Here is a 57,406-nt window from a genome sequence, read left to right on the forward strand (position 1 = left end):
TTGTTCGCCTTCTCGGCGGCCGCCTGGTCCTTCGCCGGGACGATGCGGAAGACGACCTTCTCCCCCGCCTTGTGCTTGGTCACCAGCTTCGCGACGTCGCCCGGCTCCTTCACCGCGGTGCCGTCCACGGCCTTGATCACGTCACCGGCGTGCAGCCGGCCCTCCGCCGGGGAGCCCTTCACCACCGTCGAGACGATCACCCAGGACGTCACCGGGATGTCCAGCTCCTTCAGGGCGGCGACCTTGGCGCTCTCCTGGGACTGGCTGAACTCCTCGGCGTTCTCCTGGGTGGACTGCTCCTCGGTCTTGCCGTCCGGGTACAGCGTGTCGTGCGGCACGACCTTGTTGTCGTGCGCGAGCCATCCGTAGACGGCCTCGACCAGGTTCATCCGGTAGTCGGCGCTGGTGACCCGCACGGTGGTCATGTTCAGGTGACCGCTGGTCGTGTAGGTCTTGCGCCCGGAGATCTGGAGCACCGGCTCGCCGCCGTGATCGCCCAGGGTGTTCACCGTCGGCCCGGGGGACATCTCCGCGTACGGCACGGGGATGAGTACGCCCGCACACAGGAGCGCGATCAGCATCAGGGTGGAGGCGAGCATCGTCGCGGTGCGGCGTGGCATGTCTCGACACTACGGGACGCTTCTGTCAGCGCACCGTCAGGGCTGCCACCCGGGTCACGTACGCGAGTGGGGCTTCTCCATGGCCGCCCGGAAGCGGGCGTATCCGTCCAGCTCAGGGCCGTCGCTGCGGGCCTTCCGGGTCCGGTTGGCCCAAGTGCCCCACAGACCGGCGCCGATAGCGGCGACAAGCGGAATCAGCAACCAGACGAGCGCCGCCATGCCGACCTCCCAACCCCTATGAGCCACCACAACTGACTGATCAGCAGATTAACCATCCGCACCGACAACGCTCACGGCAGGGGTCCGGTTACGCAACCGGAAGGGATTCAGCAGGCGCCGACCCATTCGTCGGTACCGTCCGAGAACTTCTGGTGCTTCCAGATGGGCACTTCGTGCTTGAGATCGTCGATCAGCTTCCGGCAGGCCTCGAAGGCCTCGCCGCGGTGCGGACACGAGACGGCGACCACGACGGCGAGATCACCGACCCCGAGGTCGCCGACCCGGTGCACCGCGGCCAGCGCCCGCACCGGGTACTCGGCGACGACCTTCTCCGCGATCCGCCGCATCTCCGCCTCCGCGCCGGGATGGCAGGAGTACCCGAGGGCGTCGACGTCGGCGCCGCCGTCGTGGTTGCGCACCGTGCCCACGAACAGCGCGATCCCGCCCGCCGCGTCGTCCCCGACGGCCTTGAAGACTTCGTCCAGGGAGAGCGCGGTGTCACGAACGGCGATCAGCTTGATGGGGTCCTGCGCTGCCCGCTCGCCGGGATGGTCGTCGATGGCTGCCATACCCCCATCGTGCCGCACCCCGGGAAGCAGGCGAAATAGCGTGATCACCCGGCACGCACGCGTGCCCCTTTGGAGCGACCTCCAAAGTCAGCCCGTCCGAGGAAGGGGCCGCGGGGGTGAAAAGCGCCCCGCGCGCCCCCACGCTCACCGCCGCCGGGCCTTCCGGGCCCGCCGCACCACGGCCGCCGCACCCAGCAGAGCGACCGTCGCGCCCGCCGCGCCCGCCGCGGTGGCGTCCTTGCGCCCGAGCCGCCGGCCGACGACGGTGTGCCGCCCGGCCACCTCCTCCAGCAGCTGCGCGAGGACCTCCTCATTGGTCCACCGCGGCCGCCACCCCGCGTCGTGCAGCCGGCTTCCGCTCACCACCCAGGGGTACATCGTGTAGGCCAGGTCCCCGGCGGGGGACGGCGTCAGCCCGATCCGGTGCAGCCGGGCGGCGGCGCCCAGCGCGACCGCCGACGGCAGCTCCATGCGCCGGATCCCGCTGAGCTCCTCGACCTCCTCCTGCTCCAGCCATCCGTCGCAGCCGACGGCCAGCTCGCCGTCGACCTTCTCCAGGACGGCGTGCTCCAGGGCGCTCACCAGGTCCTCGACATGGCAGAACTGCCAGGCCGGCCGCGATCCGGCGACGACCAGCAGCCGCGGCGACTCGAAGTACCGCGTCAGCGCGGTGTCCGTACCGCCGACCAGCACCGCGGGCCGCACCACGGTGACGTTGAGCCCCGGATGCGCCCGGGGCGCGCGCCGGGCCAGCCGTTCGATTTCCAGGAGGTCCCCGACGCCGGTCGCCTCCGCCGTGGCCCGCAGCTCCGCGTCCTCCGAGAGCGGCAGCTCGTTGTCCTCGAGCGCGCCGTAGACCATCGCGGACGTGCACAGCACCACCCGGTGCACCCCGGCCGCCGCGGCGGCCGTCAGCACGGTCTGCGTGCCCCGCACGTTGTAGGCCGTCCGGGCGGCGGCGTCACTCCCCAGGTCGAGGTCGAGCGCGAGGTGGACCACGACGTCAGCGCCGCGCAGCTTGTCGGCGATCGCCGGGTCACGGACGTCGAGGATGTGCCAGGTCGCCGCGTCGCACTCGCCGCGCCGCTCGTCGATGGCGACGACCTGCTTGACCTCCTCCGACGCGGCGAGCCGCTCGGTCAGCAGCGCGCCGATCCCGGTCGCGGCGCCGGTCACGGCCACGACGGGCCCGCGCGCGCCGGCCGGGGTTGAGTGGTTTCGCGCTGCGCGAACCTGCGGATCTGGGGAACTCACCAGGTGTCTCCAGCGGTTGTCTTGGCATACGGGCGCGAGTGAAGCGTACGTACCAGGTGGCATCCATCCTGCCGCAGGCCAGGAGTCGGCGAAGCACCGAGGCCCGATCGAGCCGGGGTGTCTACGCTGGGTGGTGTTGCAGGGCAGTCGCCGCCGGCCGAGAACCGGTGGCCTTACCAGCCGAGGAACCCCGTGAGTGACACCCCATTCGGATTCGGCCTTCCGCCGGAGGAGCCGGAAGACGGCGACGAGGGCAAGAAGAAGGACCCGCAGAGCGGCGGTGGTCAGGGACCGGCCAACCCGTTCGGTTTCGGCGGGCTGCCCGGCGCCGGAGGCTTTGGCGCCCCCGGTGCGGACAACCCGCTCGCCGCGATGTTCGGTTCACTGAACCCCAACGACCTGGGCGCCGCCTTCCAGCAGCTGGGCCAGATGCTCTCCTACGAGGGCGGCCCGGTGAACTGGGACATGGCCAAGCAGATCGCCCGCCAGACGGTTGCCCAGGGCACCGCCGACGGCGTGAAGGACGCCAGCGTCGGCCCCTCCGAGCGCACCGCCGTCCAGGACGCCGTCCGTCTGGCCGACCTCTGGCTGGACGACTCGACATCCCTGCCGTCCGGCGCGGGCACGGCCGTGGCGTGGTCCCGCGCGGAGTGGGTCGAGGCGACCCTGCCCGCGTGGAAGGAGCTCGTCGACCCGGTCGCCGAGCGCGTCGGCGCGGCCATGGGCGATGTCCTGCCGGAGGAGATGCAGGCCATGGCCGGCCCGCTGATCGGCATGATGCGCTCGATGGGCGGCGCGATGTTCGGCTCGCAGATCGGCCAGGCCGTGGGCATGCTCGCGGGCGAGGTCGTCGGCTCGACCGACATCGGCCTGCCCCTCGGCCCGGCCGGGCGTGCCGCGCTGCTGCCGGTCAACATCGAGGCGTTCGGCAAGGACCTCGGTGTGACGAAGGACGAGGTGCGGCTCTACCTCGCGCTGCGCGAGGCGGCCCACCAGCGTCTGTTCGCGCATGTGCCGTGGCTGCGCTCGCACCTGTTCGGCGCCGTCGAGGGCTACGCGCGCGGGATCAAGGTCGACACGGCCAAGCTGGAGGACGTGGTCGGTCAGTTCGACCCGCAGAATCCGGAGCAGTTGCAGGACGCGCTCCAGCAGGGCATGTTCCAGCCGGAGGACACCCCGGCGCAGAAGGCCGCCCTGGCCCGTCTGGAGACGGCCCTGGCGCTCGTGGAGGGCTGGGTGGACGCGGTGGTGCACGCGGCCGCGAAACCCCGTCTGTCGTCCGCGGACGCCCTGCGCGAGACGCTGCGCCGACGTCGCGCGTCGGGCGGTCCGGCGGAGCAGACGTTCGCGACGCTGATCGGCCTGGAGCTGCGTCCGCGCCGCCTGCGTGACGCCTCCCGCCTGTGGGCGTCCCTCACCGACGCGCGCGGGGTCGACGGCCGTGACGCCCTGTGGGCCCACCCGGACATGCTGCCCACGGCGTCCGACCTGGACGACCCCGACGGCTTCGTGCACCGCGAGCAGCTGGACTTCTCCGAGCTGGACAAGATGCTCGGCGAGGCGGCGAGCGGCGGCTCCGGCGACAGGCCGAACCTGAAGAAGGACGACCCCGGGACCGACTCCAAGGACGACGACACCGAGTGAGCCTGTACGACGACGCGGTCCTCGTCCTGAAGGGGTACGAGGGCCAGGAAGAGCTGCGCCAGGCCTATCTGGACCACCTCGGGGCGCACCCGGACGGCATGTGGAAGGCCTGCGGGGACGGCCATGTCACGGCGAGTGCGCTGGTGATCGACCCGGAGCGCGGCCGGGTGCTGCTGACCCTGCACAAGAAGCTGCGGATGTGGCTCCAGATGGGCGGCCACTGCGAGCCGGCCGACGAGACCGTGCGGGCCGCCGCTCTGCGCGAGGCGACCGAGGAGTCCGGCATCGGGGGGCTGGCCCTGCTCGCCGGCGGCCCCGTGCGCCTGGACCGGCATCCCACGCCGTGCGCGTGGCACTACGACGTCCAGTACGCGGCGCTCGCTCCGGCCGGGGCCGTGGAGGCCATCAGCGACGAGTCCCTCGACCTGCGCTGGTTCGCCTACGACGAGGTCGCAGGCGTGGCCGACGAGTCGGTCGTACGCCTGCTGGAGGCGACTCGCGCGCGGCTGTGAGCCGGAAGGTGGCCGGAGGGACGGCAGTGAGCCGGAAGGTGGGTGACGGGCGGCTGTGAGCCGAAACGAGTAAGGGGCGACCTCCTGGCGGCCGCCCCTTACGTCTGCTTTCCGGACGGTCAGCTCCAGGCGTTGCCCTGGTTCTGCTGCCGTACGCCCTGCTGTCCCATGCCGTACTGGGCGGACAGCCCGGAGCCGATCTGGGCGTTCTGCGGCGGCAGCAGCTCGCTGGGCTGGACGAGCGCGTAGCCGGAGCCCATGAAGCTGAGCTCCCAGCCCTCACCGGTGTTGCCGCGCCGGCGCCACACTCCGGAGGAGTGCGTCTGGGCCTGCATCTGCACCCGCAGCCCGGTGGACCAGGCCACGATGGCATCGGCGTCGCAGTTGACGTACTTGTCGGGCGTGACCTGCATCATCAGCGGCGCGCCCGAGGTCATCAGGGCGACCTTGCCGCGGCCGGTGATGTTGAGCTGGTACTTCCCGGAGCCGGAGATGCCGTAGAGGCTGTCGACGGCGATGACCTCGTGGTGCAGCGAGGAGTCCATGGCCAGGACATAGCTGCTGTCCACGGTCAGGCCGTCCTGCTCCACGTCCATGACGTGCACGTGCTGGGCGAGGTTGGCGAGGTACACCGTGCCCTGCCCGTGGCAGCGCATCAGGTCCAGGCCCTCGCCCGTGTGCGCACGCGCGCGTCCCTGCTGGTTGTTCTGGTACTCGGCGTCGAACTCCATCAGGCCCTGGTAGGCGACCATCGTGCCCTTGCGGGCGAGGATGTCGTCGTGGCCCTCGAGGCTGACCCGGAGCATCTGCTTGTTCTGGAGACTCCAGCGCTCCTGGGTCTGCGAGTCGTTGTGCGCGAAAAGTGAGCTCTGCATGGCGTTTCTGGCTCCCCCTCAGCCCCGGACCCGGAGGCGGTCGGTGCTGTCCTCACTGGGCTGGACGACGACGATGCCCTGGCCGGAGAAGGCCATCTGGTAGGCCTCGCCGCTGCCCCGGCCGATGAGCGACTGCGCCTTGAAGCTGCGCTTGCCCTTCACCTTGAGGTTCGGCGACCAGGCGACGAGCGCGTCGGGGTCGACGTACGTCTCGTCCTCGCCGCCGCCGCAGTCGACGACGATCGGCTTGCCCCGGGAGGTCAGCGCGACCCAGCCCTGTCCGGAGATCTTGGTGTTCCACAGGCCCTGGCCGGCGAACTTCGCGAGCCCCTTGACGCGCTCGACGCCCCAGGTGAGGTGCGCGTCGAAGGCGAGCAGGTTGGTGGCGTTGACGGAGATGCCGTCGCCGTTGAGGTTGATCACGACGACGTTGGCGCCGTAGTCGGCGAGGTAGAGCAGTCCGTCGCCCGAGCACTTCATCAGGGGCGCGCCCTCGCCGGTCATCCAGTCGCGCGCGATCTGGCGCACGGCCGGCGGGTTGGGCTCGTACTGCACGAAGCCCTCGTAGGCGACCATCGAGCCCACGCGCGCGAGGAGGTCGTTCCCCGTCTGGAGGGCGACCTTCAGCATGTGGTTGCCGTGGTTCTCCATACGGGCGGTGACGGGTGCGGGGGCGTAGCCCGCGAGTGGCTGGTTCATGACGGGCTCCCTCAGACCTCGTACGGCTGGACGACGATGAAGTTGCCGGGAGCGCCCCGGAACTGGAGGTTGACGCTCTCCCCGGTGTCGCCGGGGTAGGCGTTGCGCCGCATCCGGACCTGGCTGGAGACGACCACCTGGGCGGCGGACGACCAGGCGACGACGGCGTTGCAGTCGGCGAACGTGGTGGGGGTGACCGGCAGGACGACGGGCGTGCCGTGCGTCTTGACGACGATCGTGCCGGTGCCCGTGAACTGCATGGTGAACAGGGCGCCGCCGGGGATGCCGTGCCCCTCGATGCGACGGACCTCGTACTGGAGGCTCTCGTCGAAGGCGAGGACGTTCTCCGCGGAGACGCAGATGCCGTCACCCTGGAGTTCGATGGGGTGCAGCATCGTGGAGTTCTCGGCGAGGAACACCTGTCCCTGGCCGGTGCAGCGCATCAGCTGCATCTCCTGACCGGTGGCGTTGCCGACGATCCGGCCCGCGAACCCGGCGCCCTTGTAGCTGAAGTCGACCTTGCCCTGGTAGAGGACCATGCTGCCCTGGCGGGCGAGCACGGGCTGGCCTCCCATCCCGAGGTCGACGCGGACCAACTTCCGGTTCTGCTGCGTCCAGCGCTGTCCGGTGGGCGTCTCCTTGAACTGCTGGAGCGCCGCGGCCACTCCGGCACCGCCCTGGGGCGCGCCCTGCGGTACGCCGTAGGCCTGCTGGCCCGGGACCTGCCCGAACGGCGGCTGCTGACCGTATCCGGGCGGCTGGGGCGGCTGACCGTATCCGGGCGGGGCCTGCGGGGCCTGAGGTGCCTGGGGCTGCTGGCCGTAACCGGGGGGCATGGGCGCGGTCGGCGCGGGGCCCTGACCGTACGGCTGCGGCTGGGGCGGCTGGCCGTAGGGCGCCGGGGCCGGAGCGGGAGGCGGCACGTGGCCGCCGCCGGGCGGGGCCAGGGGCGCGACGATGGTCGGCGCGGCGTGCACCGAGGGCGCGGGCGCCGGGGCGGGCGCCGGCGGGTTCGCGCCGGGCGGGGGCGCGAAGCCCTGCGCGGCGGGCTGCGGCTGCGCCGGCGCGGGCGCAGGAGCGGGCGCCGACGGTGCGCCGAAGGCGGGCGGGGCGAAGCCGGGAGTGGCGGCCCCGGCCTGCGGCTGCTGCGGCGCGGCGGGCGCCTCCTCCTCCGCGACCTCGCCGCCGAAGTTCTTCAGCAGCGCGTCCAGACCGCCGTCGAAGCCCTGTCCGACGGCGGCGAACCGCCACACGTCCTTCAGGTAGAAGTCACCCAGCATCACGGCCCGCTCGCTGGAGAACTCGGAGCCGCTGAACGCGTAGCGGGCCACTTCCTCGCCGCCCGCGACGATGCGGAGATAGCCGGGGTTGATCTGCGACATCTGCCCGGCGCCGTCGAGGGTCGCCGTGAAGGACAGCTTCTGGATCTGCGGCGGAATCCGGTCGAGGGTGATGCGGAAGGACTCCGTGTCGCCCGCCTGGGCGCCCAGGAGCTGGATGGACTCCTCGGGCGACTTCGGCTGGTTGAAGAAGATGAAGTACCGGTCGTCCGAGAGCCGCTCGTCGGCGTCGAGGCCGAAGCAGCTGATGTCGAAGGTCAGGCCGGGAGCGGTGATCTGCACGCCTACGTACAGATCGGTGCCTGCGGTGAGGTCACTGATCCTGGCCTTGTGGCCGCGCTGGAATTCCCTGGGCATGCGTAACGACCGTCCCCCATCCCGATTGTGAATGCGTCGCGTCAGGCTAACGGCAAAGTCGGACAACGCACGATGTCGGTACAGAGCCGGTACACAACCAACGTCACGTGCCGGGGGACGGGCTCACCGCGTACGCCGCAGGTCACTCCTCGTCGGCGGCGGCGGGCAGGTGGGGCAGCCGATCGGCCGCGACGACGCCCTCGAGGTAGCCACGGGCGCGCTCGGTGCGCGGGTACGCCTCCAGCAGCCGCCAGAAGTCGGGGCCGTGACCGGGCACGAGCAGATGCGCGAGCTCGTGGGCGAGGACGTAGTCGATGACGTACTCGGGCATGCCCTTCAGGCGGTGCGACAGGCGGATGCTGCCCTCGGCCGGTGTGCACGAGCCCCAGCGGGTGTTCTGGTTGGTCACCCAGCGGACCGAGGCGGGCCGGGCCCGGCCGCCGAAGCACTGGGCCGACAGCCGCGCGGCGCGCTCGGCCAACTCCGCGTCGCCCGGGACGCGCCGGCTCTCCTGGGCGGCGAGCTTGTCGAGCATGACGCTCACCCAGCGTTGCTCCTCCGCCTCGGACATCCGGGCAGGGATGAGCACGATGGTGCGATCGCCCTCGCGGTACGCGGAGACCGTCCGACGTCGACGGGCGCTTCTGCGGACCTCGATCGCGCTCGTTCGTGAGCCGCTCGGCGGCTGGCTCGTCGTGCTGCGCTGTGGTGTTCCGGCGCGGTGCAATGGGTCGGCGGACACGCCCCGACGTTACCCGCTGCACACGGGGGAAGTCCCGACTCCGGGACGGTCAGGTTCCGATCCGTCGTGCCGTGTTTGCCTCGTACGACGGATTTGTACGATGAACACCCCCGCCTGTGGACAACTTTGGGCACGCTCAAGTGGGTCCGGGCATGCTGGCACTCGTCGGCGGAGCGAGGACACCCTCACGCTCCCGCTCCGCCGAGGTGACGGGGAGTTTCCAGGCATAAGGCATAGGGGGGCCTTTGATGCATCCGATGGTGAAGCCCGCGCTGCGGCGCGGCTGGCGTGACCTCAACACGGTGCAGTTCGGGATGACACCGGCGCACGCGCTGACACTCGGCCCGGTGGACACGGCGACGGGCAGTTTCCTCGACCTGCTGGACGGCACCCGCGGGCTGGAGCTGCTGCGCGAGGAGGGCCGCCGCATGGACCTGCCCGACGGTCATGTCGACCGGCTGGTGGAGCGGCTGGCGCGGGCGGGGCTGCTCGACGACGCGCGCGGCGGCGGCCCGGAGGCGGCCGATCTGCGGGAGCGCAAAGAGGTCCTGGAGCGGCTGCGCCCCGATCTCGCCGCGCTGTCCCTCCTCACCTCGGAGCCGGGCGACGCGATCCAGCACCTGGCCGTCCGACGCCGGCTGCGGGTCCAGGTGCGGGGCGCGGGCCGGGTCGGCGTGGCGCTGGCGGCGCTGCTCTCGGGTGCGGGGGTCGGCGAGGTGGACGTGCGGGACGGCGGCCGGGTCGAGCCGGGGGACATCGCACCGGGCGGCCTGTCCGCCGAGTCGGTCGGCGAGCGTCGGGACGAGTCCGCCCGCCGCGCCGTGCGCCGGGCCGCCCCGGGCCCCGCACCCCGCAGAGGCCCGAAGTCACCGGCCGAGGCGGACACCCCCGGCTTCTCGCTCGTGATCATCGCCCCGCGGGACGACGTGTCCGTGCACGCGCCCGCTCCCTCGGCGGCGGAGCCTCTGATCGCCTCGGGCACACCGCACCTCTATGCCGGGGTCGTTGAGGGGACGGGCGTCGTCGGCCCGCTCGTGCTGCCGGGCGACACGGGCTGCGCGGGCTGTCTGCATCAGGAGCGCACCGACCGGGACCCGGCCTGGCCGCGGCTGGTCGCCCAGTGGCACTCCGGGAGAAGGCGCTCGGCGCGCGCCTGCGATGTGACGCTGGCCACGACCGTCGCCGGGCTGGCGGCCGCCCACGCGCTCACCTTCCTCGACGGCCGGACCCCGTCGAGCGCCGGCGCCCGCTGGGAGGTTTCCGTTCCCGCCCTCCAGTGGCACGCCCGTCCGGTATGGCCCCATTCGGCCTGCCCGTGCGGGGCCGCGGAGAAAGGTAAGCAGGAACACATCTCCGAGGACCGGGGAACGCACGCGACAATGGCAGTGCAGCATTCGCAGGAGTTCTGCCGTACGACGGACGCCGCGCGGCTGGCCGGTACTTGGAGGGCGCATGTCTGATCTTCCCCGGAAGGCGGTCACCCGGACCGCCAAACTCGCCGCGCTCCCGCTCGGCTTCGCCGGGCGGGCGACCTGGGGTCTGGGCAAGCGGATCGTGGGCGAGTCCGCGGAGATCGTCGGCCGCGAACTGCAGCAGCGCACCGCCGAGCAGCTGTTCAAGGTGCTCGGCGAGCTGAAGGGCGGTGCGATGAAGTTCGGGCAGGCCATGTCCGTCTTCGAGTCCGCCCTGCCCGAGGACGTCGCCGGTCCCTACCGCGCGGCCCTCACCAAGCTCCAGGACGCGGCGCCGCCGATGCCGACCCGCACGATGCACTCCGTGCTCGCGGAGCGGCTCGGCGAGAACTGGCCCGAGCTGTTCCTGGAGTTCGACGACAAGCCGGCCGCAGCGGCCTCGATCGGCCAGGTGCACCGAGCGGTGTGGCACGACGGCCGGGAGGTCGCGGTCAAGGTCCAATACCCCGGTGCGGGTGAGGCCTTGCTGTCCGATCTGAACCAACTCAGCCGTTTCGCACGCCTGTTGGGCCCCCTCATCCCGGGCATGGACGTCAAGCCATTGATCGCCGAGCTCAAGGACCGGGTCTCCGAGGAGCTCGACTACAGCCTGGAGGCACAGGCTCAGCAGGCCCACGCGGAGGAGTTCGCCGGCGATCCCGACGTGGTGATCCCGGCGGTGGTCCACCAGCGCGAGCAGGTCCTGGTCACCGAGTGGATCGACGGTGTGCCCCTGTCCGAGGTGATAACCGACGGCACCCAGGAGCAGCGCGACCGGGCCGGCCAGCTGCTGTCCCGGTTCCTCTTCTCCGGCCCGGCCCGCACCGGCCTGCTTCACGCCGACCCGCACCCCGGCAACTTCCGCCTCCTGCCGGGCGGACCGGACGGCGAGGACGACTGGCGCCTGGGCGTCCTGGACTTCGGCACGGTGGACCGGCTCCCGGGCGGTCTGCCGGACCCGATAGGAGAGTCCCTGCGCATGACCCTCGACGGTGACGCGGAGGCGGTCTACGAACTCCTGCGTACGGAGGGCTTCGTCAAGGACTCCATCGCGCTGGATCCCGACGCGGTCCTCGACTACCTCCTGCCGATCATCGAGCCGGCCCAGGTGGAGGAGTTCACGTTCAGCCGTGGCTGGATGCGCAGCCAGGCGGCCCGGATCGCCGACCCCCGCTCCCCCGCACATCAGCTGGGCAAGCAGCTCAACCTGCCGCCGGCCTATCTGCTGATACACCGGGTGACGCTCAGCACGATCGGCGTGCTGTGCCAGCTCGGCGCGACGGTGCGGCTGCGCGAGGAACTGGAGGAGTGGCTGCCCGGCTTCCTCGCGGCGGAGGTCCTGGAGGCTTTCGAGGCGGAGGAGTCGGCCGCGGAGGCGTGAGCGCCGGGACCTCCTGACCGGACTGTGACGCGATTCACCACCACTCCGAGTCCAGTCGGCCTTCGATCGCCCTGAGGTTCTCGCGCGCGCAGGCCTCGCAGAAGTAGCGCCGGACGCCGTTCTCCACGGAGCAGGTCCAGGTGACGGGCGGGGGCTCCTGCGCCCGGGCGCCGCAGCGGGCACACACGAGGGGGCGGGGCTCCGTCGGGGAAGCGCCTCGGTCACCGTCTCCGGGAGGACTCGTCATCTTCGGGACGATAACTCCGGGGCGGTGGATCCTCCGCACAACGCACCGCGGGGGCCGGTCCGTTCGGACGGACCGGCCCCCGCGGGGAGAGCTTCGCCTCCCCTGTCGGGAGGTCACCGCTTCAGGTGGGTGTGGTTACTGCATCACGGCCATGGCGAGCGCACGCCGGGCGCGCAGCGAGGCGCGCTCGGCCCGTCGCTGCATCCGGCGAGCGGTCGCCAGGCGCAGTGCCCGGCGTTCCCGCTCGGCCTCGTGCAGTCGGTCGTGCATATGCGCACGAGCCAGGGCTTCTGGGATGAGTTGCATCTCGCGTGTCCTGTTCTGACGCGAGTCGTACGCGCCGGTGGTGGTGATGTCTTCGATCGCGGAGCCTGCGGGCTCGCTGGGGAACGGCTTCATCGGGGCCTGCTTCTTGGGGTCTTGCGTGAGGGGGCGGTCGATCGTTCCTGCGGTGTTCATGCCGTGACCGGGTTCTTGCGCGGGCGGCCACGCGGCCGCTTCCGGGCGACGACGACACCCTGGACGAACAGCTCGCCACCCCAGACGCCCCAGGGCTCGCGCCGCTCCTTGGCGCCGGCGAGGCAGGCCTCCATCAGCGGGCAGGTGCGGCAGAGGGACTTGGCGTACTCGACGTCGGCCGGCGACTCGGCGAAGAAGACCTCCGGGTCGTAGGAGCGGCAGGGGACGGGTACGCCGAGGTTCTCGATGGCGTCGTCGAGCGCGGTGAGCGCCGTGAGCGGGGTCAAGGTGGAGTCCTCCGTGAGGCCGGGCGGGGGGATCGTTTCGGAAGGCGGTACTGACGGGGCGTGCGCTTCGAGTTGCACGGTCGTCTTTCCTCGTCTGTCGGTCCGGTCCTGTAGGACCGGGTGTCGGCTGGGTACCGGGTTCTTTTCTTGTCCCGAGGCCCCTTCGCTCCGCTGTCCCCGTGTTCGGGACAAACAGAAGGGCCGCGGATCCCGGGTGGGTTCCGCGGCCCTGAAGGCGCCGGCCTGATCGACGATCAGGCTGGATCACTCCAGGGTTCTGGCCCACGGAAGGCCCACATCAGGTGGTGCTGCGTCGTCTGCTTCCGGGCTCCGGCACCGGCTGCCGTAAAGGCATAGGCGTGCGCCTGTGCTCCTACTGCTTCCAGTGCCTCGGTCGGTCGCTCATTGCGCTCGCGGCTGGGAAGAACCGCGGAGGCAACGGAGGAGGACGCCGGCCGGTCGGCACGAATGCCGGACAGACCGGTGCCCAGGATCGAGGCGTCGAGCATGCACACGGAGACGACCGAGGGATCGGTCAGTTTGGCGGTGGAGCTGCGGTTGATGATGATCACTGGAATCGCCTCCTCTCGGCGTCTCGGGGGACCGGGGGTGAATCCGGTCCGGCGGGTATGCAAGTACAGCACGGAATCAGGGCCTTCGAGAAGGCCGCCGTTCCCGTGTCTAAGAACCTATGGGGATTGCCGGGGCATGCGCAAACTATTTTTCCGACGAGTTCGGATCAGTTGCCCGGCCGTCCGCCCTCAGTCCCCCTCGTCGTCCCCTTCGACCTCTTGGCCTGCGCAGATGGCCAGGACATCGGCTCCGTAGCGGTTGAGCTTGCGGACGCCGACCCCCGGGATCCGCGCGAGTTCGCCCTCCTCCTCGGGGACGGTCTCCGCGATCGCCATCAGAGTCTTGTCGGTGAAGACGCAGAACGCGGGCTGTCCCGCCTGCTGTGCCTGGACCGCCCGCCAGTCGCGCAGCCGTTCGTACAGCCCCTCGTCCATGTCGGAGGGGCACTCCTCGCAGCGCATCAGCTTCATCTCGCCGGCGTCGGTCAGGGTGCGCCCGCAGACCCGGCAGCGGGCCGGGGTCCGCTGGGTCCGGCGCCGCTCGACCGGGGCGCCCGCCGCGGCGCCGGTGAAGCCGCGCTCGATGCCTCCGGTGCCCGCGATGCCCCCGCTGCCCCCGCGGCCGGCGGCGGCGCCCGAACCGGGACGCAGGCCGTCGAGGAACCTGCTGGGGCGGCGGCTCGGACGGCCGCCGGGCGAGCGGGAGAGCGCCCAGGAGACATACAGGCGCTCCCGGGCCCGGGTGACTCCCACGTAGAGGAGGCGGCGCTCCTCCTCGATCTGCTCGTCGGTCCTGGCGTAGGTGATCGGCATCATGCCCTCGGCGACACCGACCAGGAAGACGACATCCCACTCCAGGCCCTTGGCCGAGTGCAGGGAGGCCAGGGTGACGCCCTGGACGGTCGGGGCGTGCTGGGCGTTCGCCCGTTCGTCCAGCTCGGCGACCAGGTCGGCGAGGGTGGCGCCGGACTGCGCGGCGGCGAAGTCCTGCGCGAGGCTGACCAGCGCGGCCAGCGACTCCCAGCGTTCTCTGACGGCCCCGGAGCCGGCCGGTGGCTGCGGAGTCCAGCCCTCCCCCGACAGGACGGCACGTACCTGGGAGGGCAGGTCGACGGCGTCCTCGAGGAGGGTGTCGTTGCCACCGAAGCGAGCCGCGCCGCGCAGGGCGACGCCCGCCTTGCGGACCTCGGGGCGGTCGAAGAAGCGCTCCGCGCCGCGCAGCTGGTACGGGATGCCGCGGTCGGCGAGGGCCTGCTCGTAGGTCTCCGACTGCGCGTTGGTGCGGAACAGGACGGCGATCTCCGCGGCCGGCACTCCGGCGTCGAGAAGCTCGCGGATCCGGCGGGCCGCGCCCTCGGCCTCGGCGGGCTCGTCGGGGTACTCGCCGTAGCCGGGCTCGGGTCCCGGGCCACGCTGGGAGACGAGCTCCAGGCGGTGGTCCGCGGCGCGGCCCCGGGCCTGCGAGAGCAGACCGTTGGCGAGGTGGACGACCTGGGGGGTGGAGCGGTAGTCGCGGACCAGCTTGACGACGGTGGCGCCGGGGTGGCGGGTGCGGAAGTCGAGGAGGTGGTCGGGGGTGGCTCCGGTGAAGGAGTAGATCGTCTGGCTGGCGTCCCCGACCACGCACAGGTCGTCCCGCTCGCCGAGCCACAGCTCCAGCAGGCGCTGCTGGAGCGGGCTGACGTCCTGGTACTCGTCGACCACGAAGTGCTGGTACTGGGCGCGGACCTGCTCGGCGATGTCGTGCCGGTCCTGGAGGACGGCGACGGTCAGCAGCAGGACGTCCTCGAAGTCGATGACACCGCGCTGCCGCTTGAGGTCCTCGTAGGCCGCGTAGAGCTGGGCGATCTCGGCGGGGTCGCGGGGGATCTCGCGGCCCGCCTTGGCGGCGGCCAGGGCGTAGTCGGCGGGAACGGTCTGGGTGACCTTGGACCACTCGATCTCCGCGGTGGTGTCCCGCAGCTCACCCCGGTCAAGACGGATGCGGCACGCGGCAGCCGCGTCGGCGACGAGCTGGATCTTGCGGTCGACGAGTCGGGGCAGGGAGCCACCGATCGCTTTCGGCCAGAAGTACTGAAGCTGACGCAGGGCCGCGGAGTGGAAGGTGCGGGCCTGGACGCCCTGGGCGCCGAGCAGGCGCAGCCGGCCCCGCATCTCTCCGGCGGCACGGTTGGTGAAGGTGACGGCCAGCACGCTGGAGGGGTTCAGGATGCCGGCGCGCACCCCGTAGGCGATGCGGTGGGTGATCGCCCGGGTCTTGCCCGTGCCCGCTCCCGCCAGCACGCACACCGGACCGTGCAGGGCGGTGGCCACCTCGCGCTGCTCGGGGTCGAGCCCTTCGAGCACCGCGTCGGCCGAGTCCGGTACCCGCGGGAAGAGGGGGGAGTGCGTTGCTGCTGTCACATGGCCATGCTGCCAGGTCGGCGGAGACGGGCGAGCCGGTTGTCCACAGGTGGGCCCTCGCGGTCGTATTAATGCGGCGAGTGTCACCCTCGGAGGTCCGTACCTCGCCGAGAACGCGTCCCCCGGGACCGGTGTCCGGCGGGAATGGGGGCCGACGGGAATGGTGGCCCTTTCAAGTACGTTCTCCCACTGCGACCACCTGCCCCGACCCGCCGAAGGAGCACAAAAGACATGCTGGGCACTGTGACGATGTACAGCACCACGTGGTGCGGCTACTGCCAGCGGCTGAAGAAGCAGCTCGACCGCGAGGGCATCGGATACACCGAGATCAACATCGAGCAGGACCCGCAGTCCGCGGCGTTCGTGGAGAAGGCCAATGGCGGAAACCAGACGGTTCCGACCGTGCTGTTCCCCGACGGCTCCACGCTGACGAACCCGTCGCTGGCGCAGGTGAAGCAGAAGATCGGCGCGTAACCGCGTTCGGCGCTCAGCCGCACGCGAGAAGGGCGGTCCCCCGAGGTGTCGGGGGACCGCCCTTCTCGCGTGGTGGGTCAGATGAAGCTGCGGGTCGGCAGCGGCTTGCCGTACCAGAGCTCGATCAGCCGGGCCGCGATGGAGATGCCGTAGGGGGGCAGTACCTCGCCGGCCTCGAAGGCGGCGCCGAGTTCGTCGCGGGAGAACCAGCGGGCCTCGTGGATCTCGTCGCCGTCGACGTTGATGTCGGTGGAGGTGGCGCGGGCCATGAAGCCCAGCATGAGGCTGGACGGGAAGGGCCAGGGCTGGCTGGCGATGTACTCGACCTGGCCGACGGTGATGCCGGCCTCCTCGAAGACCTCGCGCCGTACGGACTGCTCGATGGACTCGCCGGGCTCGACGAAGCCGGCGAGGGTCGAGAAGCGGCCCTCGGGCCAGTGGACCTGGCGACCGAGGAGGATGCGGTCCTCCTCGTCCGTGACGGCCATGATCACCGCGGGGTCGGTCCGCGGGTAGTGCTCGGCACCGCAGGCGGGGCAGCGGCGGATGTGGCCGGCCGCGGCGATCACCGTGCGCTCGCCGCAGCGGGAGCAGAAGCGGTGCAGGCGCTGCCAGTTCTCCAGGGCCACCGCGTGGACCATCAGTCCCGTCTCGCGCGGCGACAGCAGCAGGCCGGCCTCGCGCAGACCGGCCGGGCGCGCGGACTGGTCGATACGACCGGGGAGCGCGTCCTTCTGGAGGGCGAAGTAGCAGACGCCGCCCTCGTCGGTCCCCAGGAAGTAGCGGTGCGCCTCGGTGAGGGGCGCCTCGAACGACGGGGTCATGACGAGCTCGGTGTGGCCTTCGGACGTCTCGTCGATGAGGACCTGACCGCCGGAGACGACGAAACAACGTGTCGTGGGGTGGCTCCACGCCGCGGCGAGCCAGGCCTCGTCGAGCCGGTGGTGGGCGGCCCGGTCGACACCGCTCGGCGCGGTGAGCGAGATCGGGCGATCGGCGTTCTGGTCGGTCCAGGTGGTCACGGGTACTTCCAACTCCCCCGGTGGAACGGTTGTTTCGGCGGGTGGTTCAGCGGGACGTACGGCACGGGACGACCGGTTTCGGTGCGGTGTCGCGGTGCGGGGCGGTCTTTCCAGTGTGCCCCGCGCGCGTGTCCCCTCCGGACCGTGCGGGGACGTCAGGGCGCACGGCGCCAGTTCTCGGCCAGGTCGCCCCAGAGGTACGCGGTGGTCTCGACGCCCTTGAGGAGGAGGTCCAGCTCGACCTTCTCGTTCGGCGCGTGCCAGCCGTCCGAGGGGACGGAGATGCCCAGGAAGAGCACGGGGGCGCCGAGCACCTCCTGAAGGTCGGCGGCCGGTCCCGAGCCGCCCTCCCGGGTGAAGCGGACGGGCCCTTCGAAGGCGCGGCCCATGGCGCGGACCACGGACCGGAGCGCCGGGTGGTCCAGCGGGGTCAGACACGGGCGCGTGGCCGGGCTGAACGTGATCTCGTGCCGGATCCCGGCGGGCAGCTGCTCGGCGGCCCAGGCGCGGACGGCCTTCTCCACGTGTGCGGGGTCCTGGCCGGCGACCAGCCGGAACGACAGCTTCACGAAGGCCGAGGACGGGATGATCGTCTTGCTGCCCGGGCCCTGGTAGCCGCCGCCGATGCCGTTGACCTCGGCGGTGGGGCGGGCCCAGACGCGCTCCAGGGTGGTGTGTCCCGCCTCGCCGTGGGTGGCGCGCGACCTGGCGGTGCGCAGCCACCGGTCCTCGTCGAACGGCAGCTCGGCGAAGAGCTCGCGCTCGCGGTCGGTGAGCTCGACGATGCCGTCGTAGAAACCGGGAACGGCCACGCGCGCGTGGTCGTCGTGCAGGGCCGCGACCAGGCGGGCGGCCGCGGTGGCGGGGTTGGGCACGGCACCGCCGAAGGAGCCCGAGTGGATGTCCTGGTCGGGGCCGGACAGCCGGATCTCGCACTCGGCGAGGCCGCGCATGCCGGTGCACACCGTGGGGGTGTCCTCGGACCACATCCCGGTGTCGGAGACGATCACGGCGTCCGCGGCGAGGCGGTCCGCCTGCTCCTCGACCAGGGCGCGGAAGTTCGGGGAGCTGGACTCCTCCTCGCCCTCGATCAGCAGCTTGAGGCCGACGGCCGGGGCCGGGCGGCCGGTGGCGGCGAGATGGGCGCGGACACCGAGGGTGTGGAAGAAGACCTGGCCCTTGTCGTCGGCCGCTCCCCGCGCGTACAGGCGGTTTCCGCGGACGACGGGCTCGAAGGGGTCGGTGTCCCAGCCGTCCTCGCGGGCGGCGGGCTGTACGTCGTGATGGCCGTAGACCAGGACGGTGGGAGCCTGCGGATCGCCGGACGGCCACTCCGCGTAGACGGCCGGAGCGCCCGGCGTCTGCCAGACCTCGACGGTCGGGAAGCCGGTCTCCTTGAGCTTGGCCGCGAGCCAGTCCGCGCTGCGCCGTACGTCGGGGGCGTGGTCGGGCTGTGCCGACACCGACGGGATGCGCAGCCATTCGGCGAGGTCGTCGAGGAAGGCGGCGCGGTGCTGCTCGATGTACGTGCGGACGGCGCTGACGGCACTGTCAACGGTATGGCTCATGGTCACGAGCCTATCGGCCCGCACCGACATCCTCGCCGGGCCCTTGCGCAGGGTTTACTTGCGCGGCCGGTCCGCCGCGCCCGTCCCCGGCACCGTCCTCCCCGGTCAACAGGCGCTCCAGGGCGGCGCGATCGGGCAGACCCTCCGGTCGTACGACGTCGCCGCTGCGTACATAGAGGAACGCCGCTGTGACGGATTCCACGGGCACACCCTGCTGCTCGGCCCACGCGAGCCGGTAGAGAGCGAGCTGGAGGGGGTCGGCGGTGCGGGCCCGGTGGGTCTTCCAGTCGACGATGTCGTAGGTGGCCGTGTCGCCGTCGCCCTCCTTGTAGACCGCGTCGATACGGCCCCGTACGACGCGGCCGGCGAGGGCGAGCTGGAAGGGGGCCTCGACGCGGTACGGCGTGCGGTGGGCGTACTCGGTGCTCTCGAAGGCTTCCTTGAGGGCTTCCAGGTCGCGCTCGTCGGCGATCTCGGCGTCGTCGCCGGGCAGCTCGTGCGGTTCCAGCAGGGGAAGCGTCAGCTCCTCGAAGCGGGCCTCCACCCATGCGTGGAACCTGGTACCCCGGCGCGCGGCCGGTTGCGGAGGGCGCGGCATGGGGCGCGCGAGTTCCTGCGCGAGACCGTCCGGGTCGGCGGCCAGCCGCAGGACCTGCGAGGCGGTCAGCGTCGTGGGAAGAGTCACGTCCGTGACGCTGCGGCGGGCGCGGAGCAGCTCGCCGGCGAGCGCGTCGAGGTCACGGTCCCAGGAGGCGACGGCGCGGGCTTCCTCAGGAGTGAGGGAGGGCCTGCGCGGGCGGGTCACGGGAAGCTCGGGGGCCGTCGCCTGGTGCGGCACGGCTAGGGGGGTGTTCTCGAAGGGCGCGTCCTCGAACGGGTCGGACTCGTCGTACGACGGCTCCCCGTACTCGGGGTCGTCGTACCCAGGCCCGTCGTACTCGGGTCCGTACTCGGGTCCGTCGTACTCGGGCTCGTAGGAGAGCTCGTCCTCGTCCGGTGGCGGGGGCCAGTCCGGGTCGTCGTAGGTGTCCGGGTCGTGGTTGGCACCGGGGTTGCCGTCCTGGTGCGAGGCGAGGTCCTCCAGGTGGGCGAGGACGGTCTCGGCGGCGGCGCGACGGCGGGCCAGGGAGTCGTCGTCCAAGGGGAGCGGCCAGACCTGGTCGGCCGTCGGCCGGTGCAGGACGGGGTTCTCCGTGTCCTCCTCGGGTTCGTCCGCCCAGGCCTCGATCTCGCCGTGCCCGGCCGCGCAGTGTCGGTACAGCTCCTGCAGGAAGTCGGACGGGCCGCGGGGCTTCTTCTGGGTGGGGCCCCACCAGTGGCCGGACCCTAGGAGCAGGGAGCGGGGGCGGGTGAAGGTGACGTACCCGAGGCGGAGTTCCTCGGTGTGCTGGTGGTCCTTCATGGCCTCGTGGAAGGCCTTCATGCCCCGCGCGTCCCAGGAGTCGAGGTCGGGGAGGGTGGCGGCGTCGCCGCGCAGTTCGTGCGGCAGAACCTTGGCCTGGGCGGTCCACTTCTCGCGGCCCTGGCCGCTGGGGAAGGTCCCGGTGACCAGGCCGGGGACGGCGACGACGTCCCACTCCAGGCCCTTGGACTTGTGCGCGGTGAGCACCTTGACGGTGTTCTCGCCGCCGGGGAGGGCGTTGTCGAGGCCCTTCTCGTACTGGGCGGCGGTGCGCAGAAAGCCGAGGAAGGCCAGCAGGCTCGCCTGACTCTCGCTCGCGGCGAAGGAGGCGGCGACGTCGAGGAAGTTGGACAGGGTCTCGCGGCGCCGGGCGGCCAGGGCCTGCGGGGACGCCGACAGTTCGACCTCGAGGCCGGTGACGGCGAGGACGCGGTGCAGCACGTCCATCAGGGGGTCGGCCAGGGACCGGCGCAGGTCGCGCAGTTCGGTGGCGAGTCGCGCGAACCGCACGCGCGCGTCCGGTGAGAAGGGCAGCCCGTCGTCGTATCCGGCACCGCCGTCGCCGTACAGGGGCGTCTCCAGGAAGGTGTCGAGGGCGTCCGCGAGCGATATCACCTCGGACGGGTCCACCCCCTCGACGGCCTCGGCGAGCCGGCGGTCCGGGTCGTCGTCGCCGCCCCCGCGCGCGTGGGTGACGAGCAGCCGTGCCCTTCGGCCCAGGAGCGCGAGGTCGCGGGGGCCGATGCGCCAGCGCGGGCCGGTGAGCAGGCGGACCAGGGAGGCGTTGGCGCCGGGGTCCTGCAGGACCTCGCAGACGGCGACCAGGTCGGCGACCTCGGGCAGGTGCAGGAGACCGGAGAGACCCACCACCTCGACGGGGATGTCCCGGGCGACCAGCGCGCCCTGGATCTCCGCGAAGTCGGTGGCCGTACGGCACAGGACGGCGATCTCCCCGGGTGCCTTGCCGGTGCGCACGAGGTGGGCGATGGAGTCGGCGATCCAGTCCATCTCCTCGGCGTGCGTGTTCAGAAGGGCGCAGCGCACCACTCCGTCGCGTTCGGCACCCGGGGCCGGGCGCAGGGCCTCCACGCCCGCGTGCATGGCGCGCAGCGGCTCGGCGAGGCCGTTGGCGAGGTCCAGGAGGCGGCCGCCGCTGCGGCGGTTCTCGCTGAGCGACTGGCGTCGCGCCCTGCTTCCGTCGGTGTGCGCGAAGTGCTCGGGGAAGTCGTCGAGGTTCGCCACGGAGGCGCCACGCCAGCCGTAGATGGCCTGGCAGGGGTCGCCGACGGCGGTCACGGGGTGTCCGGTGCCGCCGCCGAACAGGCCGGCCAGCAGGATGCGCTGGGCCACTGAGGTGTCCTGGTACTCGTCGAGGAGGACCACACGGAACTCCTCGCGCAGGATCGGGCCCACCTCGGGAACCTGGGCGAGCCGGGCCGCCAGGGCGATCTGGTCACCGAAGTCGAGCAGGTCGCGCTCCCGCTTGGCGGTCCGGTAGCGCAGCACCAGCTCGGCAAGTTCGCGGCGGGCGGCGGCCGTCTCGGGCACCTTGCGCAGGTCGGCGTTGGTGAGCCTGGCGCCCTCCAGGCCGTTCAGCAGTGCGGCGTCCCACGCGCGCAGGTCCTCGGGCCGGACGAGGTGTTCGGCGAGTTCGGCGTCGAGCGCGAGGAGGTCGCTGATCAGGTCGGCGAAGGAGCGGGTGAGCGACGGGTAGGGGCCGGGGGCCTCGCGCAGCACACGGGCGGCGAGCTGGTAGCGGGTGGCGTCGGCGAGCAGGCGGGACGTCGGCTCCAGGCCGATGCGCAGACCGTGGTCGGTCAGCAGGCGGCCCGCGAAGGAGTGGTAGGTGGAGATCACCGGCTCGCCCGGCGGGTTGTCCGGGTCGATGAGGTCGGGGTCGGTGACGCCCGCCTTGACCAGTGCCTTGCGGACGCGCTCGGCGAGTTCTCCGGCGGCCTTGTTGGTGAAGGTCAGGCCGAGGACCTGCTCGGGGGCGACCTGGCCGGTGCCGACCAACCACACCACGCGCGCGGCCATCACCGTCGTCTTGCCCGACCCGGCTCCGGCCACGATCACCTGCGGGGCGGGCGGCGCGGTGATGCAGGCCGTCTGCTCCGGGGTGAAGGGGATCCCGAGGAGCTCCTTGAGCTGCTCGGGATCGCTGATACGGGCGGGCATGGGGAGAGGCTAGCGGCGGGCACTGACAGTCGATGACAAATCGCCCGCAGAGAAGGAGAGAAGCGCAGGTCAACACCAGTGGTGCGGTCCGTCACACGGGTCCGTCACTCGACCACGTGCCGTCCCTCGGGCCGCGCGCTGCACGAGGCGCGGAACGCGCAGTGGGTGCACTGCTGGCCCGCGGTCGGTGTGAAGCGCTCGTCGAGGACCTTGCCGGCCGCCGTGGCGAGCAGGTCACCGACCCACTCCCCCGCCGCGCCCTCGATGGCTTCCTGCGCCTGCACCTTCGGCAGGCTGTCGCCACCGTCCCGCTTGGCGGCGCTCTGCCGCAGCTGGACGAGTTCGGCACCGCCCGGAGCGGGCCGTACGCCGTCGAAGGCCTCGTCGACGGCGCCCTCGCGGACGGCGAGCTGGTACACGGCGAGCTGGGGGTGGCGCTCCACCTCGCGGGCGGTCGGCGCGTGTTTGCCGGTCTTGAAGTCGACGACGTAGGCACGGCCTTCGGCGTCGGCCTCGACGCGGTCCATCTGGCCGCGGATGCGTACCTCGTACTCGCCCGCTTCGAGGGTGACGTCGAAGTCGTGCTCGCTGGCGACCGGTGTGCGGCCGGTGCGGTCCATCACATGCCACTTCAGGAAGCGTTCGAGCGCCACACGCGCGTGTGCCTTCTCCTGTGCGGACTTCCACGGGGCGTCGAAGGCGAGGGCGTTCCACACGGAGTCGAGGCGCTCCATGAGGACGTCGAGGTCGGCCGGGGTGTGTCCGGAGGCGACCTCGTCGGCGAGTACGTGCACCACGTTGCCGAACCCCTGGGCGACGGTGGCGGGGGCGTCCGCCTTCACCTCACGGCCGAGGAACCACTGGAGGGCGCAGGTGTTGGCGAGCTGGTCGAGGGCGCTGCCGGAGAGCACGACGGGCTGGTCGCGGTCGCGCAGCGGCACCTTGCTCTCGGTCGGCTCGAACATGCCCCACCAGCGGTACGGGTGGGCGGACGGCACCAGGGGCCTGCCGTCCTCGTCGGCGAGCGCGGCCAGCCGGGCCAGCCGGCGGGCGGCGGCCTCCCGGAGGGTGGCGGAGGCCCGTGGGTCGACCGTCGTGGCGCGCAGTTCGGCGACCAGCGCGGCGACCGCCAGAGGACGGCGCGGGCGGCCGGTGACGTCCTTGGGCTCGACGCCGAGTTCGGTCAGGAAGCGGGAGGGCTGGTCGCCGTCGTCGGCGGGCGCCTTCACGGCGGTGACGACGAGCCGCTCCCGCGCGCGCGTGGCGGCGACGTAGAACAGGCGGCGCTCCTCGGCGAGCAGCGCGCCCGGGGTGAGCGGCTCGGCGAGTCCGTCGCGCCCGATGCGGTCCGCCTCCAGGAGGGAGCCCCGGCGGCGCAGGTCCGGCCACAGGCCTTCCTGGACGCCTGCCACGACGACCAGGCTCCACTCCAGGCCCTTGGCACGGTGGGCGGTCATCAGACGTACGGCGTCGGGGCGCACGGCACGCCGGGTGAGGGTGTCGGCGGCGATGTCCTCGGCCTCGATCTCGGCCAGGAAGTTCAGGGCGCCCCGGCCGCCGGTGCGCTCCTCCGCGCGCGCGGCGGTGGCAAACAGTGCGCACACGGCGTCCAGGTCCCGGTCGGCGTTGCGCCCGGCCGCGCCGCCGCGCCGGGCGGCTCGCTCCAGGCGCGTGGGCCAGGGCGTGCCGTCCCACAGGGCCCACAGGGCCTCCTCGGCCGTACCGCCGCGCGCGAGGCCCTGCCGGGCCGCCGCCAGCAGCGCGCCGAGGCGCTGGGCACCGCGCGCGTACGTGGGGTCGTGCGCGACCAGCCGTTCCGGCTCGGCCAGGGCGCGCGCGAGCAGTTCATCGGAGGGCGGCGGCAGCGCGTTGCCCGCGGCGCGCTCCTCCTCGCGCAGGGCCCGGCCGAGGCGGCGCAGATCGGCGGCGTCCATGCCGGCGAGCGGGGAGGCGAGGAGGGTGAGGGCGGTCTCGGTGTCCAGCCAGCAGGCGTCCGTGCCGGCCGCGAGGGCCTCGTCCCCCGCCGGTGCCGGCGCGGAGGCCTCCGCCGTCGCCACCGCCCGCAGGGCCGTCAGCAGGGGTGCCACGGCGGGTTCGTGGCGCAGGGGGAGATCGTCGCCGTCGATGTCCAGGGGGACGCCGGCGGCGGTGAGGGCGCGGCGGACCGTCGGGATGGTGCGGGAGCCGGCGCGTACCAGGACGGCCATCTCGCGCCAGGGCACGCCGTCCTCCAGGTGCGCGCGGCGCAGGATGTCGGCGACGTTGTCCAGCTCGGTGCCGGGGGTCGGGTACGTGTAGACCTCGACGTGGCCGCCGTCGCGGGCGGCGGTCAGCTCGCGGTGGGCGCGGACCTTCTCGGCCGGGAGGCGGGTCAGGGGCATCCGCTGGGTGAGCAGCCGGGTGGCGGCCAGGAGACCGGCACCGGAGCGGCGGGAGGTGCGCAGGACCTCGACGGGGGCCGGACGGCCGTCGGGGCGGGGGAAGGCGTCGGGGAAGTCCAGGATGCCGTTCACGTCGGCGCCCCGGAAGGTGTAGATCGACTGGTCGGGGTCGCCGAAGGCGACCAGGCTGCGGCCGCCGCCTGCGAGGGCGTGCAGCAGCCGGACCTGGGCCGGGTCGGTGTCCTGGTACTCGTCGACGAACACGGCGTCGTACCGCGCGGCGAGCCGCTCGGCCACCTCGGGGCGGTGGGCGAGCAGGACCGCGCGGTGGACGAGTTCCGCGTAGTCGATCACGCCGTGCAGATCGAGCACGTCGAGGTACTCGGCGAGGAAGGCGGCGGCGGCGCGCCAGTCGGGGCGGCCGATACGGTGCGCGAAGGCGTCCAGGGCCGCGGGGTCGAGGCCCAGTTCGCGGCTGCGGGCGAGGACCGCGCGGACCTCGTCGGCGAAGCCGCGCGTGGTGAGGCAGGCACGCAGCTCGTCCGGCCAGCGCACATGTGCGAGACCGAGCCGTTGCAGGTCGAGCTGGCCCTCGAGCAGCTCGCGGACGGCCACGTCCTGCTCGGGTCCCGACAGCAGCCGCAGGGGTTCCACGAACAGGTCGGCGTCCTGGTGGGCGCGGATCAGGGCGTAGCAGTACGAGTGGAAGGTGGTCGCCTGGGGCGCGCGGGCGGCGCCCATGCGATGCGCCATCCGGTCCCGCAACTCCACGGCGGCCTTGCGGCTGAACGTGAGCACCAGGATGCGCTCGGGGTCGCCCCCGCGGGCGACCCGGGCCGCCACGGACTCGACGAGGGTGGTGGTCTTCCCGGTGCCCGGACCTGCGAGGACGAGCAGCGGGCCGGCGCCGTGGTCAACCACGGAGCGCTGTGCGGCGTCCAGACGAGGGGGGCCCACCCGGGTCGGCGGGGTGCGCACCAGCCGGTAAGCGCCACGGTCCCCCTGTCGCCCCTGGGGGTGCGACAGGCGCCTGGTGGAGGAAGAGGAGCTCACGTGGTTCGCCGGTCCTGGTGGGTGTACTGGTTGACGGAGCACCGATCGGGGCGAGCGGTGATCACGGGATGAGGGGGACGCGTGCAGCCGACGCTACGCCGACGAGCGGGCCGGACGGACGGCTTCCGATTCTTCTCTCGAGGCCCTCGCGGCCCTCACGCTCCTCCCGGCCCGGATGCCACGCACGTCCTTCGCCCCTCGAACGTACGCCATGCCGCGGACGTGCCCCCTTTGCACTGTTTCCCCCGTACGGGCCACAAGCTCCCCTCGGCGCCGCCCGATGGCGGAAGCTGTCAGGTGTGACCTTCCGCGCGCTCGCCGCCGTCCCACCGCGCCCGCTTCATGTCGAGGCGCGGCAGGTGCCCCTGTGCGGCCCTGCTCGCCTGCTTCAGAGGAGTGCCCTCGGCGCGGTAGCGGGCCAGTGCCCGCAGCTCGTGGCCCGGGAGCAGCATCCCGTCCGCGCGGACCACTCGCCACCACGGGACGGCGCCGCCGTAGAGGGCCATCACCCGGCCCACCTGTCTCGGCCCGCCCTCCTCCAGCCACTCCGCGACGTCCCCGTACGTCATGACCCGCCCGGGCGGGATCAGCTCCGCGACCTCGAGGACCCGCTCGGCGTACTCCGGCAGTGCGTCCGTGTACTCCGGGCGGGCGTCGTCCGGAAGGCTCTGCTCGCTCATCCGCCCCATCCTGCCCCACGGCACCGACAATGCGACGGGCCCGCGACCCTGTGTGACCCTCGCCCCCGGGCGGCGCTTCAGGCAGACTGTGCGCCCCCGCGTTTGCACCCTGATGCCCCCGTGTGTCGGTGGGGCATGCCACCATCGTGCGGGCGGTGACACCGGTGATACGAGATCAAGAAGAGACGATGAAGCAGCAGGGCGTGCATCCTGAGGGCGCGGAAAGCACCTCTGACGCTGCCCCGCGCCCGGACACCACCGACGAGGCACGGGAAGAGGTGCACATCGACGAGGTCGAGGGCGACGAACCGCTGCTCCCCGCGCGCGTGCACCGGCCGTCCGACCTGATGCGGCTGCTCGTGGGCGTGCTCGCCGTGGCCCTGCTCCTGGGCATCGCCGCGTTCGCACACGGGACGACCTCGGGTCTCGAACAGGACATCAACAAGGGCACCGGACAGGCCCCCGATCTCCTCATCAAGATCGCGGGACTGGCGTCCAGCATCGCGATCCTGCTGGTGCCGGTCGCGTTCGCGATCGAGCGGCTGATCAAACGCGACGGGCTGCGCATCGCCGACGGCGTCCTCGCCGCGGTCCTCGCGCACGGTGTGACCCTCGCCACCGACCTGTGGGTCGCCAAGGCCGCCCCCGGCTCGATCCAGGAGGCGCTCACCCAGCCCTCCCCCGGTGACATCCACGCCCTCACCGACCCCGTGCACGGCTACCTCGCGCCCGTCATCGCCTATATGACGGCCGTCGGCATGTCCCGTCGGCCGCGCTGGCGCTCGGTGCTGTGGATCGTGCTGCTCCTCGACGCCTTCTCGATGCTCGTCACCGGCTACACGACACCGTTCTCGATCATCCTCACGGTGCTGATCGGCTGGACGGTGGCGTACGGGACGCTGTACGCGGTCGGCTCCCCGAACGTGCGTCCCACGGGACGGACGCTGATGGCGGGCCTGCGGCACGTCGGCTTCCGCCCCGTGAGCGCCGCCCGCGAGGAGGGGCCGGAGGCGGCGGAGAGCGACCGGGGCAGACGGTACTTCGTCACCCTGGAGGACGGTCCACCGCTCGACGTCACGGTCGTCGACCGGGAACAGCAGGCCCAGGGGTTCTTCTACCGGGCGTGGCGCAATCTGACCCTGCGCGGCTTCGCCACCCGCAGCAGCCTCCAGTCGCTGCGCCAGGCGCTCGAGCAGGAGGCGCTGCTCGCGTACGCGGCCATCGCGGCAGGCGCCAACGCGCCGAAGCTGATCGCGACCTCCGAGCTCGGTCCCGACGCGGTCATGCTCGTCTACGAGCACACAGGCGGCCGCACCCTCGACTCGCTGGCGGACGACGAGATCACCGACGACCTGCTGCGCAACACCTGGCACCAGGTGCAGGCACTCCAGTCGCGGCGCATCGCACACCGCCGGCTCGCGGGTGACGCGATTCTGGTGGATCGTTCCGGCGCGGTGATCCTCACCGATCTGCGCGGCGGCGAGATCGCGGCCGGCGACCTGCTGCTGCGCATGGACGTCGCCCAGCTGGTGACGACGCTCGGCCTGCTGGTGGGCGCCGAACGGGCGGTGGCCTCCGCGGTGGGCGTGCTCGGACCGGACGCGGTCGCGGACTGTCTGCCGATGCTCCAGCCCATCGCCCTGACCCGCTCCACGCGCGCGACGCTGCGCCGGCTGGCACGCGAGCGTGCGCAGCGGGAACGCGAGGCGGTCCTGGAGGCCTCGCAGCAGGCCAAGCAGGCCCGTCTGGAGGCGGCAGGGCACGACACCGCGCCCGTCGTCCTCGAAAAGCCGGACAAGAAGGCCGTCCGCGCGGAGGCACGGGCCGAGAAGCGGGCCATCGACGACGCGCTGGAAGAGGCCCGCGAGGAGGATCTGCTGACGCAGATCCGGCACGAGGTACTGCTGATCCGGCCGCAGGCCCCGGTCGAGCCGGCCCGGCTGGAGCGGGTGCGGCCGCGCACCCTGATGAGTTTCATCGCCGGTGCCATCGGCGCCTACTTCCTGCTGACGCAGCTCACCCACATCGAGTTCGGTCCGCTCATCGCCAACGCCGAGTGGGGCTGGGTGGCCGCGGCCGTGCTGTTCTCCGCGGTGAGCTACGTCGCCGCGGCGATGGCTCTGCTGGGGTTCGTGCCGGAGCGGGTGCCGTTCCCGCGGACCGTGGCCGCGCAGGTCGCCGGGTCGTTCGTGAAGATCGTGGCCCCGGCCGCGGTCGGCGGGGTCGCCCTCAACACCCGCTTCCTCCAGCGCGCGGGGGTGCGCCCGGGGCTCGCGGTGGCCAGCGTCGGCGCCTCGCAGCTGTTCGGGCTCGGCTGCCACATCCTGATGCTGCTGTCGTTCGGCTATCTGACCGGTACCGAGAAGACGCCGTCGCTGTCGCCGTCCCGCACCGTCATCGCGGGTCTGCTCACGGTGGCGGTGCTCGTGCTCGTGGTGACCTCGGTGCCGTTCCTGCGCAAGTTCGTCGTCACGCGCGTGCGGTCCCTGTTCGCCGGTGTCGTGCCGCGCATGCTGGACGTGCTTCAGCGGCCGCAGAAGCTGGTCACCGGCATCGGCGGCATGCTCCTGCTCACCGCCTGCTTCGTGATGTGCCTGGACGCGTCGATCCGCGCGTTCGGCGACGAGTCGACCTCGCTCAGCATCGCCAGCGTCGCCGTCGTCTTCCTGGCCGGCAACGCGCTCGGCTCCGCGGCCCCGACACCGGGCGGAGTCGGCGCCGTCGAGGCGACCCTGACGGTCGGTCTGATCGCCGTGGGCCTGCCCAAGGAGGTCGCCGCTCCCGCGGTGCTGCTCTTCCGTCTGCTGACGCTGTGGCTGCCGGTGCTGCCGGGCTGGCTGGCCTTCAACCACCTGACCCGCAAGGGCGCCCTGTAGGAGGCGCGGGCACCCGTACCTCGTACGGCCCGCGCCCCGCGCGCGTGCCCGGGCGCGACCGCAGGATGGGATCATGCCGAACCCCTCCCGCCTGCGCGCCGCCGCCGTGACCGCCGCCGCCCTGCTGCTGTCCTCCATGGTGGCGGGCTGCGGCGACGACGCGCAGGACGAGGACCTGACGGCGCAGAAGCTGAGCTGGAAGGACTGCCCGGCCCCCTCCCAGGCGGAGGGCGGCGGCAGCGCCCCCTCCCCGCTGCCGGACGGCGACCAGTGGCAGTGCGCCACCATGAAGGCGCCCCTCGACTGGGACGACCCCGAGGGCGACACGATCGACATCGCGCTGATCCGGGCCCGGACGAGCGGCGACGAGAGCGACAGGATCGGCTCCCTGGTCTTCAACTTCGGCGGACCCGGCGGCTCGGGCGTCTCCACCCTGCCCGCCTTCGGGGAGGAGTACGCCGCCCTGCGCACCCGCTACGACCTGGTCAGCTTCGACCCGCGCGGGGTCGGCCGCAGCGCCGGGGTGCGCTGCGAGAACGACCAGCAGCTCGACGCGTACTTCCAGCAGGACGGCACACCCGACGACGCCGTCGAGCGCACCGCTCTGCTGGACAACACCAAGGACTTCAACGCGGCCTGCGAGAAGAACGCGAAGAAGATGCTGCCGAACGTGCGGACCACGGACGCGGCCCGCGACATGGACCTGATGCGCCAGGTCCTCGGCGACGACCGGCTGTACTACTTCGGCGTCTCCTACGGCACCGAACTGGGCGGCGTGTACGCCCACCTGTTCCCCAAGAACGTGGGACGTGCCGTCTTCGACGCGGTCGTCGACCCGACGCAGACGTCCGAACAGGGCTCGCTCGGGCAGGCCAAGGGCTTCCAGCTCGCCCTCGACAACTTCGCCGAGGACTGCACGTCCAAGACGCAGGACTGCCCCGTCGGGGACACCGCGCAGGACGTGAAGGACCGGATCGCGAGGCTCCTCGAAGGCCTGGACGGCAAGCCGATCCCGGGCATCTTCCCGCGCGAACTGACCCAGAGCGCCGCGACCAACGGCATCGCGCAGGCGCTGTACTCGAAGGACTTCTGGGAGTACCTCACCGAGGGCCTGGAGCAGGCATACGCCGGGGACGGCAAGATCCTGATGCTGCTGTCCGACCTGATGAACGGCCGCAACGAGAACGGCGAGTACAGCAACATCGCGGCCGCCAACATCTCCATCAACTGCTCCGACGACAAGCCCCGCTACTCCACCGCCTATGTGCAGCAGCGGCTGCCGGAGTTCCGGGCCGCCTCCAGCCTGTTCGGGGACTTCCTGGCCTGGGGCATGGTCAGTTGCACCGACTGGCCCGTCCCCGGCGCCGCCGAACATCCCGACGTGAGCGCGCCCGGGTCGGCGCCGATCCTCGTCGTGGGCAACACCGGCGACCCGGCGACCCCGTACGAGGGGGCTCGGAAGATGGTGGCCGCGCTGGGCCGCGGGGTCGGGGTGGAGCTGACGTACAAGGGGCAGGGGCACGGTGCGTACGGCAGCAAGAACGCCTGCGTCCAGACGGCGGTGAACGGCTACCTGCTGAACGGCAAGGTGCCGGCCGCGGGGACCGTCTGCTCCTGACACCACCCTGAATTCCCCGATAAACCCGCAGGTCAAAAGGTTATCCACAGGTCCCGACGGGTGGGCCGTGCGCCGCCTAATATGGCCTGACAGCCGTTCGCCGCCGAGCGCGGACGGCCTGCGAGGGGGGAAGTGCACATGGCGCGATTCGTACGGTGGACGGCGTTGGGGGCCGCCGCGGCGCTGCTGGTGGCGGGCTGTAGCAGCGGTGCGTCGGACGGGGAGGGGGACGACAAGGGCGGTACGGCCGACGCGCAGCCCACCGCCTCCTCCGGAGCGACCGCCACGACGGCCGCGCTGCCCGCCTCGCTGACCGGGCAGAAGCTCGACTGGGGACGCTGCAAGGCCACCGCGGACTCCGCCGCGCCGGGCAGCGACTGGAGTTGCGCGACGCTGAAGGTGCCACTGGACTGGTCGAAGCCGGACGGCAACACGATCGGCCTCGCCCTGGTGCGCACCAAGTCCCGGGCGGAGGGGAGCAAGCGGGCCGGCTCGCTGCTGTTCAACTTCGGCGGCCCCGGCGGCTCGGGAGTGTCGACGCTCCCCTCCTACGGTTCCGCGTACTCCTCGCTCCGCGACCAGTACGACCTGGTGAGCTGGGACCCGCGCGGGGTCGGCGCCAGCGAGGGCGTCCGCTGCCGCACCGACAAGGGCATCCAGGCCGCCGAGTCCCTCGACTCCACACCGGACACCCCGGCCGAGGAACAGGCCTACTTCGAGGACTCCACCGCATTCGGCAAGGGCTGTGAGAAGGCCGCCGGCAAGCTGCTGGCGCATGTGTCGACGACCGACACCGCCCGCGACATGGATCTGATGCGCCAGGTCCTCGGCGACGCGAAGATGCACTACTTCGGCATCTCCTACGGCACCGAACTGGGCGGTGTGTACGCCCACCTGTTCCCGAAGAACGTCGGGCGGCTGATCCTCGACGCGGTCGTCGACCCGAGCGCCGACTCGGTGGGCCACGCGCAGAACCAGGCACGCGGCTTCCAGCGGGCACTCGACGACTACCTGAAGTCCACGGGCCAGGACCCCGTGAAGGGCAGCAAGAAGATCGCGGACCTGCTGGACCGGATCGACACCGACCCGCTCCCCACGTCGGACGGGCGCAAGCTGACGCAGACGCTCGCGGTCACCGGCATCGTCCTGCCGCTGTACAGCAAGCAGGGCTGGCCGAGCCTGACCAGCGCCCTGAAGTCGGCGGAGGACGGGGACGGCTCCGAACTGCTGACGCTCGCCGACGGCTACAACGAGCGTGACACCTCGGGGCACTACGGCACGACGACCCACTCGCAACGGGTCATATCGTGCCTGGACGACAAGCAGCGGCCGACCGCCGAGGAGACGAAGAAGCTGCTGCCGGAGTTCGAGAAGATCTCACCCGTGTTCGGGGACTTCCTGGGCTGGGACACGGCCGGCTGGTGCCACGACTGGCCGGTGGCCGGGCAGTACGACACCCCGGAGGTGAGCGCGGCGGGCGCGGCGCCGATCCTGCTGGTCGGCAACACCGGGGACCCGGCGACGCCGTACGAGGGCGCGCGGAAGATGGCGGACGAGCTCGGCAAGGGCGTCGGTGTGCTGCTCACCTGGAAGGGCGAGGGACACGGTGCCTACGGCAGCGGGAGCGACTGCGTCGACTCGGCGGTGAACGCGTACCTGTTGAAGGGGACGGTGCCGAAGGACGGCAAGGTCTGCTCATGACGACGGCGGGGGCTTCGCGCACTCGTGGTACGCGAAGCCCCCGCCGACCGGACCGGGTACCCCGGTGCGCGAAGGGAGCTGCCGGGTCAGTAGATCGGCTTGCTCGGCTCGATCTGGTTGACCCAGCCGATCACGCCGCCGCCGACGTGCACGGCGTCCGAGAAGCCCGCGGACTTCAGCACCGCGAGGACTTCCGCACTGCGGACACCCGTCTTGCAGTGCAGAACGATCTTCTTGTCCTGCGGCAGGGCCTCCAGGGCGGTGCCCATCAGGAACTCGTTCTTCGGGATCAGCTTGGCGCCCGGGATGGAGACGATCTCGTACTCGTTGAGCTCGCGGACATCGATGATCTCGATGTTCTCGCCGTCGTCGATCCACTCCTTGAGCTGCTTGGGAGTGATCGTCGAGCCGGCCGCCGCCGCCTGGGCCTCCTCGGAGACGACGCCGCAGAAGGCCTCGTAGTCGATGAGCTCCGTGACGGTCGGGTTCTCGCCGCAGACCGCGCAGTCGGGGTCCTTGCGGACCTTGACCTGGCGGTACTGCATCTCGAGGGCGTCGTAGATCATCAGGCGGCCGACCAGCGGCTCGCCGATGCCCGCGAGGAGCTTGATCGCCTCGTTGACCTGGATGGAGCCGATCGACGCGCACAGCACGCCCAGCACGCCGCCCTCGGCGCAGGAGGGGACCATGCCCGGCGGCGGGGGCTCCGGGTAGAGGCAGCGGTAGCAGGGACCGTGCTCGGACCAGAAGACGGACGCCTGGCCGTCGAAGCGGTAGATCGAGCCCCACACGTACGGCTTGTTCAGCAGCACGCACGCGTCGTTGACCAGGTAGCGGGTCGCGAAGTTGTCCGTGCCGTCGACGATCAGGTCGTACTGGCTGAAGATGTCCATCACGTTGTCGGCCTCGAGCCGCTCTTCGTGCAGGACCACATTCACGTACGGGTTGATGCCGAGGACGGAGTCGCGGGCGGACGCGGCCTTGGAGCGGCCGATGTCGGCCTGGCTGTGGATGATCTGCCGCTGGAGGTTCGACTCGTCGACCTCGTCGAACTCCACGATGCCGAGCGTGCCCACGCCCGCCGCGGCCAGGTACATCAGCGCCGGCGAGCCCAGGCCGCCGGCGCCCACACAGAGCACCTTGGCGTTCTTCAGCCGCTTCTGCCCGTCCATCCCGACATCGGGAATGATCAGGTGGCGGGAGTACCGGCGAACCTCGTCTACGGTGAGCTCAGAGGCTGGCTCGACCAGGGGTGGCAGCGACACGGGGACTCCGTTGGTCGGTCGATCACTACAGTTGTTCTCCCCGTAACACTGCCATGGCCTTCTTCATTCCGAGACACCCGTTCCGATCCGCGAGACGAGTTCGTCCCAGTAGCCGGGCATGGTCTCCCAGGGGGAGACGAGGCCGCCGCGTTCGGTGCCGTCGGTGAACCAGATCGTCGCGGCGCCCTGCCAGCGGGCGATGCGCAGCGCCTCGTCGAGGTGACCGCGCGGCACGCCGTGCACGAGGTGGCAGAAGCGCTCGGGCGGGTGCTCCGCGGTCCACTCGGCCACCTGCGACCAGCGGTAGTCGCTCCAGGGGCCCGAGAAGGTGACCACCTGGTCGGCGTGCTCGACATAGCCGGGGTAGGGGTGGGTGCCGTGCCCGAGGACGATGTGGGGCGCGTCGCCGAGGGTGCGGAGTGTCCCGACCGTGCGGCGCAGCCCGGGGAGTTCGGCGCGCCCGGCCGGACACCGGTCCAGGAGGAAACCGTCGACCTGGTACCAGTCGAGGTGGCGCTGTGCGTCGGAGATCACCTCGGCGAAGGGCCGGGCGCCGTAGCGGGTGTCCAGGCGCCCGAGGACCCGGACGCCGGCGTTGCGCAGCCGGCCCGCGGCCTCCAGGCAGCGCGGGTCGGGGCGGACGCCGGGGCCGTCGGCGACGTCGAGGACGACCCAGTGCAGGGGTCTGCCGGAACGGGCGAGTTCGCGCCACTCGGTCGGTGCGAGAAGGGGGTGCGCTATGCCGGGTACGCCGAAGCCGGTGCGGACGTCGGTGGTGCCGGCGCTCGCGGTGCCCGCCGGGGTTCCGGTCAGATACGACATGCCGCCTCCATCCAGATGTCGGCGAGGGACTCCTCGAGGTTGATGCGGGGCCGCCAGCCGAGCCGGTCGCGGGCGGTGCGCACATCGGCCTGCTGCCAGGTGCCGCAGCCGTCCGGATACGGGTACGCGACGGGGCCCGCGTGGTCGGACTCGGGGCGCGGGTGGCCGATGGCGGGCCTGAGGTGGACGCCGGGCGGCCCGTCGAGTTCGTGCAGTGCGCCGCCGTACCCGGCCACGCGCGCGAGGATCGCGGCGGCGTCGCGCAGACGGACGGCGCGGCCCGAGCCGATGTTGATGACGCCCTGCGCGGCGGAGAGCGAGGCCGCGTGCACGGCGCGGGCGACGTCCCGGACGTCGATGAAGTCGCGTTGCACGCCGAGGCCGCCGAGCTTGAGCTCGCCGTCGCCGGACTGCATGGCGCGGCGCATGGCCTCCGCGAGTCGGCCCAGCGGGGAGCCGGCGGGCGTGCCCGGACCGGCGGGCGAGAAGACCCGGAGCACGACGGCGTCCAGCCCGGAGCCGAGGACGAGTTCGGTGGCGGCGAGCTTGCTGACGCCGTACGGGCCGCCGGGGCGCGGCACGGCGTCCTCGGCCGTCGAGGAGCCGGGCTGGCTCGGGCCGTACTCGGCGCCGCAGCCGATCTGCACCAGACGGGCGCCGCAGCCGCTGCGGCGCAGGGCCTCACAGACGGTGGCGACGGCGACGGTGTTGTGCCGGGTGAGTTCGCGGGCGCCGCCCCGGGTGGTACCCGCGCAGTTGACGACGACCTGGGGGTGGACCGCGTCGAGGAAGCGGGTGAGCGCGCCGGGGCTGCCGGACGCGAGGTCGAAGCGGACGTCGGCGTCGTCGCCGCGGCCGAGCGCGGTGAGCTGGACGGCCGGGTCGGCGAGCAGACGGTCGGCGACGAAACGACCGAGGTAGCCGTTGGCTCCGATCAGCAGGACCCTCATCGTGCGGCTCCCGGGGTGTGCGCGGTGGCTGTGGCCGGAGCCGCGGAGGCTCCGGTCGCCGCGTGTCCTCCGGCTGCTCCTGCGACCGCGGGGGCGCCCGTGACCGCGGGTGCCCCGGTATCTCCGGTCGCTCCGGATCGGGAGGTGGTCATCTGGTCTCTCCTTCAAGCGTGTTGCGGTGGGGTGCGGCTGGGTGGAGGAACACGTGCGTCGCGTGGTCCCGGTGCGGCGGAAAGCACGGCGGGGGATGCGCCGTGCGCGCTGGCCGTGCCACCGACGGCAGGCGTCGGCGGAGCGGGCGGGTACGGGTCCGGGTACGAAGACGGGGTCGGGCTCGGATCGACACGACTGGTCCATCCAGCACGACTGATCCGTCCGGCACGACTGGTCCGTCCAGCACGATCGGTCCGTCGAGCACGGCTGGTTCCTTCAGCACGGCTGGTCCGTTCGTGCGTGGGCCGAGGCCCTGGTCAGCGTGCGGGTCGCGTGGAACAGCAGGGTCAGCGCGGCGGCTGCGCAGACGAGGGTCGGGACACCGGCCGGGCCCCAGGCGGCCACCAGGCTCTCCACGGGGGCGGCCAGGAAGCCGCAGCCGGGCAGCCGACCCGCGAAGACCGTGGCCGGGGCGAGCGCCTCCGCCGTGCCGACGACTCCGAGGACGACCGCCGGGGCGTGGGTGAAGCCGTGCACGGTGAGGAGACGGGCGAGGAAGAGGAGCGCGCCCAGGGTGAGGGTGTGGCCGTAATCGGCCGACTCGCCCAGGACCGCGGCGCTCAGCGGGGTCAGCGCGGCCAGCGCGCCCGAAAACAGGGCGAAGGTGCCGAGCAGCAGGGGCTGTACGGAGGCGGCGAACTCCTCCAGGCCACGGCTGGTGTCCAGGCGGCGCCGGGCGTGTACGGCGAGGAGGTGGGCGCTCCAGGCGGCCGGCGCGCAGGCCAGGGTGAGGGTCAGCAGCGGGGCGGCGGCGAAGGGCCAGGGGCCGCCCGTGGTCCCGTCGGGCAGGCCGTCGGGACCTCCGGCGACGGCGGCACGCAGAAGGCTGTCGCCGAGGGCCGCGTAGCCGAGGAGCCAGCAGGTCCAGGCACCCGTCCGGTGCGGGCCGGGGTGGGCGCCGCGGTGCGGGCTCAGCGGGCCCCGGCGCAGTACCGCACGCAGGGCGAGGGCGACGGCGAGGATGCCCGCTGCGGCGACGAGCAGACAGGTGCGCCCATGGGTGAGACGCACACCGGTCACGGCGGCGGCGCACAGGACGCCGGGCAGGAGGGTGAGCAGTGCCCGGTCCAGGCGGGGCCGCGGGGTCGCCGTGACCGTCGGGGGCGGGGGCGCGTCGCCGTCGCGGGGGACGCGCGCGTACATCTCCTCCGCGAGGGAGAAGACGTCCCGGTGCCGGAAGCGTGCGGCGGTGCGGTCGGTGACCCCGTGGGCCTCCAGGCCCGCCGCGATCTCCAGCGGGTCGACGGCGCGTTCGCACAGCTCACGGTGACGGTGCATCAGGGCCTTCACCGGATCCGCGGCACCCCGGCGGGGAGCGGCCGGTGCGCGCCCCTCGGCGCCCGCGTCGACGCGCGCCCCGAATCTCCCCGGCGCCTCCGCAGCCCCCGGCGCTCCGGGCGTTCCCGGCGACGGCGTACCCGACCTACCCGGCGTTCCCGGTGTGCCCGGCGTTCCCGGCGTTCCCGGCCTACCCGGCCGGTCCAGTTCTTCGAGCCCGCTCATCGCGCACCCTCCGTCGCGGCGATCGGCGAGGTGTCCCGTGCCGCCGGCCCCGCCGCCCAGCTCGGTCCGCCACGGGCGGTGACATGCGCGTCCGGACCGGCCCAGTGACCCGTCAGACACGCCTCGGCCGGGACGGCGAACGGACGGGGATCGCCGTCGTCGAAGAGGAATCGCCGCGCCGGGGCCTGGGCGACGAGCTCCAGGTAAATGCCGTGAAATGCCGTGACGTTCTGCTCGACCGTGAAGAGTTCCAGGGCTCGGGCGCGGGCGGCCGCGCCCAGGCGTGCACGGCGCTCCGGGTCACGCAGCAGCGCCACGCACGCCTCGGCGAGCGCCCGCGGATTGCGCGGCGGAACGACCAGTCCCGTGCCGCCGATGACCTCGACCACCGCTCCGACGTCGGTCGACACGGTCGCGCGGCCGCAGAACATCGCCTCGACCAGGCCGACCGGGAACCCCTCGACGACGCTGGACAGGACGACCACCGCACCGGCCGTGTACGCCTCGGCGAGGGTGGGCGCGTCCGGGCCGCCGATCTCCTCGAAGGACACCGGGTTGTCGCCGACGGCGTGCGGTCCGTCCGCCTCGTCGGGGAAGAGCTGTGCGGCCAGCACCTTGCAGTGGCCGAGGTAGGCCTGCCCCTCCGCCCCGGCCGCAGCGCCGATGATCCGCAGGCGGGTGCGCGGTTCCTGCTTGCGCAGCTCCGCGAAGGCGTGCAGCAGGGAGACCAGGTCCTTGGCCGGTTCCACCCGGCCGACCCAGACCAGGGTGTGCGGATCGGCGGTGTCGAGGGAGTCGCCCGCCTCGGCGAAGCGGGACGCGTCCATGCCCGGGTAGACGGTGCGCAGTTTGGCGCGGTCGGCACCGCATCGCTCCTGCCAGCGGCGGGCGTGCGCGTTGCCGGGGGTGACGCATGCCGCCTGCCGATACACCTCGGCGGCGAGCCGACCGTGGAAGGCGGCGACCAGCGACCGTACGGCGGGAGCCGCCTCGGCGGACGGCGCGGGCGCGGGCCCCACGGGCCCCGCTGGCGAGGGGCCGGTCCCCGAACTCAGATAGTGCGTCCGCAGCCGGACCCCGTACTCGGTCACCAGCAGCGGCACGTCGAAGAAGTGCCGTGCGAGGAGCCCGGGCAGGGCCGCCGCACCGCCGGACGTGGCATGGCACAGGTCGACCGCGCCGAGGCCCTCGCCCCCGTCGCCTCCGCTCTCGTCCCCGTACCAGTCGAGCGAGAGGGGGCGCAGGGCGCGTTCGAGGTGCGCGGCGACGGCGAGCAGTTCGGGTACGCGCGCCTCGCGCGCCGTACGCAGCGCGCCGGGCGCGCGGCAGGCACGTTCCAGAGCGCGCACGGCACTCTCCGAGCGGAGTGCCCCCACCAGGCCGCCCTCGTCCCGGGCGAGTTCGGCGAGGCCGTACAGCGCGTTGGCGAAACGGTCCGCCTCAGCGGCCGCAGCGGCCCCCGGGGAGCCCGCCGGGTCCGGGGGGTCCCCCTCGCACAGCGCGGTCACCAACTCGCCGTAGGACTCCGCGAAGCGCCGGCGCGCGCGCCTGCCGTAGGCGACGCCGTCGTCCTGCGCCGTCCACAGCGGCGCCGTACGCACCCGGCTGACCTGCGGCGGAAGCTCGACCCAGCCCGCTGCTTCCTGGTGTTCGGCACGGCTGAGCGCGTAGACGTCGAACTCGTGCTGCCCGAGCCCGCGCACGAGCCGGTCGCACCAGAGCCCGGCGTCACCGCTCAGATACGGATAGCCGCCCTCCGTCAGCAGTCCGATGCGCACGCGCACTCCCGATCTCCCGTTTGGGGAGCCGCCGTTGACCCGGCGGCTCGCAGCGGGACGAACGTATGCGGACAAGGTGGTGGTGCGACGGACGGTTGTCCGTCGCACCACCAAAAGGGGTGAACGGTCGTAACTTTCCCGTGCGGGTCGCGTTCGGTCGCGCTAGGAGATCATCCGACTGCGAAACGTCACGTCACACGTGCCACACGGGTCTCAGGCCAGGGCCGGCTCCCGCCGTTCGGCGCGTCGGCGGGCGGCGACCGCCGGGTCGAGTGCCGGTACGGCGGCGAGCAGCTGCCGGGTGTACGGGTCCCGCGGCAACTCGTACACCTCGTCGGCGGGCCCCTCCTCGACGACACGGCCGCGTCGCATCACCGCGACCCGGTCGCTGACCTGGCGCACCACGGCCAGGTCGTGGGCGACGAAGACCAGCGCGAGACCGAGTTCTCGCTGGAGCTCGCCGAGCAGGGCGACGACCTGGGCCTGGGTGGTCACGTCGAGCGCGGAGACCGGCTCGTCGCACACGATGACGCGCGGGTCGGCCGCGAGTGCCCGCGCGATGCCCACGCGCTGGCGCTGCCCGCCGCTGAACTCGTGCGGGTAGCGGTCGTAGTGCGCGGCTTCGAGTCCCACACGCTCCAGCAGTTCCGACACGCGCCCCCTGATGCGCGCCTCGTCCTTCCCCCGCACGCCACGCACCCGCGCGCGGAGCGGGTCGGCGATGGACTCACCGACGCTGCGGCGGGGGTTGAGGGAGGAGACGGGGTCCTGGAAGACCATCTGCACGGTCGGGTTCACCCCGGACGACACCCGGCCCTCGTACCGGACCTCGCCGGCCGTCGGCTCCAGCAGTCCGACCAGCATCCGGCCGAGTGTCGTCTTGCCGCTGCCGCTCTCCCCGACGACGCCGAGGGTCTCGCCGCGGTGGACGGTCAGCGACACGCCGTCCACGGCCGCGAAGGCCCCCTTGCCGCGCCCGAACTCGCGGCGCAGCCCGTGCGCCTCCAGCACGACCTCGCCGGACGGCTCGGTGGCCGGACGCCGTCCGTCCGGCTGCGACCCGCCCGCGTCCGGCTTCCGCAACCCGTGCCCCACGGCGCGGCGTGCCTCCACCCGGGGCACGGCTCCGAGCAGCTCGCGCGTGTACGGCTGCGCGGGAGCCGCCAGAACGGCTTCGACCGGCCCGTGCTCGACGAGCCGGCCGTGCCGCATGACCAGCACCTCGTCGACGCTCTCCGCCGCCACGCCCACGTCGTGCGTGACCAGCAGCAGCCCCATGCCGGTGTCCTCGCGCAGGGCGTGCAGCAGGTCGAGGATCTGGGCCTGGACGGTCACGTCGAGCGCGGTCGTCGGCTCGTCGGCGATCAGCAGGTCGGGTTCACAGGCCAGCGCCATGGCGATGAGCGCGCGCTGGCGCATGCCGCCGCTGAACTCGTGCGGCCGCGACCGGGAGCGCCGGACCGGGTCGGGAATTCCCACCCTGTCCAGGACCTGCACCGCACGCGCGCGTGCCGTACGGCGCGACACACGCGTGTGCACGCGGTACACCTCGGCGATCTGGTCGCCGATCGCGTAGTACGGGTCGAGGGAGGACAGCGGGTCCTGGAAGACCATCGCCGCCCGGCCGCCGCGCAGCCGCCGCAGTTCCTCGTCCGACGCGGCCTGTACGTCGGTCCCGGCGACCCGTACCGAGCCGCCGACGGCGGCCCCCGTCCCCCGGTGCAGCCCCAGGAGGGCCGAGGCGACCGTGGACTTGCCGGAGCCGGACTCGCCGACGAGGCCGAGGGCGGCGCCCTCCGCCAGGCGGAAGGAGAGGCCGTCGACGGCGCGCAGCGCGCCGAACTCGACCGTCAGGTCAGTGACTTCCACCAGGCTCATGCGAGCACCACCCGTCGGTCGGCCACCGCGTACAGGACGTCCGCGACGGCGTTGGCGAGGACCACGAAGAAACCGATGACCAGAACCATGCCGACGACCACCGGAAGGTCCACGACGTTGACCGCGTGCACCAGTTCCTGGCCGATGCCGGGGAGCCCGAAGAGGGTCTCGGTGAGCACGGCGCCGCCGACCGCGGAGCCGAAGTTGTTGGCGTTCAGCGCGATGACCGGCGCGAACGCCCCGCGCAGCGCGTGCCGCCCGATGATCGACCGCTCGCCGACGCCGTACGCGCGGAAGGTGCGGATGTGGTCCTCGGCAAGGGTCTCCAGCATCGACGAGCGGGTCAGCCGGGCGAACGAGGCGGCCTCGATGAGGGCGAGCGAGAGCCAGGGCAGCAGCAGGTTCCACGCCCACTGCTCGGGGTCGTCGGTGAGGTTCACGTACTGCGGGAAGGGCAGCAGTTCGAGCTCGCCGCAGACGACGATCATCAGGATGAGGCCGATCACGAACACGGGCGTGGCCGTTCCGGCCAGGGTGACGGCGGTCAGGACGCGCTCGGTGAGCCGCCCGCGCCGCCAGGCGGAGAGCACGCCGGTGCCGACGCCGAGGATCAGCCAGACCACCATGGCGCCGAGGACGAGCGACAGGCTCACCGGCAGCTTGGTCAGGATCAGCCTGGTGACCTGCTGATCGCTCTGGTACGACAGCCCCAGGCAGGGCGCCGGGCAGTGCTCCACGGAGGTGCCGGTCGAGTAGTCCTGGCCGGCGACGAGACCCTCGACGAAGTGCCAGTACCGCACGTAGAGGGGTTCGTCGAGGCGCAGTTGCTGGGCGACCTGGTGCACCTGCGCCGGCGAGCAGCGCGGCCCGCAGGTGATCTGGGCGACGTCGCCGGGGGTGACGTAGAAGACGACGTAGACGATCACCGAGATGGCGAACAGGGTGAGGATCGTGCCGATGCCCCGGCGCAGCACGAAGCCGCCGAAACCGCCGAAACCGCTCATGAGGACGTCTCCTTCTCGCCTGCGGTGTCCGCGCGGTGCTCCCGCCGGCGTCCCGTCCCCACCCGCAGCCGGGACGCCGCGCGCGGGTCCAGCGCCGTGCGCACGCCGTCGCCGAGGACGGTCAGCGCGAGGACGGTCACGAAGAGGGCGCCGGCGGGCAGCAGCAGGTACTGCGGGGCCGCCTGGTACCAGACGTCGGCGGCGGTGAGCATCTGTCCCCAGGACGGCGTCGGCGGCTTCACGCCGACCCCGAGGAAGGACAGCGCGGCCTCGACGGTGATGTTCTGCGGCACGAGCAGCGCCGCGTACGTGATGACGGGGGCGGCGAGCCCGGGCAGCAGTTCCCGGCGGGCGATCCGCCAGGTGCCCCAGCCGCTGAGCCGGGCCGCCGAGACGTGGTCGAGCCCCTTGAGGGTGAGCGTCTGGGCGCGCACCACCTTGGCGATGTTGCCCCAGGAGAGCAGCCCGATGACCAGGGTGACCAGGACAGGCCGGGGGAAGCCCGCCGGGACGATCGCGAGCAGTGCCAACGACATGATCATCAGTGGCAGGGCGACGAAGATGTCGGTGATCCGGCTCAACAGTTGATCAACCCATCGGCTGCCGAGCGCGGCGGCGATGCCCAGGGTGACGCCGATGGCGATCTGGATGACGGTCGCGGCCAGCGCGACGCCCAGCGACACCCGGGCGCCGTGGACGAGACGGGCGAACAGGTCGCGTCCGGTCTGCGGTTCGACGCCGAGCCAGTGGTCGCCGCCGATGCCGCCCAGCGGGCCGACGGGCACGCCCCCGCGCGCGGAGTCGATGAGGGAGGGGTGGTAGGTGGTCGGGTCCTGGCCCTCGATGGCGGTGAGCAGCGGCGCGGCGAGCGCGACCAGGACGAGCAGCGCGACGACGACCGCCGCGACGAGGGCGGCACGCTGCGCTCGCAGCCGCCGCCAGAACTGACGGGCACCCGAGGCCCCCGGGACGGACGCGGGGTCCGTACCGGGGGCCTGGGCGGCGACGACGGCCTCGGCGGCCGCCTTGGTGACTGCCTCGCTCACGGTGCTACTTCACCGCGACCTGCGAGGGATCCAGGACGCCGTCCCAGTCGCTGATGACGATGTTGCGGATGTCCTCGCCGTAGAGCCGCTTGTAGACGGGGTGGAACAGCGGCACGGTCAGCGCCTGCGCGCCGATCTTCTTGTCCAGTGCGCCCCACCTCTTGGCGGCGGCGTCGAGGTCGGTCAGCTTGTTGATCGCGTCGATCTCGGCATTGACCGTCTTGTCGTTCAGGAAGCCCGTGTTGAAGTTGGCGCCGTCCTTGACGATCTGCCGGCCGTCGAAGATCGGGGCGAGGAACGGACCGCCGGAGGGCCAGTCGGCGCCCCAGTGGGCCAGGAAGAAGCCGGGCTCGGTCTTCACGTCGTGGATCGTGTCGGAGTAGTCGTTGTCCTCCAGGCCCTGGAGCTTGACGGTGATGCCGGCCTTCTTGAGCGCGTCCTGGATCGCGGTCGCGATCTCCGGGCTGGTCTCGAAGTCCTGGCTGTTGGAGTGGGTGAGGGTGATGGTCAGCCCGTTCGGGTGACCGGCCTGCTTCAGCAGTTCCTCGGCCTTCGCCGCGTTGCCCGTGCTGCCCGCCGGGAAGAGGTCGTAGGGCTCGTAGCCGAAGGACTTCTGGTTCGGCAGGTAGGTGGTGGCGGCCTCGGCGAGCGAAGAACCGCCCGCCGCGTTGACGACCGACGACCGGTCGACGGCGTACGAGATCGCCTGCCGCACCCTGATGTCGTCGAACGGCTTCACGTTCGGGTTGAACGCGATGTAGTTGGTGTAGCCGAAGTGGCCGGTGCCGACCCGCGCCGCGAGTTCCTTGTCGCCGCTGACCTTGGCGAGTTCGGCCGGGCCGAGGTTGGTGTCCGTGGTGATGGCGGCGGCGTCCGCCCCCTGGGACGCGGACAGCCGCTGGTTGATCACCGAGGAGTCGAGCCCGGACCGTACGTCGATCTTGTCGGGGTACGCCTTGCGCTCGGCGTCCGTCTTCGCCGACCAGTAGGTGTTGCGCTCCAGGGTGAGCCGCTCGCCGTCGTTCTCGTTCTTGACGACCTTGTAGGGGCCGGACGAGACCGGGTGCTCCTCGTACTTCGTACCGGTGTCCTTGGCCTTCGGGACGGGCGCGAACTGCGTCTGCGTGGCCAGGTACGGGAACTCGCCCTCGGGCTTGTTCAGATGGAAGACGATCGTCCGGCTGTCCGGCGTCTCGATGGCGGCGAGACCCTTGGAGTCCTTGTACGGCCCCTGGTAGTCGGCCGCGCCGACCAGCCAGTCCCGCAGGTAGGGCGCGCCGCCGGAGAGCTCGGGCGCGAAGGACCGCTCGATGCCGTACTTGATGTCGGCCGAGGTGATCGCGGTCCCGTCCTCGTACTTCAGGCCCTCCTTGAGGGTGTACGTCCACTCGGTGGCGTCCTTGTTGGGGCGCCCGGTGTCGGTGGCGAGGTCGGGAACGACCTCGGTGCCGGGGGCGCCGTTCTCACGGTTGCGCGTGGTGAGGGTTCTGAAGACCAGGGTGGGGACCTTGCCGCCGCCGGAGGTGTAGAGGCGGGCCGGGTCGAAGTCCTGCTGGGGGTTGCGGTTCAGGATGGTGAGCGTCCCGCCCTGGTGCGGGGCGGAGTCGCCGCCGGAGGCCTTGGCATCGTTGTCCTCAGGCCCGCAGGCGGCGGCGCCCGCGGCCACCACCAGGCTGACGGATGCCGCGGCGACGCGGCGCGCTATGAGGGACGGTTGACGCATCGGAATGACGACCTCTCGGTTGGCGGTCTCGCCGCCCCTGCCGGGGCATCTCGGTATCCGAGACATATGGACGAGGAGTGAGACGAACGTGAACAGACGTCCGCCCCGGCGCCGGGTCGTCGAAGAGCCGTGGCCGTGACCGGGTCACGGCTCGGCGAGAAAAGGGAATTCGCGACGCACGCGCCTGAGGGCGGCGTCAGCGACAGTGGATGTCGGCCACGCAGAGCGCGGTCACGCCGAAGAGCGCCAGCTCGATGGCGGCGCTGCTGTCGACGGGATGACTAGACCACATACGCAGCAATATGGAGGAACTTTTTGGGCATGTCAACGCGCCCCATGGGACACCTGTCCATCCCTGGGGCTCAACTGCCGGGATAGGGCCAGGCGTTGGGCAGGCAGTGGATCCCGTCGTGGTCGAGGAACTTCGTCTGCTGCTGCATGACGGGCGCCAGGTCGCCGTCCTTGTCGCAGGTGACATGGCTGTAGCCGAGGCGGTGGCCGACCTCGTGGTTGATCAGCATCTGCCGGTAGGCGTACATCTTGTCGCCGAAGGTCTCCGACCCCTGGGCCCACCGGTAGGCGTTGATCATCACGCGCTCGGTGGCGGCCGAGTCGCAGGAGACGTTGTCCTCCGTGGTGTCCAGACCGGACTTGGCGCACCACACGGCGGTGGTGCCCGGACTGGCGAGCGTGATGACGAAGTCGGCCTCGCCCGACTGGATCCGCTCGAAGGTGCGGGCGCCGTCGTGGGCCCAGCTGCGGGCGTCGTTGAGCGTCTTCTGCACGGCCTGCGCGAAGAGTTCGCCGTCGAGCCCGAGGCCCTGCTCCACGTCCACGCGGTAGGTGTACTTCTGCCCCTTGCCGGGCGCCTTGTCGACGCCCGCGACGGCGTCGAACTTTCCCGACCCCTTGAGCTTGGCGCCGAGCGCGTACTTCCTGTCCATCCGCTGCGCGTACGTCAGCGTGGCCGCGGCGCCGGGCGCACCGGCGGACACGGACGGGCTCGGCCGGTCCTCCCCTCGCGCGGCGTCGCCGTCGACGGCCTCACGGGTCTGCCCGGAGGCGGACTGCGACCGGACGGAGTCGTCGTCCCGGCCGGTGGCGACCTGTCCGGCGACGACGACGGCCAGCACTGTGGTGACGGCGGCGGCCGCGATACCGGCGAACGCCCGCCCCTTGACTGCCGGGGCGGTCGCGGGCTCGCCGGTGGGCGGCGCGTCGCCGCCGTCGACGGCGGCCGGGCCGGTGGTACGGAAGGCAGCCTCCCGGTTGGTGTCGGTGGAGTAAGGATCCTGCTCACGCACACGTGTGGCGGTGGACGGCGTCCTCGCGCGCGTGAAGACGTCCTCGTCGTCCTCGCCGAAGGCGTCGAGGTACTCCTGACGCGGGCCCTGGCGGGAACCTTGACGAGGGCCCTGGCGCGGACCGTCCTGGGGTATGGGTCGCTGACGCGGTATCACGGGCTGCCCGGTACCCGCTGATCGTCCCCTCAAGTCACCCCAGCCGCCCCCGTCCTCACGCTGCTCGGGGTGACCGCCCCGCACCTGCGGGAACCCGTGGGCCGGAGTTCCGTCGGGAAACGGAAAGCGGGGCACTCCGTGCGAGGGGGTTCCGTCGTACCCCGGGGGCGGCACCTGGACGCGGGCGCCACGCGGGTCCCCCTGGGGGGACGGCTCCGGAGAAGCCCCCTGTGACGCGCCCTTGGAGCCGCCTTTGGCGGCACTCCTGGGCGCGGGTCCACGCCGGCTGTGGCGTCCCACGTAGGTCTCAGCCTCCCGAGGTCTTGGTCGCGGTGTCGGCGAGCAGCTCCCGGAACGCCGTCGCCACCGTCTCGGGATATTCCATCATCGCCACGTGCCCGGCGTCGGGCAGCGTGAGCAGGCGGGAGTCACGAAAGGTACGGGCGGCCCGCTGCGCCATGCGGAAACCGACGAGCTGGTCGCGACCACCGTAGACCAGGAGGGTCGGAGCGAGGACGCGCTCGGCCTGGCGCCACAGCCCGTGCTGACCGCCCAGCGTGTACGCGCTCAGCAGGCCGCGCGTGGAACGCGTCAACGCGTCCCAGAAGTACGGCAGCTGAAGGCGCCGCTCCAGTTCCTCCACCGCGTGGCGGAACGCGTCCGGGCTGACGCGCCCGGGATCGCCGTAACAGAGCGCCGTGACGCCGCGGACGCGCTGCTCGGCCGTCCACTCCCGGGTGAACCTGGTGAAGAGCGCGGCCACGCCGGGCAGCCCGACCAGTCCGGTGGGCACCGCCGTCCGCTGCACCCGCAGCTCCGGCAGCGCGGGTGACACCAGCGTCAGCGTCCGCACGAGGTCGGGCCGGACCGCGGCGACGCGCGTGGACACCGCACCGCCGAGGGAGTTGCCGAACAGGTGCACGGGTCCGCGGTCGACCGCGTCGAGATAGCGGATGACGGCACGCGCGTGTGCCGTGATGGAGTAGTTGCCGTCGTCCGGTGGCGGGGAGTCGCCGAAGCCCGGCAGATCCAGGGCCTCGCTCGCCACCACCCCGTCGAGCAGCGCCATCAGCGCGGACCAGTTCTGCGAGGAACCGCCCAGGCCGTGCACGTACAGCGCGGGCTCGAGGCCCTCACGCGCGGGCGGCCTGGAGCGGACCGTGAGCGTGACGCCCGGCAGCCCGACCGACCGGAGCCGCTCGCCCTCGGCCACCCGGACCGCGATCGCCTTCGGCAGCACACTGGTGGGCGGCACGGAAGGCAGCTCGGTCGAAGACATGCGGGCAATGTTACGAGACGATCACGCCCGCCTTTGTGTGTTCGCCGTCACACGCGCGGGTCGCACGCGCGCGGGACGCACACCGTCCCGGCATCGCGCCGGTGTCATACCCACCCGAATCTGGGGCACTCCGCACAGCGATCGCATGGCGTCCGAAACGGGTGTCTCCTAGGCTCGTACCGAGGGCACCCGCTTGTGGCCCCTGCACCTCGCAGGGACGTTCGTAGGAAGGGAGCCCACCATGGCCGTTGACCCCACCGACCCGGAGACGCTCGAAGAGGACGACGACTTCGGGGAGATCGACGTCGAAGCGCCGGAGAACGACGCCGCCGAGCAGTCCAAGGACGTGACCCCGAAGCGCGACGACTCCCTGGAGGACGTGGATCCCGCCCGGGCCGACGAAGCCGATCTCGTCGAACAGGCACGCGTCGTCCCCCTCGACGAGGACGACTATCGCTGACATGGGCCGAGCTGGAGCGCGGCGGAGTATGCCCGTAACATCCCGGTCCAAACCTTTATACACCGCTTTTGTCGTCGTCCAGTCCGTGAAATTCTGCACGCGCACCGCGCACAGCACGGTTACCGAAAAGTACGATGGCGTCGCGGCGCTCACCGCATGAGGACCACTTTGGGAGGCGGCGTGACAGCCATCGAGCAGACAGAGGCGGCGCGCCCGCGAGGCACCCGCCTGCCGCGCCGTGCCCGTCGGAACCAGCTGCTGGGCGCCGCCCAGGAAGTCTTCGTGGCGCAGGGCTACCACTCCGCCGCCATGGACGACATCGCGGAGCGGGCCGGAGTCAGCAAGCCGGTGCTCTACCAGCACTTCCCCGGCAAGCTCGACCTCTACCTGGCCCTGCTGGACCAGCACTGCGAGTCGCTCATCCAGGCCGTGCGCGGCGCGCTCGCCTCGACGACCGACAACAAGCAGCGGGTCCGGGCCACGATGGACGCGTACTTCGCCTACGTCGAGGACGACGGCGGCGCCTTCCGCCTGGTCTTCGAGTCGGACCTGACGAACGAGCCCGCGGTGCGCGAGCGCGTCGACAAGGTCACCACCGAGTGCGCCGAGGCGATCTGCGAGGTCATCGCGGAGGACACCGGTCTCTCGCGCGCGGAGTCGATGCTGCTCGCCTCGGGTCTGGGCGGCCTCGCCCAGGTCGTGGCGCGGTCCTGGCTGCACAGCGACCGCAGCGTGCCGCGCGACCAGGCGGTGCAGCTGCTGGCCTCGCTGGCCTGGCGGGGCATCGCCGGTTTCCCGCTGCACGGCACCGATCAGCACTGACCGCGGGGGCGCCCGGCCGTTTGTTCCCGCCTGCTGTTCGCTCCTGGCGTGGACGGCCACGCCGTGAACGTCCCCTCACCGGGCTAATGTGTGCAGCGTACGGCGCGGACGCCCGCGCACCTCATGACCGTCGGAGGGACATAGCCGTGGAGGTCAAGATCGGCGTGCTGCACGCACCCCGCGAGATCGTTCTGGAGAGCGGTCAGACTCCCGAGGAAGTCGAGCGCGTGGTGGCCGAGGCCCTGGCCGGAAAGTCGCAGCTGCTCAGCCTCGTGGACCAGCACGGCCGCAAGGTCCTGGTGCCGGCCGACCGCCTGGCCTACGTCGAGCTGGGCGAGCCCGCCCCGCGCAAGGTGGGCTTCGGCGCTCTGTAGGCGAAGCAACGCGAGTGGGGCCCGGCGACCAGATGGTCGCCGGGCCCCACTCGCGTTCTCGCCACCGGAGATCCCCACCGGACGTCCCTACCGACCTTCCCGCCGTCGGACGCCCGGCCGGTTTCGCTGTCAGCGTCTTCTCCACAGATGGAGCACAAGCCGGCCACAGAGGAGGATTGCATTCCGCAGGTCACGGGTATGACGGGCTACGACCTTGATGCAGAGCCCCAACCGTCCGGGAGGGACCCATATGATCTTGGAAGCGCTCGGCTCCGCTGTGCTCGGTCTCGTGCTCGCGTGGGCGGCGGTCCACCGCTTCTCGCACCGACTGCCGGTGCGCACCCTCGTCTTCGCGACGGGCGTCGCCGGAGCGCTGTTCGGTGACTTCGTCACCCACAGCGCGCTGGGCCCCGGTACCGCCGTGGCGAGTCTCCTCGGCGCGGGGATCGTCTCCGCCGCCTCTCTCTCCCTGCTGCTGCGCCCGGCCGGCCGACTCCGCCGGCGGTCGGCCCCGGCCTGAGCCCGGCGACGACCGGTGACAGCCGGCGGGGAGGGGCCTGTGCGGCCGCTCCCCCGCCCGCGACTCGACCGGCCGGACAAAGTTCTAGGCGGCCAGCCCCAGCGCCGCCATCCGCTTGGTGTGCGCCTCGGTGATCCGGGAGAACATCCGGCCGACCTCGGCGAGGTCGAAACCGTCCGCGACGCCGCCCACGAGCATCGTCGACAGCGCGTCGCGGTCCGCGACCACCCGCTGGGACTGCGACAGGGCCTCGCCCATCAGCCGCCGCGCCCACAGCGCGAGCCGTCCGCCCACCCGCGGGTCGGCGTCGATCGCGCCACGCACCCGGTCCACCGCGAAGCCGGCGTGGCCGGTGTCGTCGAGCACGGCCAGCACCAGGGCGCGGCTGTCGGTGTCCAGGCGCACCGCGACCTCACGGTAGAAGTCACTGGCGATCGAGTCGCCGACGTACGCCTTGACGAGGCCCTCCAGCCAGTCCGACGGGGCCGTCTGCCGGTGGAAGCCGTCGAGCGCGGCGACGAACGGCTCCATCGCCAGCGTCGGCTCCTCACCGATCTCGGTCAGCCGGTTGCGCAGCCGCTCGAAGTGGTGGAACTCGGCCGACGCCATCTTCGCCAGCTCCGCCTTGTCCTCCAGCGTCGGCGCCAGCTTGGCGTCCTCCGCGAGCCGCTCGAACGCCGCCAGCTCGCCGTACGCCAGCGCACCCAGCAGATCCACGACCGCGGCCCGGTACTGCGGGTCGGCCGAGGCCGTCGTCCAGTCCTGGGCGGCGATCCCGGTGGCGGTGTTCTCAGGCTTGTCAGAGGTCGTCATGAAGCGCACAATAGCCCGCTCGTCGCACGGGGGAAGTCCCTGGTCAATCAGTGTGACAACGAAGACGTACGGGACCACCCCCGGCACTGTGACAACCACAACGTGACCGAATCGGCCATCGCGTGTGCGCGATTCCGGGGTATGGTGGTAATGCGCCTGCCGAATATTCGACGGGCCGCACGTATGAGGATGCCCGGTCGGTGGCCCGATCGGCTCCGACCCGACAGCCCTCCTCGCCCGTACGGCACTGTGCGTACGGAAACCCGGAGGGGACCCCCTCAGCGGTACGAGCGCTAGAGCGTCGGCAGAGGTCCCGTGTCCTGACGGCTGGCCCGTGAGGCAGTCGACGTCCCCCGGCACGGTCCTGACACGACCCCCGCGCTCGCCTCGCACCGCGCACACAGAAGAGGCAGCACCCTGACTACCACGTTCCGAGAGCTCGGCATTCTTTCCGAGACCGCTGAGGCCCTTGAGGCCGTCGGCATCATCAGTCCCTTCCCGATCCAGGAGATGACGCTCCCCGTGGCCCTCACGGGCACGGACGTCATCGGCCAGGCCAAGACCGGCACCGGCAAGACGCTCGGCTTCGGACTCCCGCTCCTCGAGCGCGTGACCGTCCCCGCCGACGTCGAGGCCGGCCGCGCCCGGCCCGAGGATCTCACCGACGCCCCGCAGGCGCTCATCGTCGTCCCCACGCGTGAGCTGTGCACGCAGGTCACCAACGACCTGCTGACCGCGGGCAAGGTACGCAACGTCCGCGTCCTCGCCATCTACGGCGGCCGGGCCTACGAGCCCCAGGTCGAGGCCCTGAAGAAGGGCGTCGACGTGGTCGTCGGCACCCCGGGCCGACTGCTGGACCTCGCGGGCCAGAAGAAGCTCGACCTCAAGCACATCAAGTCGCTCGTCCTGGACGAGGCCGACGAGATGCTCGACCTGGGCTTCCTGCCCGACGTCGAGAAGATCATCAACATGCTTCCGGCGAAGCGCCAGACCATGCTGTTCTCGGCGACCATGCCGGGCGCGGTCATCGGCCTCGCCCGCCGCTACATGTCGCAGCCCACGCACATCAACGCCACGTCGCCGGACGACGCGGGCAGGACCGTGGCGAACACCAAGCAGCACGTGTACCGCGCGCACAACATGGACAAGCCCGAGATGGTGGCGCGCATCCTCCAGGCCGAGGGCCGCGGCCTGGTCATGGTGTTCTGCCGTACCAAGCGCACCGCCGCCGACCTGGCCGACCAGCTCCAGCAGCGCGGCTTCGCCTCCGGCGCGGTCCACGGCGACCTCGGCCAGGGCGCCCGTGAGCAGGCGCTGCGCGCCTTCCGCAACGGCAAGGTCGACGTCCTCGTCTGCACCGACGTGGCCGCCCGCGGTATCGACGTCGAAGGCGTCACGCACGTCATCAACTACCAGTCCCCCGAGGACGAGAAGACCTACCTGCACCGCATCGGCCGTACCGGCCGCGCGGGTGCCAAGGGCATCGCGGTCACGCTGGTCGACTGGGACGACATCCCGCGCTGGCAGCTCATCAACAAGGCGCTGGAGCTCGAGTTCAGCGACCCGCCGGAGACGTACTCCACCTCTCCGCACTTCTTCGAGGAACTCGGCATCCCCGCGGGCACCAAGGGTGTTCTGCCGCGCTCGGAGCGCACCCGCGCCGGGCTCGACGCGGAGGAGCTCGAGGACCTCGGCGAGCCGGGCGGCCGCGGAGCGCGCGGTCGCAGCGACCGCGACCGGGGCGGTCGTGGTGACCGCGGTGGCCGTGGTGACCGAGGCGGCCGTGGTGACCGGGGCGGTCGCGACGACCGCGGTGGCCGCAGCGAGTCCCGTTCCGGCGACCGGACGGCGGAGCAGACCGAGGAGCGCGAGCGTTCGGCGCGTACGCCCCGTCGCCGTCGTCGTACGCGCAACGGCTCCCCGCTCGACGCGACGCCCGCCGGGACCACGGCGGCCGAGCAGGCCCCCGTGGCCGAGCCGACGCCCGTGGCGGAGGAGACCGCAGGCCCGCGTACTCCGCGCCGTCGGCGCCGCACCCGCAACGCGTCCGCGCACGAGGCCGCCGTCGTGACGGCCGTGCCGGCCGGCGCGGCGCCCGTCGAGCCCGTCGCCGAGGTCGCGGAAGCGGCTGTGGCGGCCGTGGCGACCGCCGAGGGCACCGCTCCGGAGGCAGCTCCGGAGACCGTGGCCGCGCCTCGTCGCCGCCGTACCCGCAAGACCGCGGAGACCGTGCAGACCGAGGCGACCGCCCCGGCCACCGTGACGGAGCCGCCGGCCGCCGAGGCCGCTGTCGCCACCGCGGAGGCGCCGGAGGCCAAGCCGCGCCGCCGCACCCGTAAGGCGACGGCTCCGGCCGAAGCCGTGGTCGAGACCGTCGAGACCGTCGAGGCCCCGGAGGCCGTCGCGGCCGCCGAGACCGTGGTCAAGCCGCGCCGCACCCGCAAGACGGCAGCCGCGGCCCCGGCCGAAGCCGTCGTCGACACGGCCGAAGCGACCGAGGCCAAGCCCCGCCGCCGCACCACCCGCAAGGCCACCGCGCCCGAGACGACGGCCACCACGGCCGACATCCCGGCCCAGGCCACCCAGGAAGCGGAAGCCACCAAGCCGCGCCGCACCCGCAAGACCGCCGCCACCGCCCCGGCCCCGGCCGAGGCCGAGACCGCGGTCGACACGGCGGAGGGTACGGAGGCCAAGCCGCGCCGCCGCGCCACGCGCAAGGCGACGGTCCCGGCCGAGGCCGCGACCGACACGGCCGAGGCCACCGAGGCCAAGCCGCGTCGCACCCGCAAGGCGGCTGCCACGGCCCCCGAGGCCCCGGCGACCGTCGAGGCCCCCGCGGCCGTCGAGCCCGAGGCCAAGCCGCGTCGCACCCGTAAGGCAGCGGCTCCGGCCGAGGCCGCGGTCGACACGGCCGAGGCCACGGAGGTCAAGCCGCGCCGTACCCGCAAGGCCGCCGCCACGGCGACGGAGCCGATCGCGGAGGCCGCCGCGGCCGCCGCCGCTGCGGTCAAGCCGCGTCGCACCCGCAAGACGGCAGCCGCGGCCCCGGCCGAAGCCGCCGTCGACACGGCCGAAGCGACCGAGGCCAAGCCCCGCCGCCGCACCACCCGCAAGGCCACCGCGCCCGAGACGACGGCCACCACGGCCGACATCCCGGCCCAGGCCACCCAGGAAGCGGAAGCCACCAAGCCGCGCCGCACCCGCAAGACCGCCGCCACCGCCCCGGCCCCGGCCGAGGCCGAGACCGCGGTCGACACGGCGGAGGCGAAGCCGAGGGTGCGTCGCACCCGCAAGGCGGCGGCTGCCGCGGAGCCCGCGGACGGCTGATCCACCGGCATGGCATGACGGCCCGACGGCCCGGTCCCTCCTCGGCGAGGGGCCGGGCCGTCGGCGTTCCCGGAAGGGCGTCCCGGAAGGGCGTCCCGGGAGAGGTACCACCGACGGCGTGCGGTGGGCCCTCCCGGTAGCCTCGGGGCGTGACCAGGCCCAGCACCAGCAGTCCCTTCCCGCCGCCCCCCGGCGCGCTCTCGTATCCGCTGCGGACCGAGCGCGGCGAGTTCGCCGTCGTCGACGCGCCCGTGCCCGCCGGTGTCGAGCAGCGGGGTGTCGCGCTGCTGCTGCCCGGCTTCACCGGCAGCAAGGAAGATTTCCACCGGATGCACGAGCCGCTCGCGGCCCGCGGCTACCGGGCCGTCGCCGTGGACGGGCGCGGGCAGAACGAGTCCGACGGACCGGCTGCCGACGAATCCGCTTACGCGCGTGAGGAGTTGGCGCGGGACGTGCTGGCGCAGGCGGCGGCCCTCGACACCCCTGTCCACCTGATGGGGCATTCCCTCGGCGGTCAGATCGCCCGTGCCGCCGTGCTTCTCGACCACTCCCCCTTCCTGTCGTTCACGCTCGTCGCCTCGGGCCCGGCCGAGATCTCGGAGTCCCAGAAGCAGCGGGTGAAGCTGCTGCACGACGCCCTCGCGGTGATGACGATGCCGGAGGTGTGGGAGGCGATCCTGGCGATGGGTCCGCCGGAGGAGGTCGGCGGTCCGGCCCGCGGCCCCGGCGACCCCGAGCTGTTGCGCCGGCGCTGGCTGAACCACAAGCCCGCTCAACTCCTGGTGACCGGTCGCCAGTTGTGCGCGGAGCCGAACCGGGTCGGTGAACTCGCCGCCGTTCCGCTGCCGTTCCATGTCCTGTCGGGTGCGCGGGACGACACCTGGCCGGTGCCCCTCCTCGACGACATGGCCGTGGAGCTGCGGGCGCACCGGACGGTCGTCCCGGGCGCCGAGCACTCGCCGAACCAGGACCAGCCGCTGCCGACGGCCCACGCGCTCGCCGACTTCTGGGACCGTCACCCCGGGTGTCGGGGGCCCGTCCGGCCGGTCAAGTCCTAGTACTGCGTCTGCACGTGCTCCCAGAAACCGTCCCGCAGGGCGCGTCTCAGGTCGGCCTGGCCGCGCAGGGAGTACTGGAGGATGCCTTCCGCCTCCACGAGAAGATCCTGATCGACGGAGCCGGGGAGGTAGGGGTGGCCCGGCAGCAGCTCGGCCAGCGACTCCCTGCCCCGCGCCGCCAGCCACTTCGCCGCCACCTGCGCGCCGACGAAGCGGACGGCCTCACGGGTGGGCCGGTTCACGCCGGGGCCCTCGTAGGCCGGGGCGGCGCGCCGTGAGACGTACGGCTTGAAGAAGTCGAGGTCGAGGGTGCGCTGGCTGTCGACCTCCCAGAGCAGCGGATCGGCCTGGTTGCGGCCTTCCGGCGCCTCGATGCCCCAGAGGTGCACCCGGGCGCCGTACCCCTGCGCGGCCTCCACCGCCGAGACCAGGTCCTCGTCGCCGCCCAGCAGGGCCGCGTCGCTGATGGCCCGGTGCCGGGCCAGGGACTCCAGGTCGGTCCGGATCAGCGAATCGACGCCCTTCTGCTGGTTGTTGGCGTTCAGGTTGCCCAACCGCACCTTCACGTCCGGCAGTTCGGCGATGGACTGCTGCTCGGGGGTGTGGATGCGGCGCCGGGCGCCGTCGTACCAGTAGACGCGCAGCAGCCGGCTGTCGGCGAAGATCGAGCGGGCGCGGTCGATGAGCGCCTCGATCAGACCCTCGGCGTCGAGATCGAAGGCCCTGCGGTCCTCGGTCCCGGCCACCAGGCGCCCCGCGGCCGCGTACAGATACCCCGCGTCGACGAAGATCGCGTGGGTCGAGGGTGTCTTGGCCACCTCGGCGAGCATGCGTGTCAGCAGCGCGTTCGTGCGGTCGATACGGTCGGCGAGGGCCGGGAGGTCGTCGTTCATCGCCTCCATTGTTCCGGTGGTCACGCTGCGAACACAACCGGTCCCGTTCAGTCTCCGCAAACCCACTTACTCGTCAGTAATTAGCCGTTCGAAAAATTTCTTTAGCGTAGGGAATGTTTGTAACACGCATCCCGTTGACTCCCTGTGTAACCAAGTAGTTCTCCTCAGGAGGATGACCAGACGAAGGGAGAAGCCCATGCGCTTCGAAATCATGCGACTCGACGACGTCGACGGCACACCCGTGGACAGCACCGTCGTAGACGCCGCCTCCGTCAACCGGATCGTTCAGCAGGCCGCCGCCATCGGGCAGCGGCTGTGGATCCGTCCGGCCGACACCTCGGCCTCGTAACGCGGGTCCCCCCAACAGGTTTCAGAGCCCCCCACGGCGATCGCCGTGGGGGGCTCTGCGCGTACCGGGGCCCGGTCAGCCGGCCCGGATCACCTGGGTGATCCCGTTGATGATCTGCTGCACGGCGATCGCGGAGAGCATCATGCCCGCGAGCCGCGTCACGAGGACCACGCCGCCGTCCTTGATGACCCGGATGATCAGCAGCGAGTAGCGCATCACCAGCCACAGCACGACATGGATGGCGAGGATGGCCACCCAGACCGACACCTGCATCGCCGCGCTGTCGGCCTTCTGCACGGCGAGGATGACGGACACGATCGCACCGGGCCCGGCCAGCAGCGGCATGCCCAGCGGGACGAGCGCGACGTTGACGTCCTTGGTCTGCTTCGGTTCGTCGGTCTTGCCGGTGAGCAGGTCGAGCGCGATCAGCAGGAGCAGCAGCCCGCCCGCGATCATCAGCGCGGGGACGGAGACATGCAGATAGTCGAGGATCTGGTGCCCGAGGAGCCCGAAGACGGTGATGACTCCGCCGGCCACGCAGACCGCCTGGAAAGCCATCCGCTTCTGCACCTTGCCGGGGCGTCCGGCGGTCAGCGCGAGGAAGATCGGGGTGATCCCGGGGGGATCCATGATGACAAAAAGGGTGAGGAAGAGGGAGCCGAAGACGGCGACGTCGAACATCAGTACGGAAGCCTTGCGGGAAAGGGGGTGGGCCGGGACGTGTGGAGGTGAGCCTCAGGCTCCGCCGGTGCCCGGCACCGGGAACGCGCCGGTGGCGCGCCGGGTGATCTCCCCGTACACCTCGGGGTCGGTCGTGTACTCGCCGAGCACACAGGTCTTGCGGCTGCCGTGGTAGTCCGACGAGCCGGTGACCAGCAGCCCCAGATCGGCGGCGAGCCCGCGCAGCCGCGCGCGCGTGTCCGCGTCGTGGTCCATGTGGTCGACCTCGATGCCGTCGAGGCCGGCGGCCGCCAGTTCGGCGACCACGGACTCCGGCACCGTACGACCGCGCTTGCTCGCGCCCGGGTGCGCGAAGACGGTGACCCCGCCCGCACCCTTGACCAGCCGGATCGCCTCGAAGGGGTCGGTCTCGTGCTTCTCGACGTGGGCCCGCCCGCCGTCGGCGAGCCAGTGCCCGGTGAAGGCGTCGTTCACGGTCGGCACCACGCCGAGCTCCACCAGGGCGGTGGCGACATGCGGCCGCCCGACGGACCCCTCGCCCGCGATCCGCGCGACCTGCTCCCAGGTGACGGGGACGCCCAGCTCGTTGAGCCTGGCGACCATC

The 57,406-nt window shown here is 72.1% G+C and carries 48 protein-coding genes (2 of these 48 only partly in view); 15 read left to right on the top strand and 33 right to left on the bottom strand.

The window, feature by feature from the left end; genetic code table 11:
- From OG933_RS15815 to OG933_RS15825, 3 genes are all read right to left on the bottom strand, one after another.
- Positions 1 to 620 carry the 5' portion of a PDZ domain-containing protein gene (locus OG933_RS15815; protein ID WP_362530323.1) on the bottom strand. The gene continues 472 nt to the left of window position 1, outside the view, so 620 of the gene's 1,092 nt are visible here — the first part of the coding sequence; the start codon lies at positions 618 to 620; the stop codon falls past the left edge of the window.
- A gap of 326 nt (positions 621 to 946) precedes the next feature.
- The gene (locus OG933_RS15820; RefSeq protein WP_230194712.1) at positions 947 to 1,408 is read right to left on the bottom strand and encodes a molybdenum cofactor biosynthesis protein MoaE; all 462 of its coding nucleotides are present in this window, start codon (positions 1,406 to 1,408) and stop codon (positions 947 to 949) included.
- Positions 1,409 to 1,552: 144 nt separating this feature from the next.
- Positions 1,553 to 2,662: an SDR family oxidoreductase gene (locus OG933_RS15825; protein ID WP_362530328.1), complete on the bottom strand. Its 1,110-nt coding sequence runs from the start codon at positions 2,660 to 2,662 to the stop codon at positions 1,553 to 1,555.
- Between the two features lie 192 nt (positions 2,663 to 2,854).
- Between OG933_RS15825 and OG933_RS15830 the strand changes: the two genes are divergently transcribed.
- The gene (locus OG933_RS15830; RefSeq protein WP_362530330.1) at positions 2,855 to 4,306 is read left to right on the top strand and encodes a zinc-dependent metalloprotease; all 1,452 of its coding nucleotides are present in this window, start codon (positions 2,855 to 2,857) and stop codon (positions 4,304 to 4,306) included.
- Positions 4,303 to 4,818, top strand: coding sequence for an NUDIX hydrolase (locus OG933_RS15835; RefSeq protein ID WP_405627556.1), 516 nt, complete (start codon positions 4,303 to 4,305; stop codon positions 4,816 to 4,818). Before OG933_RS15830 ends, OG933_RS15835 begins: the two co-directional genes overlap by 4 nt.
- A gap of 119 nt (positions 4,819 to 4,937) precedes the next feature.
- Here the strand turns inward: OG933_RS15835 and OG933_RS15840 are convergent, their stop codons facing one another.
- The 4 genes from OG933_RS15840 to OG933_RS15855 form a co-directional block, all read right to left on the bottom strand.
- The gene (locus tag OG933_RS15840) at positions 4,938 to 5,693 is read right to left on the bottom strand and encodes an AIM24 family protein (RefSeq protein ID WP_362530335.1); all 756 of its coding nucleotides are present in this window, start codon (positions 5,691 to 5,693) and stop codon (positions 4,938 to 4,940) included.
- 18 nt (positions 5,694 to 5,711) lie between these two features.
- Positions 5,712 to 6,392, bottom strand: a complete 681-nt coding sequence (locus OG933_RS15845; RefSeq protein ID WP_020130800.1) for an AIM24 family protein — start codon at positions 6,390 to 6,392, stop codon at positions 5,712 to 5,714.
- Between the two features lie 11 nt (positions 6,393 to 6,403).
- A complete protein-coding gene (locus OG933_RS15850; RefSeq protein WP_405627558.1) occupies positions 6,404 to 8,089 on the bottom strand; it encodes a TerD family protein in 1,686 nt (561 codons plus the stop codon).
- A gap of 142 nt (positions 8,090 to 8,231) precedes the next feature.
- A complete protein-coding gene (locus OG933_RS15855) occupies positions 8,232 to 8,831 on the bottom strand; it encodes a M48 family metallopeptidase (RefSeq protein ID WP_405627560.1) in 600 nt (199 codons plus the stop codon).
- 248 nt (positions 8,832 to 9,079) lie between these two features.
- On the opposite strand from OG933_RS15855, the gene OG933_RS15860 reads away from it, so the two are divergent.
- Together OG933_RS15860 and OG933_RS15865 are read left to right on the top strand one after the other, a co-directional pair.
- Positions 9,080 to 10,291 carry a TOMM precursor leader peptide-binding protein gene (locus OG933_RS15860; protein WP_405627562.1) on the top strand — a complete coding sequence of 404 codons (1,212 nt, stop codon included), beginning with the start codon at positions 9,080 to 9,082 and terminating at the stop codon, positions 10,289 to 10,291.
- Positions 10,284 to 11,663 (top strand): ABC1 kinase family protein, encoded by a 1,380-nt coding sequence (locus OG933_RS15865; protein WP_405627563.1) that lies wholly within the window; start codon positions 10,284 to 10,286, stop codon positions 11,661 to 11,663. The genes OG933_RS15860 and OG933_RS15865 overlap by 8 nt, the downstream gene beginning before the upstream one ends.
- Before the next feature lie 34 nt (positions 11,664 to 11,697).
- On the opposite strand, the gene OG933_RS15870 is transcribed toward OG933_RS15865, so the two are convergent.
- The 5 genes from OG933_RS15870 to OG933_RS15890 all read right to left on the bottom strand — a co-directional run bounded on the left by OG933_RS15870 (position 11,698) and on the right by OG933_RS15890 (position 15,631).
- Positions 11,698 to 11,910 (bottom strand): hypothetical protein, encoded by a 213-nt coding sequence (locus OG933_RS15870; protein ID WP_082412894.1) that lies wholly within the window; start codon positions 11,908 to 11,910, stop codon positions 11,698 to 11,700.
- Between the two features lie 135 nt (positions 11,911 to 12,045).
- On the bottom strand, positions 12,046 to 12,369 hold the full coding sequence (locus OG933_RS15875; RefSeq protein ID WP_020130806.1) for a hypothetical protein: 324 nt from the start codon (positions 12,367 to 12,369) through the stop codon (positions 12,046 to 12,048).
- Entirely contained in the window at positions 12,366 to 12,734 is a 369-nt protein-coding gene (locus OG933_RS15880) for a WhiB family transcriptional regulator (RefSeq protein ID WP_005480495.1), read from the bottom strand. Before OG933_RS15880 ends, OG933_RS15875 begins: the two co-directional genes overlap by 4 nt.
- 176 nt (positions 12,735 to 12,910) lie before the next feature.
- Positions 12,911 to 13,228: a hypothetical protein gene (locus OG933_RS15885; protein ID WP_054242736.1), complete on the bottom strand. Its 318-nt coding sequence runs from the start codon at positions 13,226 to 13,228 to the stop codon at positions 12,911 to 12,913.
- 189 nt (positions 13,229 to 13,417) lie between these two features.
- Positions 13,418 to 15,631, bottom strand: coding sequence for an ATP-dependent DNA helicase UvrD2 (locus OG933_RS15890; protein WP_405627565.1), 2,214 nt, complete (start codon positions 15,629 to 15,631; stop codon positions 13,418 to 13,420).
- A gap of 231 nt (positions 15,632 to 15,862) precedes the next feature.
- Here OG933_RS15890 and OG933_RS15895 point away from each other — a divergent pair, with 231 nt between their 5' ends.
- On the top strand, positions 15,863 to 16,105 hold the full coding sequence (locus tag OG933_RS15895; RefSeq protein ID WP_020130808.1) for a mycoredoxin: 243 nt from the start codon (positions 15,863 to 15,865) through the stop codon (positions 16,103 to 16,105).
- Between the two features lie 77 nt (positions 16,106 to 16,182).
- Here OG933_RS15895 and nudC read toward each other — a convergent pair whose 3' ends face one another.
- The 5 genes from nudC to OG933_RS15920 form a co-directional block, all read right to left on the bottom strand.
- Entirely contained in the window at positions 16,183 to 17,127 is a 945-nt protein-coding gene (nudC, locus tag OG933_RS15900; RefSeq protein ID WP_362530353.1) for an NAD(+) diphosphatase, read from the bottom strand.
- A 155-nt stretch (positions 17,128 to 17,282) separates the two neighbouring features.
- Entirely contained in the window at positions 17,283 to 18,695 is a 1,413-nt protein-coding gene (locus tag OG933_RS15905) for a dipeptidase (protein ID WP_405627567.1), read from the bottom strand.
- A gap of 10 nt (positions 18,696 to 18,705) precedes the next feature.
- Entirely contained in the window at positions 18,706 to 22,275 is a 3,570-nt protein-coding gene (locus OG933_RS15910; RefSeq protein WP_405627568.1) for a UvrD-helicase domain-containing protein, read from the bottom strand.
- Positions 22,276 to 22,379: 104 nt separating this feature from the next.
- Positions 22,380 to 25,709 (bottom strand): ATP-dependent helicase, encoded by a 3,330-nt coding sequence (locus tag OG933_RS15915; RefSeq protein WP_405627569.1) that lies wholly within the window; start codon positions 25,707 to 25,709, stop codon positions 22,380 to 22,382.
- 293 nt (positions 25,710 to 26,002) lie between these two features.
- Positions 26,003 to 26,389 (bottom strand): MGMT family protein, encoded by a 387-nt coding sequence (locus OG933_RS15920; RefSeq protein WP_362530364.1) that lies wholly within the window; start codon positions 26,387 to 26,389, stop codon positions 26,003 to 26,005.
- A 188-nt stretch (positions 26,390 to 26,577) separates the two neighbouring features.
- Here OG933_RS15920 and OG933_RS15925 point away from each other — a divergent pair, with 188 nt between their 5' ends.
- The 3 genes from OG933_RS15925 to OG933_RS15935 all read left to right on the top strand — a co-directional run bounded on the left by OG933_RS15925 (position 26,578) and on the right by OG933_RS15935 (position 32,584).
- Entirely contained in the window at positions 26,578 to 29,265 is a 2,688-nt protein-coding gene (locus OG933_RS15925; RefSeq protein ID WP_020130814.1) for a lysylphosphatidylglycerol synthase domain-containing protein, read from the top strand.
- A gap of 73 nt (positions 29,266 to 29,338) precedes the next feature.
- On the top strand, positions 29,339 to 30,883 hold the full coding sequence (locus tag OG933_RS15930; RefSeq protein ID WP_405627570.1) for an alpha/beta hydrolase: 1,545 nt from the start codon (positions 29,339 to 29,341) through the stop codon (positions 30,881 to 30,883).
- Positions 30,884 to 31,021: 138 nt separating this feature from the next.
- Entirely contained in the window at positions 31,022 to 32,584 is a 1,563-nt protein-coding gene (locus OG933_RS15935) for an alpha/beta hydrolase (RefSeq protein WP_405627571.1), read from the top strand.
- An 86-nt stretch (positions 32,585 to 32,670) separates the two neighbouring features.
- Here OG933_RS15935 and moeZ read toward each other — a convergent pair whose 3' ends face one another.
- From moeZ to OG933_RS15995, 12 genes are all read right to left on the bottom strand, one after another.
- Complete coding sequence (gene moeZ, locus OG933_RS15940; RefSeq protein ID WP_020130817.1) at positions 32,671 to 33,849, bottom strand: adenylyltransferase/sulfurtransferase MoeZ; 1,179 nt, start codon at positions 33,847 to 33,849, stop codon at positions 32,671 to 32,673.
- Positions 33,850 to 33,912: 63 nt separating this feature from the next.
- Positions 33,913 to 34,671 (bottom strand): spherulation-specific family 4 protein, encoded by a 759-nt coding sequence (locus OG933_RS15945; RefSeq protein ID WP_405627573.1) that lies wholly within the window; start codon positions 34,669 to 34,671, stop codon positions 33,913 to 33,915.
- Positions 34,659 to 35,621 (bottom strand): NAD(P)-dependent oxidoreductase, encoded by a 963-nt coding sequence (locus OG933_RS15950; RefSeq protein ID WP_020130819.1) that lies wholly within the window; start codon positions 35,619 to 35,621, stop codon positions 34,659 to 34,661. Before OG933_RS15950 ends, OG933_RS15945 begins: the two co-directional genes overlap by 13 nt.
- A 429-nt stretch (positions 35,622 to 36,050) precedes the next feature.
- Positions 36,051 to 37,337 carry a hypothetical protein gene (locus OG933_RS15955; RefSeq protein WP_405627575.1) on the bottom strand — a complete coding sequence of 429 codons (1,287 nt, stop codon included), beginning with the start codon at positions 37,335 to 37,337 and terminating at the stop codon, positions 36,051 to 36,053.
- The gene (locus OG933_RS15960) at positions 37,334 to 39,115 is read right to left on the bottom strand and encodes a DUF3492 domain-containing protein (RefSeq protein ID WP_405627576.1); all 1,782 of its coding nucleotides are present in this window, start codon (positions 39,113 to 39,115) and stop codon (positions 37,334 to 37,336) included. Before OG933_RS15960 ends, OG933_RS15955 begins: the two co-directional genes overlap by 4 nt.
- Positions 39,116 to 39,328: 213 nt before the next feature.
- Positions 39,329 to 40,993, bottom strand: a complete 1,665-nt coding sequence (locus OG933_RS15965; RefSeq protein ID WP_405627577.1) for a dipeptide ABC transporter ATP-binding protein — start codon at positions 40,991 to 40,993, stop codon at positions 39,329 to 39,331.
- Positions 40,990 to 41,997 carry an ABC transporter permease gene (locus OG933_RS15970; RefSeq protein ID WP_054242723.1) on the bottom strand — a complete coding sequence of 336 codons (1,008 nt, stop codon included), beginning with the start codon at positions 41,995 to 41,997 and terminating at the stop codon, positions 40,990 to 40,992. The genes OG933_RS15965 and OG933_RS15970 overlap by 4 nt, the downstream gene beginning before the upstream one ends.
- Positions 41,994 to 43,043: an ABC transporter permease gene (locus OG933_RS15975; protein ID WP_362530386.1), complete on the bottom strand. Its 1,050-nt coding sequence runs from the start codon at positions 43,041 to 43,043 to the stop codon at positions 41,994 to 41,996. Before OG933_RS15975 ends, OG933_RS15970 begins: the two co-directional genes overlap by 4 nt.
- 4 nt (positions 43,044 to 43,047) lie before the next feature.
- Positions 43,048 to 44,766 carry an ABC transporter substrate-binding protein gene (locus OG933_RS15980; RefSeq protein WP_362530388.1) on the bottom strand — a complete coding sequence of 573 codons (1,719 nt, stop codon included), beginning with the start codon at positions 44,764 to 44,766 and terminating at the stop codon, positions 43,048 to 43,050.
- A gap of 196 nt (positions 44,767 to 44,962) precedes the next feature.
- Positions 44,963 to 45,058: an Ms4533A family Cys-rich leader peptide gene (locus OG933_RS15985; RefSeq protein WP_323178948.1), complete on the bottom strand. Its 96-nt coding sequence runs from the start codon at positions 45,056 to 45,058 to the stop codon at positions 44,963 to 44,965.
- Between the two features lie 70 nt (positions 45,059 to 45,128).
- Entirely contained in the window at positions 45,129 to 46,070 is a 942-nt protein-coding gene (locus OG933_RS15990; RefSeq protein ID WP_405627579.1) for a DUF3152 domain-containing protein, read from the bottom strand.
- Positions 46,071 to 46,533: 463 nt separating this feature from the next.
- A complete protein-coding gene (locus OG933_RS15995) occupies positions 46,534 to 47,505 on the bottom strand; it encodes an alpha/beta hydrolase (RefSeq protein ID WP_362530394.1) in 972 nt (323 codons plus the stop codon).
- A 241-nt stretch (positions 47,506 to 47,746) separates the two neighbouring features.
- Between OG933_RS15995 and OG933_RS16000 the strand changes: the two genes are divergently transcribed.
- From OG933_RS16000 to OG933_RS16015, 4 genes are all read left to right on the top strand, one after another.
- A complete protein-coding gene (locus OG933_RS16000; protein ID WP_362530397.1) occupies positions 47,747 to 47,965 on the top strand; it encodes a hypothetical protein in 219 nt (72 codons plus the stop codon).
- Between the two features lie 180 nt (positions 47,966 to 48,145).
- On the top strand, positions 48,146 to 48,787 hold the full coding sequence (locus tag OG933_RS16005) for a TetR/AcrR family transcriptional regulator (RefSeq protein WP_020130830.1): 642 nt from the start codon (positions 48,146 to 48,148) through the stop codon (positions 48,785 to 48,787).
- Positions 48,788 to 48,933: 146 nt separating this feature from the next.
- Positions 48,934 to 49,161: a DUF3107 domain-containing protein gene (locus OG933_RS16010; RefSeq protein ID WP_020130831.1), complete on the top strand. Its 228-nt coding sequence runs from the start codon at positions 48,934 to 48,936 to the stop codon at positions 49,159 to 49,161.
- A 250-nt stretch (positions 49,162 to 49,411) separates the two neighbouring features.
- A complete protein-coding gene (locus tag OG933_RS16015) occupies positions 49,412 to 49,681 on the top strand; it encodes a hypothetical protein (protein ID WP_362516909.1) in 270 nt (89 codons plus the stop codon).
- Positions 49,682 to 49,765: 84 nt separating this feature from the next.
- On the opposite strand, the gene OG933_RS16020 is transcribed toward OG933_RS16015, so the two are convergent.
- Positions 49,766 to 50,503, bottom strand: coding sequence for a ferritin-like fold-containing protein (locus OG933_RS16020; protein ID WP_020130833.1), 738 nt, complete (start codon positions 50,501 to 50,503; stop codon positions 49,766 to 49,768).
- Positions 50,504 to 51,004: 501 nt separating this feature from the next.
- On the opposite strand from OG933_RS16020, the gene OG933_RS16025 reads away from it, so the two are divergent.
- Complete coding sequence (locus tag OG933_RS16025) at positions 51,005 to 53,821, top strand: DEAD/DEAH box helicase (RefSeq protein WP_405627581.1); 2,817 nt, start codon at positions 51,005 to 51,007, stop codon at positions 53,819 to 53,821.
- A gap of 149 nt (positions 53,822 to 53,970) precedes the next feature.
- Complete coding sequence (locus tag OG933_RS16030; protein WP_362516914.1) at positions 53,971 to 54,879, top strand: alpha/beta fold hydrolase; 909 nt, start codon at positions 53,971 to 53,973, stop codon at positions 54,877 to 54,879.
- On the opposite strand, the gene OG933_RS16035 is transcribed toward OG933_RS16030, so the two are convergent.
- Complete coding sequence (locus OG933_RS16035; RefSeq protein WP_405633406.1) at positions 54,876 to 55,772, bottom strand: NYN domain-containing protein; 897 nt, start codon at positions 55,770 to 55,772, stop codon at positions 54,876 to 54,878. The genes OG933_RS16030 and OG933_RS16035 overlap by 4 nt on opposite strands.
- Positions 55,773 to 55,968: 196 nt before the next feature.
- Here OG933_RS16035 and OG933_RS16040 point away from each other — a divergent pair, with 196 nt between their 5' ends.
- Entirely contained in the window at positions 55,969 to 56,121 is a 153-nt protein-coding gene (locus OG933_RS16040; RefSeq protein ID WP_007384531.1) for a hypothetical protein, read from the top strand.
- 75 nt (positions 56,122 to 56,196) lie between these two features.
- Here the strand turns inward: OG933_RS16040 and OG933_RS16045 are convergent, their stop codons facing one another.
- On the bottom strand, positions 56,197 to 56,802 hold the full coding sequence (locus OG933_RS16045) for a MarC family protein (RefSeq protein WP_020127905.1): 606 nt from the start codon (positions 56,800 to 56,802) through the stop codon (positions 56,197 to 56,199).
- 54 nt (positions 56,803 to 56,856) lie between these two features.
- On the bottom strand, positions 56,857 to 57,406 hold the 3' portion of the coding sequence (locus tag OG933_RS16050) for a PHP domain-containing protein (protein WP_362516920.1). Its footprint extends 308 nt past the window's final position; 550 of the gene's 858 nt are visible here — the last part of the coding sequence; its start codon lies beyond the right edge, outside the window; it ends in the stop codon at positions 56,857 to 56,859.

The sequence above is a fragment of the Streptomyces sp. NBC_00016 genome, from assembly GCF_045040885.1.
Classification (GTDB): Bacteria; Actinomycetota; Actinomycetes; order Streptomycetales; family Streptomycetaceae; genus Streptomyces; species Streptomyces coriariae.

Excerpts from the sequence above, each read along its gene's own strand:
- OG933_RS15820 (WP_230194712.1), bottom strand. The coding sequence starts at position 1,408 with ATGGCAGCCATCGACGACCATCCCGGCGAGCGGGCAGCGCAGGACCCC.
- OG933_RS15945 (WP_405627573.1), bottom strand. The coding sequence starts at position 34,671 with ATGTCGTATCTGACCGGAACCCCGGCGGGCACCGCGAGCGCCGGCACC.
- OG933_RS16015 (WP_362516909.1), top strand. The coding sequence starts at position 49,412 with ATGATCTTGGAAGCGCTCGGCTCCGCTGTGCTCGGTCTCGTGCTCGCG.
- OG933_RS16000 (WP_362530397.1), top strand. The coding sequence starts at position 47,747 with ATGGCCGTTGACCCCACCGACCCGGAGACGCTCGAAGAGGACGACGAC.
- OG933_RS15905 (WP_405627567.1), bottom strand. The coding sequence starts at position 18,695 with ATGAGCCATACCGTTGACAGTGCCGTCAGCGCCGTCCGCACGTACATC.
- OG933_RS15870 (WP_082412894.1), bottom strand. The coding sequence starts at position 11,910 with ATGACGAGTCCTCCCGGAGACGGTGACCGAGGCGCTTCCCCGACGGAG.
- OG933_RS15965 (WP_405627577.1), bottom strand. The coding sequence starts at position 40,993 with ATGAGCCTGGTGGAAGTCACTGACCTGACGGTCGAGTTCGGCGCGCTG.
- OG933_RS15985 (WP_323178948.1), bottom strand. The coding sequence starts at position 45,058 with ATGTGGTCTAGTCATCCCGTCGACAGCAGCGCCGCCATCGAGCTGGCG.
- OG933_RS15980 (WP_362530388.1), bottom strand. The coding sequence starts at position 44,766 with ATGCGTCAACCGTCCCTCATAGCGCGCCGCGTCGCCGCGGCATCCGTC.
- OG933_RS15950 (WP_020130819.1), bottom strand. The coding sequence starts at position 35,621 with ATGAGGGTCCTGCTGATCGGAGCCAACGGCTACCTCGGTCGTTTCGTC.
- OG933_RS15970 (WP_054242723.1), bottom strand. The coding sequence starts at position 41,997 with ATGAGCGGTTTCGGCGGTTTCGGCGGCTTCGTGCTGCGCCGGGGCATC.
- OG933_RS15995 (WP_362530394.1), bottom strand. The coding sequence starts at position 47,505 with ATGTCTTCGACCGAGCTGCCTTCCGTGCCGCCCACCAGTGTGCTGCCG.
- OG933_RS15920 (WP_362530364.1), bottom strand. The coding sequence starts at position 26,389 with ATGAGCGAGCAGAGCCTTCCGGACGACGCCCGCCCGGAGTACACGGAC.
- OG933_RS15930 (WP_405627570.1), top strand. The coding sequence starts at position 29,339 with ATGCCGAACCCCTCCCGCCTGCGCGCCGCCGCCGTGACCGCCGCCGCC.
- OG933_RS15925 (WP_020130814.1), top strand. The coding sequence starts at position 26,578 with ATGAAGCAGCAGGGCGTGCATCCTGAGGGCGCGGAAAGCACCTCTGAC.
- OG933_RS15910 (WP_405627568.1), bottom strand. The coding sequence starts at position 22,275 with ATGCCCGCCCGTATCAGCGATCCCGAGCAGCTCAAGGAGCTCCTCGGG.
- OG933_RS16040 (WP_007384531.1), top strand. The coding sequence starts at position 55,969 with ATGCGCTTCGAAATCATGCGACTCGACGACGTCGACGGCACACCCGTG.
- OG933_RS16035 (WP_405633406.1), bottom strand. The coding sequence starts at position 55,772 with ATGAACGACGACCTCCCGGCCCTCGCCGACCGTATCGACCGCACGAAC.
- OG933_RS15955 (WP_405627575.1), bottom strand. The coding sequence starts at position 37,337 with ATGAGCGGGCTCGAAGAACTGGACCGGCCGGGTAGGCCGGGAACGCCG.
- OG933_RS15840 (WP_362530335.1), bottom strand. The coding sequence starts at position 5,693 with ATGCAGAGCTCACTTTTCGCGCACAACGACTCGCAGACCCAGGAGCGC.
- OG933_RS16045 (WP_020127905.1), bottom strand. The coding sequence starts at position 56,802 with ATGTTCGACGTCGCCGTCTTCGGCTCCCTCTTCCTCACCCTTTTTGTC.
- OG933_RS15895 (WP_020130808.1), top strand. The coding sequence starts at position 15,863 with ATGCTGGGCACTGTGACGATGTACAGCACCACGTGGTGCGGCTACTGC.
- OG933_RS15860 (WP_405627562.1), top strand. The coding sequence starts at position 9,080 with ATGCATCCGATGGTGAAGCCCGCGCTGCGGCGCGGCTGGCGTGACCTC.
- OG933_RS15865 (WP_405627563.1), top strand. The coding sequence starts at position 10,284 with ATGTCTGATCTTCCCCGGAAGGCGGTCACCCGGACCGCCAAACTCGCC.
- OG933_RS16025 (WP_405627581.1), top strand. The coding sequence starts at position 51,005 with ATGACGCTCCCCGTGGCCCTCACGGGCACGGACGTCATCGGCCAGGCC.
- OG933_RS15935 (WP_405627571.1), top strand. The coding sequence starts at position 31,022 with ATGGCGCGATTCGTACGGTGGACGGCGTTGGGGGCCGCCGCGGCGCTG.
- OG933_RS15875 (WP_020130806.1), bottom strand. The coding sequence starts at position 12,369 with ATGAACACCGCAGGAACGATCGACCGCCCCCTCACGCAAGACCCCAAG.
- OG933_RS15850 (WP_405627558.1), bottom strand. The coding sequence starts at position 8,089 with ATGCCCAGGGAATTCCAGCGCGGCCACAAGGCCAGGATCAGTGACCTC.
- OG933_RS15845 (WP_020130800.1), bottom strand. The coding sequence starts at position 6,392 with ATGAACCAGCCACTCGCGGGCTACGCCCCCGCACCCGTCACCGCCCGT.